Source organism: Plantactinospora mayteni (assembly GCF_016862935.1).
GTDB lineage: Bacteria > Actinomycetota > Actinomycetes > Mycobacteriales > Micromonosporaceae > Plantactinospora > Plantactinospora mayteni.
Map to the genome: position 1 here is coordinate 1 of NZ_BONX01000052.1, position 57671 is coordinate 57671.

Sequence of the window (57671 nt, forward strand, 5' to 3'; positions counted from 1 at the left end):
GGGCGTCCTCGCCAGTCAGCAGACCCGCAGCGGTGAGCGTCCCGGCTAGTGATTGCGATCTACCACCACGCCGCCTAGCATCGACACTGATTGCAAACCACAATCACTAGGCGAGGCCATACCGGAGACACCACGGCGGCCGACGTGGCTTGCTGGGCGGGAGGACACGGGCGGGCGGCGCGCCACGCTCCGGGGAGGTGCGAATCCTCCGTCGCGGTCGGGGGAGAGTGACGAGGATGGAGATGGGCGAGATACAGGAACAGATTCAGCGTCATATCGGTACGCTGGTCGGTACCGGCGCGGAGACCGGTGTGCAGGTCGCTGTCTATCGGGATGGCGCGCTGATCGTCGACGCGGTGGCCGGCACGGCCGACCCCGCCACCTGCCGACCAGTCACCTCCGACACACCGATCTTCAGTTTCTCTACTGGCAAGAACGTGGCGGCCACGCTCGCGCATCTACTCGTGGCGCGGGGTTTCCTCGACTACGACAGCCCGGTCACGGACCTGTGGCCCGAGTTCGGTGTGCACGGCAAGGCCACGGCGACACTGCGGCACGTGCTGACCCACACGGTCGGTCTTCCGGCCATGCCGCGCGAGATCACCCCGCGCGAGCTTCCCGACTGGCCCAGGGTATGTGGGTCGCTGGCCGCCGCCGAACCGCGCTGGCGGCCGGGCACCGCCATGGGCTATCACTCCTATACCTTCGGCTATCTCGTCGGCGAGCTGGCCCGCCGCGCGACCGGGCAGCCCATGTGCGAGTTGCTGCGTGAGTGGATCACTGCGCCGCTCGGTATCGAGGGGCAGCTCTACTTCGCCGCTCCGAAGGATTCCCTGCCCGGGTTGGCGCGCCTGGAGCAGCAGACGCGGCAATGGCCTGCCGGCCCTGACGACCGTGACGCGATCCTCGCGCCGTGGGAAAACCAGCCGAGTGCCGACTTCGGCAACAACGGCGAGATCCTGCGCGCCGACATACCGTCGGTGGGCATCGCCACTGCGCACGGCCTTGCCGCGATGTACAACGCCGTGTTGCAGGGCAAGCTCGTGGACTCTGCGCGCCTGGCGGAACTGTCCGCGCTCGCCTTCGAGGGCGTGGACCAGACTTTCGGCACTCCGGCGCGGATGGCGTTGGGCTTCCCGATCGGCAGGATCGGTGCCCCCGCCGAGGAGAACTCCGTGGCGTTCGGGTGGCCGGGCGGGGGCGGAAGCTACGCCTACGCGGACCCCGTGCGGGGAGTCGCCTTCGCGCTGACGAAAACCCGGCTCGCTCCGAACTTCGACACCGCGCTGTCGGTCACCACGATCCTGGCTGACCATCTTGCCGGGACCCGCTGAACCTTCCCCGCGGCTGCGCCGGGGCGGAATTCGCCGACGATCACAAGGAGAAACCATGTCCACTCATACGGCCGACAACTCGACCGCGCCGCAGACCAGCCTCGGTCCGTTCTCCTCGCCAGGCGCCAACCCGACGCCGTGGGAGGCGACGGAGTGGGCACTGCGCCGGATCCAGAATTCCAGCTGTGCACGGTGCGCCGGGACGGCCGCCCGCACGTGACACCGTTGCTGGCGATCTGGTCGCACGGCGCGATGTGGTTCACCACCGGCGACAACGAGCAGAAAGCCAAGAATCTCAGCGCCAACCCGCGCTGCGCGCTAACCGCCGGAACCGGCGCCCTGACCGGCATGGACTACATCATCGAAGGCAGTGCGAGCCTGGTCACCGACCAGGCCACCAGGGAAGCGGTGGCGACCGCGTTCGAGCAGGCCTATGGCTGGCAGCTCACCCGCGAGGACGGAACCTGGTACCAACTGGGCGAAGCCGTTCGGACCGGCAATGTTCAGCTCTACCGGGTCCAGCCAGACAAGGGGTTCGCCTTCGCCACGGGTAGCGAGTCGTCCCAGACTCGCTACCGCTGGAGCTGAGGGCACATCGCCTGGCTGCTCACGCCGCCGTCGGCAGCTCGGCCTCCGCGATCGACGACCGAGCAACGGCCTTCCCAGCACCGTGAGCACGAAGCCGGGCGCATCAGCGACCCGTAGCAGGGTACGGCGGCGTCTTGTGGGTGCCGTAGTTGTCGCAGATCAGATGGATGTCGAGGTAGGCGGGCACGGTCTTGTCGATCGTGGCCAGGAACGTGCGGAACTCGGTGGCACGGTGCTGGCGGTGCGACTCACCGATCACCGTGCCGTCGGCGATGTTGAACGCGGCGAACAAGCTGGTGACCCCGTGCCGGTGGTAGTCGTGCGTACGCCGCTCCGGCATGCCCGGCATCATCGGCAGTATCGGCTGGGACCGGTCCAACGCTTGGATGTGGGACTTCTCGTAGCCCCACGGATGAGAGAGTGCGGCGATCACGGCGCGTCGTGGCGGGCCGGATTCCAGCGAAGAGGGCCCCGCAGGGAGTGCCAAGTAGCTCCGCTGAAGAGGGTTTGGCCGGGATCGACCGGCCTGCGCCTGCCTCGGGTGTGCACCACGCTCTTCGATCGGCCGCCAGGATCTTTGCCCACCGGGCAGCGGCATGTGGCGTTGCGATCCGCTGGCACCGTCCGCACCGCGCCGAGCAGGGAGCAGTTCCATCCCGGCGCCCGAGGCAATCCAGGCCGGGGAAGCCGGTCACATCGCGTGGGTGGTGGGGGAAGTCGGCCGGTACCGCGTCCCATGGCGGCCGGTGCGGTCGAGGACGCCGGGAGCGCCGAGCCGCTGCTCGTACCCGTCTGAGGACCCAATCGAGGAAGCCTCCCTGATCGCGCCGCCCCTGCCGCAATGATCTGATCCAATGGGCCATTGCGGCGTGGTGGTTGGGTAGCCGTTCGTAATCCCAGACGGTACGTCGGCACCGGTTGATCCAGGAGAACGTGCGTTCCACACACACCAACGACGCGCAGCACGACGAACGTGGTCTGCCCGACGAGTTCGGCGACGATCCGGACGGTCAGTGCGAGGCGGGTGGCGGCCCAGTCGACGAGCCGGCCGGTATAGCCGGGGTCGGCCCACACCAGCCGGACCCAGTGCCTGGATCGTGCGACCGACCCCGCAGCCAGATCATGACCAGGACAGCCGCGATGGCCGGACCCAGTCCCCAGGCCAGTGGGGCGATCGCGCCCATGATCGCCGTGGAGTTGACCAGGAGTCCCAGTGCGCCACCCAGGCTGAGCACGCCCGTGACCGCGAGGGTTACGGCGATGCCGCGCTCGAGTCCATGTCCACGGAACGCCGGGGTCAGAAACAGGCAGGCGAGCGAGAAGAACACACCCCAGCCGAGAATCTCGAAGGCGAACATGAGTGACGGCCAGCCGTACGGCTGGAACCACTCCAGCCCCGCTGTCTGTCCCAGGCCGGGGCTCTGCCGGACCAACGTCAGCGCCACGAACCGGTTGGCGCAGACCACCACAGCGAGCATGACGATGAACGTCAGCGAGATGAACGTGAACACCTGCCGGTCCGCCGGCGCCGCGAGGTGGATGGCGCACCACAGCGGCACCATCACCAGGACCACGACCATCATGATCACATGAAAGGTGGTCAAAAACGGTTCCTGGGGCGGAAACGGCAATCCCCTCACCATCATCACCGTGAGGGCCGCCAGGTAAGCCAGAACTAGGGCAGCGAAGCCGCCACCTGCCCACATACCCACCGGCGCGACCGATGTTCTCGTCTTCATGACCCTCTCCCCTTAGTGGCGTACCGTATTCACGGTAGTGGCGAGGCTACTACGCCACTATAGGCTTGCCAACGCACGCACCACAGCAGGGGGACGGCACCATGGGCGAACAGCACCGAGCACGGACACCGACGGGTGTCGAACTGGCCTGGCGCGGCTTCAACGACGGGCCCCGGGCGGGCGAGTCGAGCAACGAGCGCAAGCCTGGCCCGCGACCGGGTCTCACCTTGGCACGGATCGTCACAGCCGCCATCGACATCGCCGACGGCGAAGGGCTCGCCGCCGTATCGCTGGCTCGCGTCGCCGCCGCCCTCGGCACCGTGACGACTTCGTTGTACCGGCACGTCCGCTCCAAAGACGACCTCGTCGTGGTGATGCGCGACGCCGCCGCTGCACCACCACCCGATCTGCCGCCACCCGACCCTCGACGGTGGCGCGAGTCGCTGGCTGCCATCGCCTGGCAGATCTACGACCTCTACCGACGGCATCCGTGGGTCCTGGAGGTGCCCACATCCGGCCCGCCAAGCACGCCGAACGAACTCATGTGGGGCGAGCACATGCTCAGAGCCTTATCCCAAACGACCCTGGGTGCTCATGACCAACTCCGCGCCGTCACCCTGATCTCCGGCTACGTCCGGGAGCAGGCCCGCCTCACCCTCGACCCGATCATCGCGGACGGCAGCGACACCGCGACGGGCGACTACTTCGGATTTCTCGGCAGGGTCTTGACACCGAACCGGTATCCCATGTTCTGCCGCCTCTTCGCCGACCAGGCAAACACCGGGACCATCGGCTACACCGACGAGGATTTCCAGTTCGGCTTGGACCGCATCCTGACCGGACTTGCCGAACTCGATCGGGACGGCCACGCCCAGTAGGTTGGGTCCACGCGGAGCGCCGTGACCGCTGGGTCAGGCCCGTACCGAGACAATCAGCCGGCTGCACACCCTGCGGCTGGAACTCGTCCCGCAGGGCGACGACGTATCTGTCCGCCCAGCGGGCCGGTGCCTTGCACAATACGGGCCGTCTGCTGTCGGCGTACTCCTTGCGGTCGGTCAGCCCAGCATCGTCACCGGGCCGCGTGTGGCGCAGAAACAGCCGCTCGTGGGCAGACTCGCCCGCCGCGCAGCCGCCGACGGCCACAACATCACCGCGACGAACAATCTCTGCACGCCGTTTCGACGCGATCGTCGGGCAAGCCGGTTCCGGCAATCGTCCGCGCGGATGTGCCCACGACGCGGCGGCACGATGTCATGATGTGCGGCGTGAATCGTCTCCGACGTCATGCCGCCGTTGGCCTGGTCGTGCTGGTGACGCTGTCCGGGTTCGGTGTGGTCGGCTCGCACCCCGCGGCCGCGGACACCGCCACAATCACCCTCTACGCCGGAGGCGGCGGCGACGACCAGGGCGATGTCTTCACGGCAATACTCGGCGCCAACCATCGATACACATTCGATGGTTACGGCACCTGGGAGCCGGCGGCCGGTCGGGCCGTTCCCGACGTGGCGGCCAAAGCTCAACGGATGGGCATGAAGCTGCTGCGCTGGCCGGGTGGCACCGTAGGAAACACCGTCTGGTGGAAAGGCACCATCGGAAGTAACCGGATGTGCCAGCGGGACGGCCGGATCGGTCCATTTGGTGGCCTTGGCAACGCCGCCAATCCCGCCGACGACGTGTTGCTGGCACGGTACCCGGCCTACGGTCTCGACGAGCACATGACATTCACCCGAGCGATCGGTGCGGAAGCACAGATCATGGTTCCCATGACGATCGGCAACCCTATCGACGCGGCCGACCTCGTGGAGTACACGAATACACCGGCCGGCGACGGCGTCAACCCGAACGGCGGCACAGACTGGGCCGAGGTGCGCGCGGCCAACGGCCATCCGGAGCCCTATGGCGTCACCCGCTGGGAGCTGGGAAACGAGCACTACCACGCAGACCAGCGGTACTGGATGTCGCAGGACGATCCAAGCTCACCAACGCCCCGCCGGGCCGCGATCGAGCAATACATCAAGGGCGGCGACCGGCGCATCACCGGCGAAGGGCTCGGCAAGCTGGCGCAGCGCGACGACTCCGGCAACCCGTGCGCGGGTTCGACCGGGACGAAAGCGAGCGACGGCACCGCCGGTCAGGTATTCAACATCAACTATCCCTCAGCGGTGGTCGACACGTTCACGCTTCGGGTCAACGGCGTCACCTGGCGGCGGGTGGCCAGCCTGGAGACCGCCGGGCCGCACGACCGAGTCTACGTTCTGCGCCCGCACGTCGGCGAGGTGGCCTTCGGCGACGGCGTGCACGGCGCGATACCGCCGGCCGGGACCACCGTGGTCGCCGACTACACGTCCACGCACCTGGGCTTCGTCGATTTCTACGCGCGAATGAAGGCGGTCGACCCCGACATCGACGTCTGCGCGTCGTGGGGGGCGGTCAACTTCCCGAGCTGGTTCAAGCAGCTCGCACCGGCGGGTAGCCGATACGACTGCCTCACCGCGCACCCGTACACCCACTTCGAGGGGCAGCAGCGGAACGACTGGGACAGCGCCGTGGAGGCCCACGACTGGCACATGCTCAGCTCCTGGGATCAGCGGCAGTTCGTCGTCGACCTGCGGGAAGCGGTCAACGCCAACACTTCGGCGCCACACCCGTTCATCGCGATCTCCGAGTACGGCGCTCTGTGGGGACCGAACCAGCCGTTCAGGAACTACGCGTCCTCGATGACGCACGCGCTCTACATGGCCGACCAGTGGATCAACTGGCTGGAGCTGGGCGTCCCGTGGGCGGAGGGCAACGACTTCTCCTCCGACGGGTGGTACACGCTGTTGGGCCCCGCCGGGAAGGGGTTCGTGTTCTCCGCAGAGGCCGCCACCCGGGAAGCGGTAAAGCCAATGTTCGAGGCCCGGGGCAAGCGGATCCGTCACACTGTGTCGGGCACCCCACTTCGCGACCCACCCGACGCGGAGATGTGTGACCACCCCACGCCGCCGCTGGCCCGATGCGATGACAGCTATGAGAAGCTCAATGTCACAGCCACGCGCGGCTCAGCGGGCGCAGTGTACGTCATGGTGGTCAACCGCTCCCCCGTGGCGGGCGACACGATCACCGCTCAGCTGGTCGTCAACGGGTTCGTCGGCAACGGCGCCGGCGAGGTGCGCCAAGTCGCGCCGTCGTCGTTTACGGCGTACAACGACGACGTTGCGCCGACCACGGTATCGATGGCGGCATCCACCCGCTCCGTGGACCCCAACGGCTTCACCGCCACCTTCCCGCCGCACTCGGTCACCCTGTTCCGGCTGTCGCCAGGTAGCGACCTCTAGCGGGGCGCGGCGTCACAGGCTTGCGGTGGTCGAGCCGCGCATCGTGGCCGCCGGCTTCTTCGCCGGGAGTTTCGTGCCTCGTACCACGGAGGGAAGCACCAGCACATGCCCCTGATGCGTATACAGCTCGACAGCGACCGGACCATCGCCCGCCGAGTCCTGGAACTGCATCGGGCCGGCAAGATCCACCACGAGTCCCGCGACGCCGCCCGCGAGCAGGTCTGGCGCCACGGTCGCACCCCGGCCGGCGAACCCGTCTTCATCGGTGTCACGAACGGTGAACCCATCCGGCTGCTCTACGACGTCGAGGTCTACACGGACACGGTTCCCTAGATCGCGTCGCCAGTCCGGAGAACGTGGCGGATGCGTCGATACCGCCGGGCCGCCCACGAACTGCACGACGCGGCACCGACCCCTTCCGTCACTGAGATGGGCACGCCGCGATCGGTGCTGGTGGCCGCCGCGCCGTGGACCCCCGCCCGGCGCCAGGCGGTCGCCGTGCGAGCGGGGTGCGATCACGATCAACATCCTGCCCGAGGTCACGAGGTGGTCCTGCCCCGCCAAGGTCCGCCGGTCTTGCACGAGACCTGGCTCGATCCAGAGGTGTGCAGGCGTGTACTCAGCGAGCCGGACCACCCCACGAACGGCTCGCCGAGCCCACGCTGCCGATCTTGTTGGAGACCTCGAGGGCCAGGTAACGGGCAGGCATCCCTGCGGACCTCGGCGGGCCGTTCGGGATTCGTTAGGTAACGGGTTGGTGAGACAGACGCGCCGTCGAATTCAGTGCGGCGACCTGGTCGGCCCATGACCAGCCGAACGGGACGGTGAGGTCCTCCGGGTCAGGCCGGTACGTGTTCCGGGGTTCTCTCGACCGGCCTGTCGTCGAGTTGGTGGCGCAGTTTCTCCCCTTCCACGTCGATGTTGGGCAGGATGTTGTCGAGCCAGCGTGGTAGCCACCAGGCGGCCTTGCCGAGCAGGGTCATCACGGCGGGCACGATGGTCATCCGGACGATGATGGCGTCGAAGAGGATGGCGGCTGCGAGGGCGAAGCCGATGGACTTGATGATGGCGTCCGGGGCGAGGATGAACCCGGAGAAGACGCTGATCATGATGATCGCGGCGGCGGTGACGACGCGGGCGCCGTGGCTGAAGCCTGTGATCACGGCTTCCCGGGGCGGGGTGCCGTGGACGTATTCCTCGCGCATCCGGGTGACCAGAAAGACCTGGTAGTCCATGGCGAGGCCGAAGACGATGCCGATGAGGACGATTGGCAGGAAGCTGATGATGGGTCCGACCTGTTCGACGCCGAGTACGTCGGTGAGCCATCCCCACTGGAAGACCGCGACGACGGTGCCGAAGGTAGCGGCAACGCTGAGCAGGAACCCGAGGGTTGCCTTGATCGGCACGAGCAGTGACCGGAACACCAGCAGGAGCAGGATGAAGGCGAGGCCGACCACGACCGTGAGGTAGGGCGGTAGGGCGGCGCCCAGCTTCGCGGAGATGTCGATGTTGATGGCGGTCAGTCCGGTGACGGCGATGGTCGCGCCGGGGATGCTGCCGTCGCGGGTGCGGATGGCTCGTACCAGGCTCTCGGTCGCGGGGTCACTGGGACCGCTGGCGGGGATGACGGTCAGGATGGCGGTGTCGGCTGCCGGGTTCAGCGTGGGTTCGGTGACGGTGGCGACGTCGTCGAGCCCGCGGATCTGCTGGGCGACCTGGTCGGCGGCTGCCTGGGCGGTACCCGCGGTCGCGTCGACGACGACGATGAGCGGCCCGTTGAACCCGGGTCCGAAGCCGGCTGAGAGGGTGTCGTAGGCCTTGCGCTGGGTGGTCTCCGGAGCAGCGGTGCTGTCGTCGGGCATTCCGAGGCGCAGATCGAGTGCTGGCAGCGCGACTACCCCGAGCGCGATGACCGCGGTGAGTAGCACCGCCACCGGCCGTCGGGCGATCGTCCGGGCCCACCGGGTGCCGAGGGTGGCCCGGGCCCGCACGTCGTCGGGGCGCGGTTGCCGGATGCGGCCGGCGGTGAGGCGGCGACCGGTGAAGCCGAGCAGGGCCGGTAGCAGCGTCAATGCAATGACCACGGCGACCGCGACGGTGAACGCGGCGGCCAGACCCATCTGGGCCAGGAACGGGATCCCGACGACGGTCAGCGCCGCCAAGGCGATGATCACGGTGAGGCCGGCGAAGACGACGGCCGAGCCGGCGGTGCCGACGGCGCGGCCGGCGGCCTCATGGTGGTCGTGGCCGGCGGCGAGTTCGTCGCGGTATCGGGAGACGATGAACAGGGCGTAGTCGATGGCCACCGCGAGGCCGAGCATCAGGGCGAGGATGGGGGTGTTGGAGGAGAGGTCGACGAAGCCGGAGACCGTGACGATGGCCCCGATGCCGATTCCGATGCCGAGGAGCGCGGTCAGCAGCGGCAGGCCGGCCGCGATCAGGGACCCGAACGTGATGATCAGTACGACCGCGGCTACGACCACGCCGATGATCTCGCCGACGCCGAAGTTGGGTGAGCTGTCGAGCGCATTGCCGCCGATCTCGACGCTGAGCCCGCTTGCCCGGGCGCGGGCGGCAACCGCCGTGAGCGTGTCGCGGGCGGCATCGGTGAGATCGTCGGCGTTGGCCGTGTAGGTCGCTTGGGTGAAGCCGATCGTGCCGGCCTGGTTGATCGTGCCGGAGGTGAACGGATCGTTGACCGAGGCGACCTGCGGTGCCTGTTTCAGCTCAGCGACCGCGGTACCGATCGCCCGCTGGTATGCCGGGTCGCTCAGTTTCTCTCCGCCGGGTGCGGCGAACACCACGCGGGCGGTGACGCCATCGGCCGAGGCCTGCGGGAACCGTCCGGCGAGCAGGTCGACCGCCTTCTGGGCCGGGGTTCCCGGGATGCTGAACGTCTCCTGCGTGGGCCCAGACAGGGTGAGCGCGCCTACCAGGGCGGCCATCAGGACGGCCAGCCATGCGGCGGTGACCAGCCATCGGCGGTGGAACGAGAACCGGCCGAGCCGGTACAGCAACGAGGCCATGCTGAGGTCTCCTGTCCAAGGCTTACGAAATCGCCGCCGCGTCGTCGGTGGACGGCGGCGTCAAGGTGTGGCTGTGGCCGGTGCGCGACCCGCCAGACCTGGGTGAAACGCGACGCTTACATCGTTCGTCATGCGGACCCTGCCGGTCTTCGGCCTGGCGTCGTGACTCGATCCGCTCCGATCGCGGTATGCCGGGCACGGCAGCTACTGCGATCGCAGGCGCCCACGGGGCCAGGCACGGGGTTGCCTACTGCGCTCGGTGCGATTTCTTTGCCGCTGCGGCGACGGGTTGCCTACTGTCGGCGTGTGGGAGCTGAGGAGCCGGCCAGTGGCCTTCGTCGCAGGGCCGGCGGCCGGAATGTGGCCGCGTCCGTGCAACGGGTGGGTCACCGGTGGCACCGGTACGCCGTCGCGCATCCCACGGCCACCCACGCGGCCGGTGCCGGCGTCCTGTTCCTGATCACCATGGCCATTGCGGCGGTCCAGGTCCAGCCCGCGCTCACGGTGCCGGTGTTCGGTAGCGCCCTGGTGGTCTGCGCGAGCTTCGTCGTCGTCCCGGCCCTACACTGGCCGACCTGGCTCATCCTGGCGGCGGCGACCGCCGGTGTGATCGCGATGTTGCCCGCCGGCGCACCGGAGCCGCCCGCCCGGCCTGCCCTGGCAGCGGCGATGCTGCTGTTCTCCCTGCGCGCCGAAAAGACCGCGGTGATCGCCGGCAGCACGGCCGTGAGCGTCGCCGTGGTCCTGGCCGGCGGCGTGGTATCCGCGTTGCAGGACAGGATCGCGCTGGCCAGTCTCGCCACGCTGCCGTGGCTTCTCGCGGCGGCCGCCCTCGGCCAAGCCGTTCGCGCCAACCGCGCACGACGCGCAATGCTCGAAGAACGGGCCCGCCGAGCGGAACAGAGCCGCGATGACGAGGCACGCCGCAGTGTGCAGGCCGAGAGACTACGGATCGCGCGGGAACTGCACGACGCCGTGGGCCACCAGGTAGCGCTCATCAACGTGCAGGCGGGCGCGATGACCTACCTACTGGGCAAAGACCTCAGCAAGGCCCGGGAGTCCCTCGCCCACATCCAGAACGCCAGCGAGGCGGCACTGGAGGAACTACGGCTCACGGTCGGCCTGCTGCGCCAGCCCGGCGAGACCGAACCCGTCGAACCGGCCGGACGGCTCGACCGGCTCGACGACCTGATCGCGTCCTTCGCCGCCACCGGCCTGCACGTGACCTACGAGATCAGTGGCCCACCCCGCCCGCTTCCCGAGGCCGTCGACCTCACCGTCTACCGGCTGATCCAGGAGTCCCTGACGAACACCGCCAAACACGCGGCCGGAGCGGCCGCGACCATCCGGCTCACCTTCACCCCCGCAACGCTGGCACTGACCGTGGACGACGACGGGCGACCACCACACAGCTCCACGCCCGAACGGGCACCCAGCCGGACCGGACACGGCATCATCGGAATGCGGGAGCGAGCCACCACACTCGGCGGCCGGCTCTCCGCCGGCCATCGTCCCGAGGGCGGCTTCCGGGTCACCGCCGAACTGCCGGCCGCAGCCGGTGTCACGCGATGACGGCCGTACGCGTCCTGCTCGCCGACGATCAGGACATCGTCCGCGCCGGACTGCGCCTGATGGTCGACAGCGCCGCTGACCTGACCGTCGTCGGTGAAGCCGCCACCGGTAGCGAGGCCGTCCGACTGGTCCGGCAGACCCGGGCCGACGTCGTGCTCATGGACATCCGGATGCCCGTACTCGACGGTCTGGCCGCAACCCGCCAGATCACCGCCGACGAAAGCCTGGCCGGCGTGAAGGTGCTGATCCTGACCACCTTCGAGGTCGACCAGTACGTCTTCGACGCGCTCCGCGCCGGCGCCAGCGGCTTCCTCGGCAAGAGCGCACGCCCGGAGGCGCTGATCGACGCGATCCGTACCGTAGCCCGTGGCGACGCTCTGCTATCCCCCGCCGCCACCCGAGGGCTGATCGCCCGGTATCTGGCCCTGAGCGACCAAGGTACCGTCACGGTCTCCGGACTTCTCGACGGGCTGACCGACCGGGAACGCGAGATCGTCGGCCTCGTGGCCACCGGCATGTCGAACACCGAGATCGCCGAGCAACTCACACTGAGCCCGTTCACCGTCAAGACCCACGTCAACCACGCCATGACCAAGCTCGACGCGCGTGATCGCGCCCAACTGGTCGTACTCGCCTATCAAGCCGGCCTCCGCCCTTCCACCTGACGCTCCGGCGCTCCCCCGGACTGCCGGGTCTGTGGATCACGCGCCGCCGTTGACGAACTGGAGCGGACTGGCCGTACCGCGATCGTGGTCCGGGTCGATAGTGAACCCGCCGGCGTGCTCGGCCTGTCCGACCAGGTCCGCCCCGGCGCCGCCGACACCGTGACCCGGCTCACCTCGTTGACCAGCGCGGCACCGCAGCTCCTGACCGGCGACAACCCACGCGCCGCCGCCCGGCTCGCGGCGCAGGTCGGCATCACCGACGTCCGCGCGGGCCTGCTGCCGCAAGACAAGGTCACGACAGTACGGGAACTACAGGCTCGGGGAGAGCGGTGGCCGTGGTCGGCGACGGCGTCAACGACGCCCCCGCCCTCGCCACCGCCCACGTCGGCATCGCCGTGGGCCGCTCCGGATCCGACCTCGCCCTCGACACCGCCGACGCGGTCATCACCCGCGACGAACTCGCCGCCCTACCCACCGTCATCGCCCTCGCCCGCCGCGCCCGCCGACTCGTCATCGCGAACCTCGCCATCGCCGGCGCCTTCATCGCCATCCTGGTCACCTGGGACCTCGCCGGCACCCTGCCCCTGCCACTCGGCGTCGCCGGACACGAAGGATCCACCATCCTCGTCGGACTCAACGGCCTACGCCTCCTGCGCAACGCCGCGTGGCGTCGCGCCGCCAACCAGCGCTAGTGCACTTGGATCCCGAGGCCCGCGGTCGTCGGGGTTGGTGCTGCGGCGAATCAGCAGCCACTGGTGGTATCCGTCGGTGTCGGCGTCAGGGAGGGTGGCCGCGGCCCAGGCGTAGCGGCGTGAACCTTTGGCGCCGTCACCGCACCTGCGCCGTTCCCACGCCTCGACGGGGGCGGCGGTGGCCAACGGGTCGGGGCGCCGGTGGCCGGCTGTGGTGGGGATGCGTTGGTTGCGGGATACGGCGCGGACGTAGCTGATCCGCTGGTGCCGTAGCCGGCGCGGTCTCCTCCGTCCACGCGGCACTGGCCGGCGACGGAGCCCGGCCCGGCCATCAGCCGCCGGGCGGCGTCCCGCCTGCCTGCGTGTACCAGCGCACCGACGGTTCGGGGCAGGTCGGCGAGCGGGCCGGCCGCCCACAGGTGGTGGGCGAGACGCCCGGCGTCGCTGCGATCGAGCGCGTCGGCGATGCGCAGGTGCAGGTCGGCGACCCGCCGTTGTGGTGTGGCCGCAGCGACGGACTCGCGGACCAGGTCGTGCGGGAAGTGGACCGTGTACGGGTCACGGGGTTCGAGCAGGCCGAGTGCCTCCAGCGGCTCGATGCGGTCGAGGCAGGTCTGGCCGTCGATGCCGGCGGCGCGGGCAAGCAGCGCGAGGTCGACGTCGGCTCCGATGAGCGCGGCGATCCGCAGGAGATCTCTGCTGTCGGGGTCGAGGCCGTCTGTCCGCGCGCGGACGACGTCTCGCACGGTGGACGGAACACCGCACCGCACAGCGCCGTCCGCCGCGGGTGGACCGCCATCAGTGAGGAACCGGGCCAGCTCCCGCACGAAGAACGGGTTGCCGCCAGTGCGGGCGTGGACGGCGCGGGCGACCGCCGGCTCAGGACGGTGGCCGGTCTCGAGGTGGACGAGTTCGGCCACGTCGGCCGGGCGCAGCGGGGCGAGCCGGATCCTGCGGTGATCGGGTAGGCGGCTCGCCGCAGCGAGCATCCGGGCCAGGTCCGGTCCGGGCACGGGCGCCCGGTCGCGGAGTGCGCCAACGACGACGGTGCCGGCTGACAGCCGGGCCGCCAGGTGACGGAACATCTCGAGCGAGGCGCCGTCGGCCCACTGAAGGTCGTCGAAGACGAGCACCACCGGCCGCGCTGCCGCGACCCGGCCGATGAGCGCGGCGAGCCGTTCGAACAGCCGGAACCGGGCGCCGCGGTCCGGAACCTCCGGCACGGCCGGTTCGCCGCCACGGGTATCCACGGGAACACCGAGCCTGTCAGCCTGCCACTCCGGCGGCATCTCGCCCAGGAGCGCTCGAGCCGCCTGCATCCACGGCCACATCGACGGCGTCGCGTCGTCTGGGAGGCAACGGCCCCACGCGATTAGCGCGCCGCGCCGTTCCGCCTCACCGACGAGTTCCTCTAGGACGCGGGTCTTGCCGATGCCGGGCTCACCCTCGACCAAGGCGAGCCCCGTCCCTCCGGTGAACGCCAACTCGACCGTCTGCCGCAGCACGGCAATCGTCCCGACCCGCCCCACCAGAGCGCCGAGCGGGGTCTCCGACACGGCGACGGGCTTCCTTCTGGCCGCGCCGACCGGCGTCGCCTGCTGGTTCAGCACGCTGCGGTGCGCGGTCTCCAACGCTGCGCCGGGGACGACACCGAGCTCCTCGGCGAGCCGGGCCCGAGTCGCTCGAAACACCGACAACGCCTCCGCCCGCTGACCGGTGGCACCCAGCACGGTGACCAGAGCCGCCTGCACCGTCTCGTGTAGCGGCGCCATCCACGCCGCCAGCCGCAAAGCCTGGAGTACGCGCTCGGGCCGGCCCAGCGAGACCGCCAGCGGCGCGGCCGACACGCACGCGTCGAAGAACTCGCCATCCAACGCGGTGAAGACCGGCATCGCCGCCAGCCCGTGGGCCAGTCCATCACCCGCGGATCCTCGCCACAGCCCCAGCGCCTGCGCGTAACAGTCGAGCGCCCGATCTCGCTGCCGATCCAGGAGGCATGTCCGGGCGGTCTCCACCAACGTCCGGAACGTGACGAGGTCCAGCATGCCGGGGTCGGCGGTGAGTAGGTAGCCATCGCCCCGGCGCGCGAGGTACGAGCCGGCGCTGCGGGTGGACAGCCCGGGTTCCAGCAACCGCCGCAGCGCTCCGACGTACTTCTGGAGGATGTTCACCGCTGACGCCGGTGCGTCGTCGGCCCAGACCAGATCGATCAACTCGCTCGTGCTGACCGGCCTGCCCGCGTGGGCCAGGAGCACGGCGAGCAGATACGCCTGTTGCCGGGGGCCCGGGTGCAGTTCAACACCATTACGCCACAGCCGTAGCGGACCCAGGATCTGCATGAGCGGGTGTCCGCGTGTGAACTCCGGTCTGTTCCCGCCGGCCCTGATCGAAGACGACCCGAGCATGCTTGACGTCCACCTCACTCAGTCGTTGAACTTCTTCAGGAAGGCCAGCAGGTCGAGGCTCAACCGGTGCTGGTGGGTGTGGGCGAGGCCGTGCGGCGCGCCCGGATAGACGACGAGTTCGGCGTGCGGCACCAACGTGGCGCAGGCCCTGCCGCCGACATCGATCGGCACGATCTGGTCGTCGTTGCCGTGGATGATCAAGGTTGGGACGTCGAACCGGCCGAGGTCGGCGCGGAGGTCGGTGGCTGGCAGCGCCGTGAGGCACTGGTAGGCGTTGCGGTGCCCGGACGTCATCGACTGCAGCCAGAACGCGTCCCGGATGCCTTGCGAGATGTCGGCTCCGGGACGGTTGTCGCCAAAGAACGGCCCGTCAGCGAGATCCCGGTACAGCTGTGACCGGTCGGCGAGGAAATCCGAGAGGATCCGGTCGATCATCTCGACCGGCATGTCGTCGGGAGAGGGCGGGACGGCGGAGACGAGGACGGCCTGGGCGACCCGGGCGGTACCGTGCCGGCCGATGTAGCGGGCCACCTCGCCAGCGCCGGTGGCGAACCCGATCAGTGTGATGTCCCGTAGGTCCAGGTGGTCGATCAGCGAGGCGAGGTCGTCGGCGTGGGTGTCCAGATCGTTGCCGTGCCAGGTCTGGGTGGACCGGCCGTGGCCGCGCCGGTCATGGGCGATCACCCGGTAACCGCACCCGGCGAGGAACAGTTGCTGCGCCTCCCAGCTGTCGCTGTTGAGAGGCCAGCCGTGCGACAGCACGACCGGCCGGCCGGCACCCCAGTCCTTGAAGAAGATCCGGGTACCGTCGTGGATGGTGACGTGACTGACAGACATGGGGACTCTCATCGGGTCGGGTGCCGCGGTGTCCCCATGTAATCAGCGTGGCCCGGGACGAACCACGCAGGAAATTACGCAGAATCGTCGGCGTCCAGTCCAGCCAGCGTCGCGCGCGCCGCCTCCTCGAGCTCCTTCAGCACGGCGCCTCCCCCGAGGTCGAGGCCACGGACTAGATGGGGGCGGGCCTCGGCGGTACGGCCGAGGGCCGCACATGCCTGCCCGATCGCGAGGTGCGCGCTGCCGAGCATGCGCGGCGCGCCGAGCTCGGTCGTCGGTGACAGGGCCAGCTCGGCCGTACGCAGCGCCTCCTCCCAACGCCCGGCCAAGCAACACGCATAAGCGGCGTAGACCAGCGCGTTCACCCGGGCGACGAGGGCGGGACGGGGCGACACCGGGCGGCGTTCCAGCTCGGCCAGGGCTCGCTGGTGCTCGTCGATGGCCTCGTCGTAACGACCCTGCCGGGCGAGTGTGAGGGCCACGCCTATGATGTGCTGCACGTACCCGTCGTGGTTTCCGACCTGGTCGGCCAGGTCGAGCGACTTCCGACCGGCCCACAGCGCGTCGTCGAGCCGGTTCAAGGACCGCCAGGCGGTCCCGGCGTACTGCAGCGCCCACGCCTGTTCCTGGAGGTTCTCGATCGCCTCGGCCAGCCGGAATGCCTCCATCGCGACCTCGGCCGATTCGTCGAACCGCTGCCCGCTCCACGCAGCCGCCCAGGCGTAGTAGTTGAGGTGCACGGCCTGCTGGCGCCGGTCGGGCAGCGCGGCGGCGGCCGTCCGGGACAATCCGTAGACCTCGTACCAGCCGGGCCAGCGGGACGACGCGTCGGAATACCAGTGCATCGCCTCGGCGAGGTCGACGACGAGCTGGTGGCGGCCGTCCGCGGCGGCGGTGCGCAGCGCGGGCAGCCAGTTACCGGCCTCCGCCCGCAGCCATGAGCCGGCCTCGTCGAGCGTGGCCAGCGGCACCAGGCCCGCCCAGCCGTCGGGCAGCGCCCCGTACCCGGGCTCGTGCCAGCGACCGGCGACGATGGCAGTCTCCAGCAGCCAGTCGGTCATCCGTCGGTGGGTGACGGCGCGGTTGGCGGGTGGTTCCTCGATCCGCAGCCGCTCGTCGGCGTAGAGGCGGATAAGGTCGTGGAACCGGTATCGGTCGGCATCCACCGGCTGCAGCAGCCCGAGTTCCACCAGCTCGTCGAGCAGGTCCTCCGCCTCGGGAGCCGCGGTTTCCGTCAGCACCGCCGCGAGCGGTGCCGCGAAATCGGCACCCGGGACGTGCGCGAGGCGGCGGAACACCGTGGCCGCCGCGACGGACAGCTGCGCGTGCGACAGCGCGAACGCTGCCGCCACCGCGGTGTCCCCCGCGGCCAGCGCGGCAAGCCTGCGGTCGGCGTCGGCGAGCCGGTCCACCAGATGCCCGACCGTCCATTGCGGTCGGCTGGCGAGCCGGGTGCCGGCGATCCGCAGGGCCAGCGGCAGGTGCCCGCACAGCCGTGCCACCGTCTCGACCTGCCCGGTCGCGGCGGAGTCGACCGCCTGGGCGGCGATCGCGCCCAGTAGGCGGGCGGACTCTCCCGGCGCGAGCGGCGTCAGCCCGATCCGCTGGACGCCCTCCAGGCCGCCGAGCGTCCGCCGGCTCGTCACCACGACCAGGCACCCACCCGCGGCGGGAAGCAGCGGCCGGACCTGGGCCTCCGATCCGGCGTTGTCGAGAATGAGCAGGCACCGCCGGTCGCGGAACATCCCGCGCAGTTGCGCGGACCGTTCGTCGTCGCTGCCGGCGATCTGACGGGAGCCGACATCGAGGGCGCGCAGCAAGCGAATCAGCGCCTCACCGACCGGAAGCGGAACCGGGTCGGTGCCCCGCAGGTCGAGATACAGGGCGCCATCGGGAAAGGCGTCACGCAGATCTTCGGCGACCCGCACCGCGAACGCGGTCTTGCCCAAACCCGGCTGCCCGTGAACCACCAGCACCGGCGGCGGCGCGCCGCCGCCGACCTGCCGCGCCGTTTCCCGGGCCACGACCAGGTCGCCGACCCGGCCCACAAAGTCGGTGACACCACGCGGCAGCTCACACAGCCGGGGCCGGCCGGCGGCGCTGGGCGACCGGGCCTGCCTCGCCGCCGCCTCCAGCCCGGCCCGCTCGTGGTCGGTCAGACGCAAGCCGTCGGCGAGCGCAGCGAGGGTGCGGACCTGCGGCGCACGGCTATGCCCACGCTCCATGTCCGAGATGGCCCGAGCGCTGACCCCGGACGCCTCGGCCAACTGCTCCATCGTCAACCCGGCCGCCCGGCGCAACCCCCGCAGGCGGTCACCGAACGGAGACGTCGGGTCCGTCATGCGAGCATGATAAGTGCGACCGGCGCCTCTCTCGGCATCGGCCACGGTCGGCCCGGGTGCGATGCGCGGGCCGATCCGGAGTCGGGTCTACACGCCGGCTGCGTCCTGGAAAGGTCGCTGAGCCGACCACATTTCCCCCGCAACGGGGACGGCCGGCGGTGTGCTCCGAAGAGATTCCCGCCGGCCGTCATCAGGGCTGCCCGTCCGTAGCCATGTCATCTCGGGCAGCCTGCTGACTCCACACCCTGGGATCACCAGTACGGCGTGAACTTCTTCATGGCCACCTCCTCCGGGTCGTCAGCGCTGAGTCAGAGCCAACCATCGGCGACTTGACAGCTACTGAACTCGGAGCCTTCCGGACAGGAAGTGGCTCTTCAGCGGGCGGTGGCAGGGTCTGGGCGACATCGTGTCGAGCCGGGACCGGGAAGGACGCCACACCGATGAAGCCGCTGCTGCGGAATCGAGAGTTCTGCGCCGTCGCCGTGACCGAGCTGCTGTCGGTGTTCGGCGATCAACTTGCCCGGGTGGCGCTGGCCCTGCTGGTCTTCGGACGTACCGGTTCCGCCGGGCTCAGCGGCCTGACCTATGCGCTGACGTACCTGCCCACCGTCGCGGGTGGCATCCTGCTCTCGTCGATGGCCGACCGTCGGCCTCGCCGTGAGGTTCTGGTGGTGATCGACGGGATCCGGGCAGCGGTCGTCCTTGCCATGGCGGTTCCCGGTGCCCCGCTGCCGTTGCTGTGCGGCCTGGTCGCGACGTCGGCGTTGCTGAGCGGCCCCTACCAGGCCGCTCGCCTCGCGCTGCTGCGCGACATCCTGCCGCAGCGGCAGTACGGCGCCGGGATGGCACTGCGGCAGTCGTTGAACCAGGGTGCGACGCTGGCCGGATTCTGCTCCGGCGGTTTCCTGGCCACCGCCGTTGCCCCCGCCACCTGTTTGATCATCGATGGCATCACCTTCGCCGTGTCGGCGCTCGTCGTCCTGCTGTTCGTCCGGCGCCGCCCGCCCGCCGCGCAGCCTGGCGAGTCGACGGCCGTCACGTCGACGTTTCGCCTCATCTGGCAGTCGTCGGCCCTGCGCGCCATCCTCCTGCTGACCTTCTCAGCCCTGTTCCTCATCGCCCCGGAGGCGCTCGCCGTGGCGCTCACCGCCGAGCTGGGCCTCAGCCCGCGCTGGGTCGGACTGTTCCTGGCCTCGGCCGGGCTGTTCGCCGTGGTGGTCCTGTGGCTCTTCGCCAAATACGTCGCCGCGGCCCACTACCCGAAGGCGTTCCCGGTGGCGTGCGTGACGCCCGGCCTGCCGCTGTTGGCGGTCGCCGCGCTGGAGAACCCGTACATGATCATGTTGGTCTTCGGTCTCAGCGGCGCGGCCTGGGCGGTGCTCATCGTCATCTCGGTGTCCACGTTCGCGGAGCTGCTTCCCGCCGACCAGCGGGCCCGGGGAATGGGCATCGCGGCGTCCACGAACCTCACCGCGCACGGACTCGGCGCCGCCCTCGCCGGGCTGGTCGCCGATGCGACCGGCGTCGCGGCGGCCATCAGCCTTCTCGGACTTGCGAGCATTCTCTTCGCTGTCCTGCCCGTTGTCCTTTGGGGCCGCGCGAGAAGTGACATCACTCCGCCGTCAGGCGGGCCGGCTCGACCCGAGAGCGCACGCCAGCTTCACGAGCGCGTGCCGCAGGTGCGAGCTGACGGCATGCGGCGCGCCTACTCGATCCGGCACAGCGCCCCCGAGCCTCTGTGGTCCGACAACGTGGACTGTGGTGGAGGACTTGCGGTCGCCAGGTCGGCTACCGCGAGGTCGCCGAGGGCGAGGCGACGGTGAACCGGTGGGTTCCGGGGCCGAGCCGCTGCGGTTCCTCGCCGGCCAGGTCGAGCGTGGCCCGGGCGCCGGTCGGCACCACGACCTCCACCCGGAGTGTGCGGTCGGCGAGTTCCCAGCTGATCGCCGCCCGGCCGTAAGGCGTCTCGTGCGCCGCCGCGGCGTGGGTGAGGTCACCGCCGGGCCGGGGCCGGAACAGGATCTCCCGGTACCCGGGTGCGGCCGGTGCGATGCCGGCGACGACCCGGTGCAGCCAGTCCGCGATCGCGCCGAACGCGTAGTGGTTGAACGAGGTCATCTGTCCGGGGTTCACCGTACCGTCAGGCAGCATGCTGTCCCAGCGCTCCCAGATCGTGGTCGCGCCCTGGCTGACCGGGTAGAGCCAGGATGGGCAGTCCCGCTCCAGCAACAGGTTGTACGCGGCCGTGAGCTGCCCGGTTTGGCTCAGCGCGTCGGTGACAACGGGGGTGCCGAGGAAACCGGTGCCGATACGGTTGCCGCCGGCCGCGACGAGTTCGGCCAGCCGCTGTCCGGCCAGCGTCGCTTGCCCCTCGGGGAGCAGGTCGAACACGATGGCGAGTGCGTACGCGGTCTGGGTGTCGCTTTTCAGCCGGCCGGACCCGGTCAGGTACCGCCCGGCGAACGCCGCGCGTACCTGGTCTGCGAGCCGGTGGTACTGCACGGCGTCGTCGGTTTCGCCGATGGTTTCGGCGATCCGGGCGAGGATCCGCGCGGACTGGGCGAAGTAGGCGGTGGCGACCAGGTACCTGTCGGTGGTGGCGGCGGCCGGGGCGTCCGGCGGCGCGCTCGGGTCGAGCCAGTCGCCCAGTTGGAACCCTTCGTCCCACAGGTGGTCGTCGCCGGCGAGCTTGTCCACGAGGTCGACCCAGGCTTTGGCGCTCGGGTACTGCCGGTTGAGGATCTGGATGTCCCCGAAACGCTGGTAGAGCGCCCAGGGGGTGAGTACGGCGGCGTCGCCCCAGCCCGCGCCGGGGCGGATCGGTGTCCACATGTGCCGGGCCGGGATGACCGGTACGTACCACGGAACGGTGCCGTCGGGGAGCTGCTCGATGGCGAGGTCGACCAGCCACGAGGCGAGCATTCCGGAGCAGTCGTAGAGGAAGGCGGCGGTGGGCGCGAACACCTGGATGTCGCCGGTCCAGCCGACCCGTTCGTCGCGCTGCGGGCAGTCGGTGGGTACGTCGAGGAAGTTGCCCCGCATGCTCCAGACCACATTCTCGTGCAGCCGGTTCAGCAGTGGCTCGGAGCACTCGAAGGAACCGGTGCGGATCATGTCGGTGTGGTAGACCCGGGCGACGATGTCGCCGCTCGCCACGGCCTGATCCAGGTTGCCCGCCCAGCCGTCCACCTGGAGGTACCGGAAGCCATGGAAGGTGAACCGGGGCTCCCACTCCTCGACCTCGCGGCCGGCGAGAATGTAGCTGTCGGTCGACTTCGCGTCGCGCAACGGGCGCCGGTAGATCTCCCCGTCCTGTAGCACCTCGGCGGTGCTCATGGTGACCCTGTCCCCGCGCGTTCCGCCGACCCGGATCCGGGGCCGGCCGACCAGGTTCTGCCCGAAGTCCAGCACTCGGGCGCCGGCAGGGGTACGCAGCACCGCCACCGGGCGAACCTCCTCGGTGCACCGGACCGGCGGGCCCATCGGTGCGACCAGGGTGGCCGGATCGCGGTACCGGATCGCGACAGGGCTCCACGAACGGTCGTCGAATCCCGGCTCCGACCAGCCGGTCAGCTCCTCGCGAGCGTCGTACGCCTCGCCGTCGTAGTTGCCGGAGTGCAGGATCGGGCTGGCCGCCGCCCGCCATGTTTCGTCCGTGGCGATCACCTGAGTGCTGCCGTCGGCATAGCGCACCTCAAGCTGTGCGATCAGGGACAGGTCGCCGCCGAACAGGTTCCGGAAGCCGCCGCGCCAGCCGAGCCGGCCACGGTACCAGCCGTCGCCCAGCCACGAACCGATGACGTTCTCACCCTGTCCTATGTGGTCGGTGACGTCGTAGGTGTAGTAGCGCAGGCGCCGCGGGTACACGGTCCAACCGGGCGACATGGCGTCGTCGCCGACACGGCGCCCGTTGATCTCGACCTCGTAGAGACCGTGCGCACTGCTGTAGAGCCGGGCCGCCACGACCTCGCCGTCGATTTGGAAGGACCGGCGGACCAGGCTCGGCCGGCGCTCGTCGGACTCCGCCTCCTCGGGCCACCCGGCGCCGACCGGGACCGCGGTCCAATCGTCCGGTTCGAGCAGCCCCGCCTCGACGGTGGTGGGCTCGCTCCAGGGCGACGTCACATCCCTGCCGTGGACGCGGACCCGGATGATCCCGGACTCCCGGGAGCGCAACGGTTCGTTCGGCCACGGCACGAGGATCTGGTCGGCCGAGTCGACGCGGACGACCGTGACCTGCCCGCCCCGGGCGATCTCCAGTTCGTAGGCTTCCTGCTGCCATCCGGACGGCGCCGTGGTCCGCCAGGACAGCCGAGGCCGCGCTTCACCGATGCCCAGCGGGACTCGATGCTGCTCCGCCGTCGGGGCGTTCGGGGTGACGCTCATCGAGTTCCCGGGTCCTTTCCGCCGGCGTCGGGCCATCGGCCGGGAAGGCTGTCCGGCAGGACCGACCACGTAATGACACGTTTCAAGTAGAGGCGGAAACATCATATCGGACAGGGTTGACACGTTTCAAACTTGGCCTGAGGATGGATTCGTGACCGTTCCCACACCACGCCAGCGCAACGAGGGTCGGACGAGCCCCGCCTCCGTCGCACTCGTCGGCACTCTCGACACCAAGGGCACCGAGTACCAGTGGGTGGCCGACCGGCTACGTGAGCACGGCGTCGACGTAGTCGTCGTCGACACCGGGATCCGGGCCGCCGTCGGCTTCACCGACCCCATCACCATCGACCAGGTCGAGGTCGCCCAGGCTGGGGGCGCGTCGATCGACGCGCTCCGCGACGGCAACGATCGCGGCGCCGCGGTCACCGCCATGGGCCAGGGGGCCGCCGCGGTGCTCGCCCGGCTACACGACGAGGGCCGGCTCAACGGGGTGCTCGCGCTCGGCGGCAGCGGCGGCTCCTCGATCGCCGCCCGCGCCGTACGCGAGCTGCCGGTCGGCCTGCCCAAGCTGATCGTCTCCACCATGGCGTCCGGCGACGTCTCGCCCTACGTCGGCGCGAACGACGTGACGATGATGTACAGCGTCGTCGACATCTCCGGGGTCAACCAGGTGTCCCGGGCGGTGCTCGGCAACGCGGCGGCCGGCCTCGCCGCGATGGCCACCGCGCACGCGGCCCGCACCGCTCCGGCCGCGGCCCAGGCTCACGACCGGCCGCTCGTCGCCGCCTCGATGTTCGGCGTCACCACGCCCGCGGTGGACGTGGCACGCGCCCGACTCACCGAACTGGGGTACGAGGTGCTGGTGTTCCACGCCACCGGCGCCGGCGGCCGGGCACTCGAAGCGCTGGCCAGGTCCGAGCTGCTCGCCGGGGTACTCGACCTGACCACCACCGAACTGGCCGACGACCTGGTGGGCGGCGTGCTGAGCGCTGGACCGGACCGGCTCACCGCGGCCGGAGTCGCCGGAGTGCCGCAGGTGGTGAGCCTGGGCGCGCTGGACATGGTGAACTTCGGCCCGCGAGAAACCGTCCCCGAGCTGTTCGCGAACCGCCAGTTCTTCGTACACAACCCGACCGTCACCCTGATGCGAACCACTGCCGAGGAGAGCGCCGAGCTGGGCCGTCGGGTGGGCGCCAAGCTCGCCGCCGCGGCCGGTCCGACCGCGCTCGTGCTGCCCCGCGGCGGAGTCTCCGCCCTCGACGCGCCCGACATGGCGTTCCACGATCCGGCGGCCGACGCGGCACTCTTCGGCGCGGTGCTCGACGTGGTACGTGGCAGCACGGTGACACTGGTCGAGACCGAGCGGCACATCAACGACCCCGAGGTGGCGAACCTGGCGGCCGACCTGCTGCATCGCATGATCAGCGAGAGGAGCTGAGATGGATCGCGCGACAGCGCTGGAGCGGTTGCGGGCGACCGTCGCCGCCGGCCGGCCGGTCATCGGCGCGGGCGCCGGCACCGGGATCTCGGCGAAGGCGGCCGAGGCGGGTGGCGTCGACCTCATCATCATCTACAACTCGGGCCGGTACCGGATGGCCGGCCGCGGCTCACTGAGCGGCCTGCTCGCGTACGGCGACGCGAACCAGATCGTCGTGGAGATGAGCCGAGAGGTGCTGCCGATCGTGCGGGACACCCCGGTCCTCGCCGGCGTCAACGGCACCGACCCGTTCCGGTTGATGGGCAGGTTCCTGGACGAACTGGCCGCGATCGGCTTCACCGGCGTGCAGAACTTTCCCACGGTCGGCCTGTTCGACGGCGTATTCCGGCAGAACCTCGAAGAGACCGGGATGGGCTACGACCTCGAGGTCGAGATGATCCGGCAGGCCCACGAGCGGAACCTGCTGACCGCGCCGTACGTGTTCGACGTCGACTCGGCGGCGGCGATGGCGCAGGCCGGCGCCGACGTGCTGGTACCGCACCTCGGGCTGACCACCAGCGGCACGATCGGCGCGCGGACCGCCGTGACGCTGGAGGAGTCGGCCGCCCGGGTCCAGCAGATGCGCGACGCCGCTGTCGCGGTCAACCCGGACATCCTCGTCCTCTGCCACGGCGGCCCGATCGCCGAGCCCGAGGACGCCGCGTACGTGCTGCGGAACACCACGGGTGTGGTCGGCTTCTTCGGCGCGTCGTCGATGGAGCGGCTGCCCACCGAGCGCGCCATCACCCAGCAGGCGATCGACTTCAAGTCAATCCCGTTGCACTGATCCATCCCGTTGCACTGAATCCCGTTGCACTGAATCACCGAACGGAGAAATCTGCGATGACATCGGCCATGCGTGGACGTAGGCCCGACGAGGTGCCCACCCGCACGTTCGACTGGGGGACCATCAAGTGGCTGGTCACGCCCCACCTGGACGAGGGCGCCGGACTCACCACCGGTGAGGTCGTCATCTACCCCGGCCAGGGCCACGCGCCGCACGTCCACCCCAACGAGGAGGAGGTCATCTACGTGATCTCCGGCGAGGGTGCGCAGACCGTCGGCGACGGACCGGCGTTCCCGATCCGCGAGGGTGATGCCGTCTACATCCCGGCGAACACCCTGCACTCGACGGACAACACCACCTGGCGCCCGCTCCGCCTCGTCGTCGTCTACACCCCGGGCGGCGCCGAGACCGGGCTCGACGAGCTGCCGGACGCCCGCATCCTCGAGCCGGGCGTCGCCTCCCGATGGACGCAGGCCGGGTAGATGCCGGTCTACCAACCCGGCCAGTGGTTGAACCCGACGGACCGCCCGGACTGGTGCGACATCGCCGGCGCCGGGCGGTTCGCCGTGCCCACCGAGAACGGCCGATTCGACCGCCACTACCACGACGACCACGAGATCTGGTTCATCGGCGAGGGGAAGGCGAAGATCCTCGTCGACGGCGCGGAGCGCTACGTCCAGGCCGGCGACATCGTCCTCATCCGCGCCGGTGACGTCCACGACGTGGTCGAGGTGTACCAGACGCTGCGCGGGTTCTTCGTGGAGAGCGGACTGCCGCTCGGCGGACGCACCGGCCACCTGCACCTGACCGAGGCGGACGCCAAGGGGCATCCGGTGCCGGCCAGGCCGGTACCCGCCGACTTCCCGGCAGCGGTGACGAGATGAGTTCGCGCATCGCGGTCACCGGCAGCTCCGGCAAGCTCGGCAGGGCCACCGTCGAACGGCTCCGCGCCGACGGGCACGAGGTCCTCGGTCTGGACCTCACTGGTACGCCCGGGGCCGGCTTCACCCGGGTCGACCTCGGCGACTACGGGCAGACGCTGGACGCCGTGCTCGGGGTCACCGCCCGCCACCGGGGCCTCGACGCGCTCGTGCATCTGGCCGCCATCCCGGTCAACGGCCTCGTGCCCGACGTCACCACGTTCCACCACAACCTGACCGTGACGTTCAACGTGTTCCATGCCGCCCTGCGCGCCGGGATCCGGACGATCGTCTACGCCTCCAGCATCAGCGCGGTGGGCTTCCCGTTCACCGAGGCGCCCACGTACCTGCCGCTGGACGAGGACAGCCCGCACCGGGCCAACAACACGTACGGGCTGGGCAAGGTCCTCGAAGAGGCGATGGCCGCCCAGCTCGTCCGGTGGGAGCCGGAGCTGCGCGTCACCGCACTGCGGTTCACCAACGTGACCGGCCCCGGCGAGTACGGGCGGTTCGCGGAACGGGGCCACGACCCGGCGTACCGCCGCGACCTGCTGTGGAGCTACGTCGACGCGCGGGATGGCGCCACCGCCGTGGCGCTCGCGTTGGCCGCCGCCCGCCCCGGTTTCGAGGTGTACCACGTGGCGGCGTCCGACACCGGGCTCGCCGTGCCCAGTGCCGACCTGGTCTCCGGGGCGTTCCCGGACGTCCCGCTGCGCAAGGAGCTGGGCACCTTCGAGACGCTGATGTCCATCGACAGGGCCCGTGACCGCCTGGGCTTCAGGCCCGTCCACCTCTGGCGTGCCGAGCTCGCCGCCGACTGACCCGCCGACGAGTGTCCGACCCGGCGTCCCGCCATGGATCCCCGCGGTGGGGCGCCGTCGCACCCCACCGTCAACCGGAGATCGAGAGCCGCAGGCCGAACTCGTACGGCTGGATCGGGACCCGGTACCGTTCGGGCAACGCCGGCCCGCACGACGCGCTGCCAAGTCCCTGCTGGGCGTGGTCGAGATTGAGCCAGACCCGACCCGAGTCACGCAGTTCGTACGGGTGGCGGGCCTGGTCCAGCGCCTCGCTGGTCCAGCGCCGGACGGTGAACGAGAACCACGGCTCCCCCACCACCCGCAACACGGGCAACCCCTGCCCGGACAGCTCCAGCCAGCGGGTCTCGACGTGGTTGCCGTTCTCCTGCGGAAACGGGTACGGCGTCTGAAGCGCGTCGACGCTCGAGCTGAACCTGCCGACCCGGGCTGCCGTACGGCTGTCCACATAGGTCTCCCCCGGGCCGCGGCCGAACCACCGGGCCGCGCCGAAGCCACCGGGCAGCGCCATCCGCAGGCCCAGTCGGGGAAGCGTGATGCGGTGTCCGCCGATCGGGGTGTCCGCCCAGATCCCCTCGGGCTCGACCCGGACGGTCAGCGCCAGACTGGCATCGGCGCACAGCGCCCAGCGCAGCACCGCACGCAGGGCCAGGGTCTGGGCCGCCGGTCCGCTGCGCACCCGGACCACGAGCCGGTCGCCCGCCTCGGTGCGAACCTCGTCGACGCGGTGCAGCATCCGGTCGAGGCCGACCGCCCGCCAGCCGGCGACGAGGTCGTTCAGCGCGCCCTGTCCGTGGTCGTTCTCGGTCGGTGCCCGCCACACATCGAGTTCCGGGCCGTCCACCTCAAGCCCACCGAACCGGACCAGCCGGCCGGAACCCGGATCGAACTCGGCCGGGCCGAGGACCAGCCGGTCCCCCACGATCGCCGGGCCGGACCGGGTCGGCGGCCGAGCGAGCGCCCCCTCGGCGGCCAGCCCGACATCAGGTGGACGGACCGGCGGGACGGCCGGCGGACCGGCCAGCCCGACATCAGGTGGACCGGCGGGCGGGACGACTGGCGGACCCGCCAGCCCGACATCAGATGGACCGGCTGGCGGGACCGATTCGGCGAGCCGGCCCTGGCCCCAGGCCACCTCGTGCCCGGCCGATGCCCAGTTCGTGGCCGCGCCGAGCACGGCCCGCACAGTGAGCCAGCGTTCGCCGGCCCGGGCGGCGGTGCCGCGAGCCGCCTCCGGCAGCGGCACCCGGGCCGAGGATCGGGCCGGCACCGCGGGCGGGTCGAACTCGCCGGCCGCCACCGGCACACCGTCGTCCTCGACTGTCCAGGACAGCCGCAGATGGGCCAGATCGGACACGTCGTACCGGTTCCGCAGCGTCAGCCAGCCCGCCTCGGCGTCCACCGCGATGTCGACCGGCTCGATCGCCTTCGCGTACTCGCGTAGTCCGGGCGACGGCGTGCGGTCCGCGAAGAGCAGCCCGTCCAGACAGTAGCGGCCGCCGTTGGGCTGGTGGTCGATGTCTCCGCCGTGCCGAAAGTACCCGACGCCGTCCGCGGTCCGCCCGCGCAGCCCGTGGTCGATCCACTCCCAGACGAAGCCGCCACAGAACCGCTCGTACCCCTCGAGGATCCGCTGGTAGTCGACCAGCGACCCCGGCCCGTTGCCCATCGCGTGGGCGTACTCGCAGAGCAGGAACGGCAGGCCACGGCGGCGTACGTCGTCGGCGGAGCCCGGTTCCACGCCCTCGGGCGCCGGCTCCTCCCGCCGCCCGATCAGCTCCAGCTCCGCCAGCGACGGGTACATCAGGCTGTGGAAGTCGGAGTGCCGGTAGCTGCGGTCGCGCTCGTAGTGGATCGGCCGGGACGGATCGCGCTCCCGGATCCAGCGTTCGATCTCGCCGAACGCCGCTCCCGAGTCGCTCTCGTTGCCCAGTGACCAGACCACCACGCTCGGGTGGTTCTTGTCCCGCTCCACCATCCGCTCGACCCGGTCGTGCAGCGCCGCCCGCCACGCTGGATCGGCGGGCGGGTTGCCCTGCCACCCGGCGTAGATGAAGCCGTGCGTCTCGATGTCACACTCGTCCACCACCCACAGCCCGTACTCGTCGCAGAGCCGCAGGAACTCCGGATGGGGCGGGTAGTGGCTGGTCCGGACCGCGTTGATGTGGTGTTGTTTCATCAGCACGACATCGCGGCGCATGGTCTCGACGTCGAGGCAGCGACCCCGGTCCGGGTCGTGTTCGTGCCGGTTCACCCCGCGGAACAGCACCGGCGCCCCGTTGACGAGCAGCCGTCCACCCTCGACGGAGACGGTCCGGAACCCGACGGCGAGTTCGATCCGCTCGTCGCCGGCCCGCAGCGTCCCCCGGTACAGCCGGGGTGACTCGGCGCTCCACGGCTCGATGCCGGCGAGCGCCACGTCGACGCCCGTCGGTACCCGCAGGCCGAGCTCGGGGATCTCCACCATCCCGGTTACGTCGGCGTCCACCCGCAGCGTGCCGGTCCGGTCCAGGTGGCGGTAGCCGGCGTGGACGAAGAAGTCGTCGATGGATCCGACGGGCCGGGCGATCAGCTCCACGTCCCGGAAGATGCCCGGCAGCCACCACATGTCCTGATCTTCCAGATAGCTGCCGGACGACCAGCGGTGCACCCGGACCGCGAGCACGTTGCCGGTCGGGCGCAGGTGGTCGGTCACGTCGAACTCGAACGGCAGCCGGCTCCCCTTGGAGTGCCCCAGTTCCACTCCGTTGAGCCAGACCTGGCCGCACGAGTCGACCCCCTGGAAACGCAGCACGGCGTGACCAGGCGGCCAGCCGTCCGGCCGGTCGAACCGCAGCCGATAGTCGCCGGTCGGGTTCTCCCGAGGCAGCCGGGGCGGGTCGAGCGGGAACGGGAACGCCGTGTTCGTGTAGAGCGGCTGGTCGTACCCCTCGAGCACCCAGTGTGCCGGTACCCGGATGGTCGCCCAGTCCGTGTCGTCGAGGTCCGGCGCGGCGAACCCGGGTCCGGTACCGGCCGCCGTCGGGGAGAGCCGGAACCGCCACCTACCGTTCAGGCAGAGCCGAGGGGCGTCGGAGCGGAAGTCGGCGCGGGGCCGGCGTCGGCCGGCGCCGGGCGCGACGTCCTCGACGTAACGCAGGTCGGTCATCCAGGTGCCGTTCAGTCGTCGAGCGTGGTCGTCGGTGGTGTGCCGAGCCCGGCGACCGCGGCGAAGAAGCCGTCCGGGATCGGGAAGGCCGCCAGCTTTTCGAGTTCGGCCAGCCGGCCGAGGTCCGAAACGCCGACGACGGTCGAGTCGACGCCGGGTGCGGTCAACGAGAAGTGCAGCGCGGCGGCGGCCAGCGGCACGCGCCACTCCCGGCACATCCGGGTCAGCCGGTCGACGTGGCCGAGCAGTTCCGGCGGGGCGGGCCGGTAGCCGTAGCGGCCTCGCGCGTTCGCGGAACCGGCGAGGATCCCGCCGCCGAACGGCGCGGCGTTGAAGACCAGCATCCCCCGCTCCTTGGCCGCCGCGATGATGCTCGCGGCACTGGTGTCGACCAGCGTGTACCGGTTGTGGGTGAGCACCGCGTCAAAGGCACCGGTCCGGACGTACTCCTCGACGAGCCGGCGGCGACCGGCGGCGATTCCGATGGCCCCGACGAGCCCCTGCTCGCGCAGCGCGACCATGGCCTCGACCGCGCCGCCGGGCGCGGTCGCCTCGGCGAGCGTGATGCCGTACGGGTCGTGCAGGTGGTAGATCGGCAGATGGTCGACTCCGAGCCGCTCGACCGTCTCCTCGAAGGAGCGCTTCACCCGGTCCCCGTCGAACCCGCCGGTGGCCGGGTCGGCGTCCGCCTTGGAGAAGATGGTCGCCGGACGGCCGGGCTCCGACCAGTCCCGCAACACCGCACCGAGCAGCGCCTCGCTGCGCCCGCCCGCGTACGCGTTCGACGTGTCGACCTGCCCGAACGGCGATCGGAGCAGAGCTGCGGCCAGCTCAAGCGCGTCGGGTTCGGGGTGCCGGGCGCCGAGGCTCGAGGCCCCGAGGGTCAGTCCAGTAACCGTCATGTCAGCCCTTCAGCGAACCGGCCGCCAGGCCGGCCATGATCTGCCGGTTCAGGAACAGGTACAGCACCAGCATGCCGAGCACGTTGAGGCTGATCGCGGCGAACAGCGGCCCGTACTCGGTGGCACCGTACTCGTCGCTGAAGTGCAGCAGCCCCACCTGGACCGTGGCCAGTTCCTCCCGGGTGGTGAAGGTGAGCGCGATGAGCAGGTCGTTCCAGACGCTGAAGAACTCGACCAGGGCGATGGTGACGATCGCGTTGCGCATCATCGGCACCCCGATGCGGAGAAACGCCCGGATCATCCCCGCCCCGTCGATCGTCGCCGACTCGAAGACCTCCCGCGGGATCGCCCGGAAGTAGGCCGCCATCAGGAAGACCGTCAGCGGCAGGCCCATCACCGTGTACGTGATGATGAGCGGCCACAGCGTGTTGGTGAGGCCGATCTGGAAGTAGGCCGTGAAGAGCGGGACCAGGATCATCTGCCCCGGGACCATGATGCCGGCCAGGAAGACGAGCAGGACCGTGTTGCGTCCCTTCCAGACCAACACCTCCAGGGCGAACGCGGCGGCGATGCCGAGCACGATCATGAACGCCACCGACGGGACCGTGACCAGCACGCTGTTCAGCAGGTTCCGGGCGAGGTCGCCGCCGAGCCACGCCTCCTGGTAGTTGTCGAAGCTGAACTGCCGGGGCAGCGCCCATGTGGGTTCGGTGAAGAACTCGTTCTGCGTCTTGAACGAGCCGAGCACCAGCCAGACGATCGGATACACCTCGACGAGCACGAGCAGCGTGATGAGCAGACGTACCGGCAGCCGCCGCAGGGACCGGCCGGCCCGCCCGGGTCGCGCCGCCCGGCCCGGGCGCGACGGGTCGGGGCGCGTCGCGGTCGGCCTCGTTGCCGTGGACTGGATCGCCATGCCTCAGCTCCTGGTGTTGTCGCGTCGGGCCGACCGGAACACCGCCAGCGTGACCAGTAGACACATGATGGTGAGCACGAACGCGATGGTGCTGCCGTAGCCGTAGTCCGCGTAGTCGAAGACGGTCCGGTACATGAGCAGCGTCAGCGGGGTGGTCTGGCCGCCCGGCCCGCCGTCGTTCAGGGCCAGCAGCGTGTCGAACACCTTGATGGTGTTGTTCAGGCTGAAGATGACCGAGGAGAGCAGTACCGGCAGCGAGAGCGGCAGGACGACGAACCGCACCAGCCGCCAACCGGTCGCCCCCTCCATCCGGGCCGACTCCAGCACCTCGTCGGGGATGTCCAGCAGGCCGGCGTAGAGCAGGACGGCGAAGAACCCCATCGACCGCCACAGCTCCATGAGGATCGCCACGACGAAGGTGCCGCCCCCGGTGGCGAACCAGTCGATCGACGAGAGCCCGAACGCGTCGAGACCCGCGTTGACCGGACCGTCCTGCTGGCCGACCGCGAACAGGCTCTTGAACAGCAGGGCGACCGCCACTGTCGGCAGCACCGTCGGGAAGAACACCACGGTACGCACGAACGTCGACGCCTTGCGCAGCACGAAGACGTACATCAGCGCCAGGGCGTAGCCGAGGACTATCTGCCCGATGGAGAGCACGAGCGCGTACCGGAGGGTGAAGCCCAGCGCCGCGCGTGCCTGCGGGTCCCGGAAGAACTGGACGAAGTTGTCGAACCCGATGTACTCGTAGCCGCTGAGCGGATTGCCGGTGAAGAACGTCAGACCGAGCGACCAGAAGACCGGGACGAGCTTGACGCCGGTATAGACGAGCAACGCGGGCCCGAGCAGGATCAGGATCGCTTTTCTGTCGCCGAGGACGCTCTTCACATCGTTCCTTTCGAGGGGGCGACGCCGCCACCGAACGACACGACGGCGTGCCGGCGGGTGGGGAGCGGACCAGACTCGATCTGGTTCCGCTCCCCCGCCCCCGTGGTCGGGCACGTCCGCATGTTCCGCCGCATGGTCGCGCCTGTGCTCAGCGTGCCTTTTCCAGGTCGGCCTGCAACATCGCCATGTACTGCTCCGGCGACTGCTGGCCGGTCAGCAACAGCGCCACGTTCTTCTGCGCGTCCGCCGTGGTCTTCGCGTCCCACAGCGCCTCGAACCAGAGGACGGTCTCGGTCGTCTTGCTGACGATCGCCTGCAACTCCGCCGTCAGCGGCGGAATGGCGTCCACCGGCTGGTTCAGCCGGAACCCGGAGATCACTCCCTGGTTCTTCAGCACGCTGCTGCCGTAGTTCTCGGCGATGCAACCGAGCCAGTCGCCGACCTTGGGACCGTACGCCGCGGCGGACGTCGCGGTGGCCGCGCCCGCGTTGGCCGGCCACTGGCCACTGTTGCCCTTGCCGCCGTCGACGCCGGGGAACGGGATGAAGCCGACGTTCGACACACCGACCTTGTTCTGCGCCGGGTCGTTCAGGTTCGCCAGGAAGTACGAGCCGGTGTATGTCATCGCGGCCTGGCCGTTGAGGAACTGCGCGTTCGCGGCGTCGGCGGCCCGAGAGGTGACGCCCTCGCCGAACAGCCCCGCGCGGCCGAGATCGGCGATGGTCCGGGCCGCCGCCACGTACTCCGGGTCGGTCAGTTTGGCTTGACCGTTCTGCACCTTCGTCATCGCGTCCGGTCCGACGGACCGGAAGATGTAGTTGCCGATCAGGCGGGTGATCGGCCAGCCCTGGGCGCCGGCCTGGGTGATCGGCACGACGCCGGCTGCCTTGAGCTTCTCGGCCACGGCGACGAACTCGTCCCAGGTCGTCGGCGGGGTGACGCCGTGCTGGGCGAAGAGCGTCTTGTTGTAGAAGATGCCCTCGATGTTGTACTGGAACGGGAGGGAAGCCATGTTGCCGCCGTATGCGGACTTCACCGTGGCCGCCGCCGCCGGGAGGATGTCGTCCCAGTGGCCGAGTTCCTTGAGCTTCGTCTCGTAGTCCACGGTCAGTTTGTTCTTGCCGAGGTCGCCGTCCGGCCTGACCTGCGCGGTACCCGCCACGAACATCACCGGGAGGGCTTTCTGGCTGGCCAGCAGGGTAACCTTCTGGACCACGTCGGACTGCGCCACTGTCTCGCTGCTCAACGGCAGGGCGGTGTTCTGCGTCTGGCACGCACCGCTCGACAGCGCGGTGAGCTCGTTCCGGATGATGGCGTTCTCGGCGGGGGTCAGCAGGCTGAACGCGGTGGCACTGTCGCCGTCTTCGCCGCCATCCTCACCACCCGGGGCGCAGCCGGCGAGCACGAGCGTGGCCGCAGCACCCACCGCCGCAGACCGGACAACCCACCCACGCCGCCTCGTCGCTGTAGGGGTCACGTTTCCTCCTTGTGAAGCGCGATGGGAGATTGAAGCGTTTCAAGCGCAGAGGCTAGTGGTGGCCTCGACCACTGTCAAGCACAGGACAAGGCCAAATTGCACGTTCGTTATCTCCGGGGCGCGCACTGGGCGAGCACTCGTAACATTACCCGCGTTTGACACGTTTCAAGCAACATGGAAGCATGGCACCCATGATCGAAAGTAACGCTGAGTGTCGAAACGACGATCCGGACGTCCGGGTCGCGCCATGAGGTTGGCAGGCAAACGGGCCGTCGTCACCGGCGCGGCCGGAGCACTGGGCGGCGTCATCTGCGAACACCTGGCGCGCGAAGGCGCCCGGGTCGCCGGCCTCGACCTCGATCCCGTCGGGCTCGACGCGGTGGCCGAGCGGGTCCGCACGCACGGGGTGGACGCCTGGACGGAAGCGGTCGACCTCACCGACTTCGAGGCCGTGCAGGCTGCGGCGGAGCGCCTGATCGCGCAGTGGGGCGGCGTCGACATCCTGGTCAACGGCGCGGGCGGCGGCGCCGTCAGCTTCTTCCACGAAATGACCTACCAGACCTGGTCGACCCAGGTCGACCGGAACCTGACAACGGTCTTCAACGTCACCCGGGCCGTGCTGCCCTCGATGCTCGCCCAGCGGCACGGGCGGATCGTCAACATCGCCTCGGTGGCGGCCATCGCGGGCGGGCGACTGGTCCGAGGCGCCACCGCCTACGCCGCGGCGAAGGCGGGCGTGGTCGGCCTGACCAAGGCGCTCGCGATCGAGGTCGCCGAGCAGGGGGTGACCGTGAACTGCCTCGCCCCCGGCGCCCAGGCGACACCGGGCCGGGACAACGACACGACGGAACGGCGCGAGGCCCTGCTCAGCCAGATTCCCACCCGGCTGCTCGGCGAGCCGGACCATCTGGCCGAGACCGTGGTGTACCTGGCATCGCCGGCCACGGTGAACGTGACCGGGGTGATCCTGCCGCTCGACGGCGGGCATTCGATCTGACACAGGAGAAACCGCATGACCGATCGGTTGGCCAAGGGCAAGCGCAGGTTCGAGGAACTGTACGGCGAGGGCAAGGCCGACGGGCTGATCGCCATGCAGACCGGCCTGGCCCAGGACCTCGCCCGCTACGGCATCGAGTTCAACTTCGGCGACGTGTACTCGCGCCCGGGCCTCACCCTGGCCCAGCGGGAGATGATCACGCTCGGCGTACTGGTCGCGATGGGCGGGCTCGAGCCGCAGCTACGCGGCCACACCCGGGGGGCGCTCAGGGCCGGGATGACGCCCACCGAAATCATCGAGACAGTGATCCACACGGTGCAGTACGTGGGCTTCCCCCGCGCGCTCAACGCCATTCGGGTGGTCACCGACACGCTCGTCGAGAACGGCGCCGAGATCCCGGAGCCGTTGGGCCCGGACGCTGACTGACCCGCCAGCCGGCCCGGAGCACACCGGTTCACCGGCCAGGGCGCCGCAGGTTGCTCCACGCGGCGCTCGGCCGGCCCGCGCCGTGATCGCTGGCCGCGGCCCGGGGACCTGCGCTATCCGACACTCGGCCGGGCGTCCCGGGTGGTGGTCCGGATCCGGTAGAGGCTCGTCGCCCCGGTGATGAACAGATCCCGCCCGTCCTCGCCCCCGAAACACAGGTTGGACACCGGCTCCGGCACGGGTACGGCTCCCAGTCGGGTGCCATCCGGCGCCAACACCTGCACCGAGTCGTGGCTCGACGTCCAGATCCGGCCCAGCTGGTCGACCCGGAGCCCGTCCGGGAATCCGGGCTGGATCTCGGCCAGTACCCGGCCGTTGTGGCAGTGCCCGTCGACCACGTCGTATGCCCGGATGTGCCGTCGGCCGTCCGGGTGCCGGGCGAGCGAACTGTCCGAGACGTAGAGCACCCGCTCGTCCGGGGCGAAGGCCAGCCCGTTCGGGTGCCACATGTCGGTGATCACGCTGGTGACCTCGCCTGTCCGCTCGTCGAACCGGAACACGTGGCACCCGTCGTACTCCTGGACCGCGGGACGGCCCTGTGCGTCGGAGACGATGCCGTAGGGCGGGTCGGTGAACCAGATCGCGCCGTCGTCCGCGACGACGACGTCGTTCGGCGAGTTCAACCGCTTGCCGGCCCAGGAGTCGACGAGCGTGGTGAGCCCTGCGGCGGTCTCCCGCTCGACCGCACGACGCCCGTGCGAGCACTGCACCACCGCGCCGCCACGGTCGAGCGTACGGCCGTTGGTGAACTCCACCCCGCTGCGGTAGACGCTGGTGTGCCCGGACTCTAGGTCGTACTCCAGGATCCGGTCGTTGGGGATGTCACTCCATCGGACCCGCCGGGTCGCCGGCAGCCAGACCGGCCCCTCACCCCACCTGGCGCCTGTGTACAACGTTTCAAGCTCGGCGCCCGCCTGGATGATCGCCATCGCCTCAGCATGACAGATCCCGCTGCGCAACTGCGACTGAGCAGCCACCTGTTTGCCTCGGCGGCGTCCTGGGTTACTGTTGACACGTTTCAAGTGTCGTCGAGGAGGTGCCACGGTGGCGCGACTGGTCAACGAGTCGGCGGCCTTTGCCGACGAGGCGGCGGGCGGCTTCGCCCGGGCGTTCTCACCGTGGGTGAGGCGGGTTCCAGGTGGCGTGGTCCGCCGCACCCCCGACCCTGCCCCGCGGGTGGCGCTCGTCATCGGCGGCGGGTCGGGGCACTACCCGGCCTTCGCGGGTCTCGTCGGAGCCGGGCTGGCGCACGGCGCGGCGATGGGTAACCTGTTCGCCGCCCCGTCGGCGCAGCAGGTGTACTCGGTCGCCCGCGCCACCGACCAGGGTCGGGGTGTGCTGCTCTGCTACGGCAACTACGCCGGCGACGTGCTCAACTTCGACCTGGCGCAGGACCGGCTACGTGCCGAGGGTATCCACTGCGAGACGGTGGTCGTCACCGACGACATCTCCAGCGCCCGGCCGACGGAGCGGCGGCTGCGGCGCGGCATCGCCGGCGGTCTCGCGGTGTTCAAGGTGGCCGGTGCGGCAAGTGCCGAGGGCCGGGCACTGGACGAGGTGGCCCGGCTCGCCCGCCGGGCGAACGACCGGACCCGCTCGCTCGGCGTCGCGTTCGACGGTTGCACCCTGCCCGGCGCCGCAGCGCCGCTGTTCACCGTGCCGAACGGGCGGATGGCGGTGGGCATGGGCATCCACGGCGAGCCCGGCATCGACGAGAGGGACGTGCCGACCTCCGACGAACTGGCCCGGACCCTGGTCGGCTCGCTGCTCGCGGAGCCGCCTGACGACCTGCCCGAGGCCCGCGGGGCCCGGGCGGTGGCCATCCTCAACGGTCTGGGGTCGGTCAAGTACGAGGAACTCTTCGTGCTCTACGGCGCGGTCGCCGAACTGCTCGACCGGGCCGGCGTGGAGGTGGTCGAGCCCGAGGTGGGCGAGTTCGTCACCAGCTTCGACATGGCCGGGGTCTCGCTGACCCTCTGTTGGCTCGACGAGGAGCTCGACCGGCTGTGGCGGGCGTCGGCGAACACACCGGCCTTCCGCAAGAACGCCGCTGGCCCGTGCCTTGCGGCCCCCGCTTCCGCCGACGGTACGAGCAGCGTCGGTGGCGGCGTCACCGGGGCGAGTACCGCCGATGCCGGCGCCCCGGTTCAGGACGCCGTCGCGCCGGCCTCCGAGGCGGGCCGGCGGGCGGGACGCGCCGTGCGGGACGCGTTCGCCGCCGCCGCCCGCGGCATCGACGAGCAGGTCGACGAGCTCGGCCGCCTCGACGCGATCGTCGGCGACGGCGACCACGGCATCGGCATGCAGCGTGGTGTACACGCCGCACTCGACGCTGCCGAGTTCGTCGCCGCCGGCGGCGGGGGCGCCGGCACGAGCCTGCGCCGGGCGGCGGACGCCTGGGCGGACCGCGCCGGCGGCACGTCCGGCGCGCTGTGGGGCGCGGCGTTGCGGGCGGCGGGGTCGGCGCTCGGCGACGACGGCGAGCCTGACGCCGCCGCCGCAGCAGCAGCGATCGAGGCAGCGACGACGGCGGTCCTCGCCGCCGGGCGGGCCGTGGTCGGGGACCGGACGATGGTCGACGCACTCGTACCGTTTCGCGACGCCTTCCGTGCCGCCAGTCCGGGTGGCATCCCGGCGGCGCTGGCGGCTGCGGTGCCGGTCACCGAGTCCGCCGCCCAGGCGACCGCCAACCTGCTGCCCCGGGTCGGCCGGGCGAGGTCACACGGCACGAGGAGCCTGGGCACGCCGGATGCCGGAGCCGTTTCACTGGCGCTGGTGCTCCGCGCGGTGCTCGACAGCGTAGGTCCCACCACCGGGGAGGCCGGATGAACGTGGAGAAATGGCGGATCGTGATCGGCTCGGACGACGCCGGCTTCGAGTACAAGGAGGTGCTCAAGCGGGATCTCGAGGCGAATGACCTGGTCGCCGAGGTCATCGATGTGGGCGTCGGCGCCGACGACACCACCGCGTACCCGCACGTCGCGGTTACCGCCGCCCAACTCGTCGCCGACGGGCGGGCCGACCGGGCGCTGCTGATCTGCGGCACCGGCCTCGGCGTGGCGATCGCCGCGAACAAGGTACGCGGCATCCGTGCGGTCACCGCGCACGACTCCTACTCGGTGGAGCGCTCGGTGCTCAGCAACAACGCCCAGGTGCTCACCTTCGGCCAGCGGGTGGTTGGCCTGGAACTCGCCCGGCGCCTGGCCCGCGAGTGGCTCACCCACCAGTTCGACGAGTCGTCCGCCTCGGCGCAGAAGGTGGCCGTGCTCGACGGGTACGAGACGTGAGCCGCACGGCCGCCGTCACGATCGGAGTGAGCCTGAAGCTCTACCTCGACGTCGCGACAACCCTTGGCTGGTGTGAACAGGTGCGTGAACTGGCCCGTAGCCGGCCTGCCGTGCAGAGGGGACACGTCCGGCTCTGGGTGGCACCGAGCCTCCCGGCGCTGCCGCTGGTCGCCGAGCGGGTACGCGACTCGGGGCTCGGCGTCGGCGCGCAGGACCTGTTCTGGGCGGACCGTGGCGCCTACACCGGCGCGGTGAGCGGGGCGGACCTGCGGGACCTGGGCTGCCGCTACGTGGTGATCGGGCATGCCGAGCGCCGGCGGTACTTCGGCGAGGACGAGAACGCGGTCGCCCGCAAGACCGCCGCGGCACTGCGCAACAACCTGATCCCGGTACTCTGCGTCGGGGAGGCCGAGCCGGGGTCGGTGACGCAGGCCGCGCGGCAGTGCCTCCGCCAACTCGATGCGGCGCTCGGCCCGGAGAGCGGGCCCGGCGAGATCGTCGTCGCCTACGAGCCGCACTGGGCCATCGGCGCCAGCGAACCCGCCGGGCCGGCGCATATCGGCGCCGTCTGTACCGCGCTACGGGACCGGATCGCCGCCGACCCGAAGCTCGCCGGCAGCGCGGTGATCTACGGCGGGAGCGCCGGCCCTGGGCTGCTCACCCGGCTCGGCAATCAGGTCGACGGCCTGTTCCTGGGCCGGTTCGCGCACGACCCGCGGCGGCTCGGCGAGGTCCTCGACGAGGCGGAACGGATGGCGTTGCCGGCATGAGCGAGCGTAGCGAGCGAATCAGCCAGCTCAGGGCGGACAAGCCTCATGGCGGTACGGAGCGAAGCGGAGTGCCGGCATGAGCGGCATCGGCCTCGGCACGTACGCGTTCTTCTGGCAGCACTCGGCCCGCGCGACGGAACCGCTCTCGCTCGAACAGATGGTCGACCGGGCCATCGGGCTGGGCGCCGAGGTGTTCCAGATCTGTGACTACCCGGCCGTCGAGCGGTTCGACGAGCAGCGGCTGGACGCGCTCGCCGCCCGAGCCCGGGCCGGCGGTCTGGCCCTGGAACTCGGCACCCGTGGGCTCGCCGTGGCGCACCTGGAGAACTACCTCGGCCTGGCGCGGCGGCTGGGGGCGAGGCTGGTCCGGACCATGCTCACCACAGCGACGTCGCGGCCCACCCTGGCCGAGGCCGCGCGACTGCTCGCCGAGGCGCTCCCCGGGTACGAGCGGGCCGGCGTGACGGTCGCCCTGGAGACGTACGAGCAGGTGCCGTCGGCGGACCTGGTGGCGCTGGTGGACCGGGTGGGCAGTCGCAACCTCGGCATCTGCCTCGATCCGGCGAACTGCGTGGCAGCGCTGGAGCACCCGAACCAGGTGATCGACACCGTCGCGGAACACGTCGTCAACCTGCACATGAAGGATTTCCGGTTCACCCGGGACGAGAGCTGGGTCGGCTTCCGGCTGGCCAGCTGCCCGCTCGGCGAGGGCCTGCTCGACCTGGATTACCTGTTCGCCCGGGTACGCCCCGCCGAGCGGGGGATCAGCCGGATCATCGAGCACTGGCTGCCCTGGCAGGGCGACGAGGTCAGCACGTTCTCGCTCGAGAACCGGTGGACAGAACAGGGAATGACCTACCTAAGGAGGAAATGATCATGGCAAGTCCTCTGGAGATCGCCCTCGTCGGCGCTGGCGGCAAGATGGGCATGCGGATCTCGGACAACCTGCAGCGCACCGGCCACGTGGTCCATTACAGCGAGAACTCCCCCGCTGCCCAGCGGCGCGTCGTCGAGGCGGGACGCCAACTCAGCGACCCGGATACCGCGGTGCGCGACGCCGACGTGGTGATCCTCGCCGTTCCGGACATCGCCCTCGGCGTGGTGTCCCAGGCGGTCGTCCCACTGCTGCGCCCGGACGCCATCGTGCTCACCCTCGACCCGGCCGCCGCGTACGCCGGCGTGCTGCACAAGCGGGACGACGTCCACTACGCGGTCGCCCACCCCTGCCACCCGTCGGTCTTCCTGGAGCGCAGCACGCCCGAGGAGTACGCGGACAGCTTCGGCGGGGTCGCCGCGCCGCAGGACGTGGTGGCCGCGTTCGAGAGCGACGCCCCGGCCCGGCGGGAGATCGCCGAAACGATCATCCGGATCATGTACGGACCCGTCATCGACGTGCACTGGGTCACCGTCAAGCAGCTCGCCGTGCTCGAGCCCACGCTGGTCGAGACCGTTGCCTGCATGGTCGGCGACCTGCTGCGGGAGGCATTGGCGGAGACCGTGAACACGGTGGGCGTGCCCGAGCCGGCGGCCAGAGCCATGTTGTACGGACACGTCCAGGTGGCGCTGAGCAACACGCTGCGCGGCGCGAACCCGTTCTCGGACGCGTGCCGCATCGCGATGGACTACGGTCACGAGACCATTATCCGCACCGACTGGAAGAAGATCTTCGATGACAGCGAACTCGACCGGGTGATCGCCCGCATGCTCCGGCTAGAGTCCGTCGAGTCGTAACCCGGGGTGGTGCCGCCGCCTGTCGCGTGTCTACCGTAGTTGTCAGACGAAGGGTGTTGTGAGGTTCGAAGTGCCGAGGGTCGGAATCCGGGAGGTCGCCGCGCTAGCCGACGTCTCGATGGGCACCGTGTCCCACTTCCTCAACCATCCGACGAGGGTATCCGCGGAGAAGGCGAAGCGCATCCAGGAGGCCATCGAGAAGCTGGGCTTCGTACGCAACAACGCCGGTCGGCAGCTTCGCCTGGGACGCAGCAGCACCGTCGCGTACATCGTGCCCGACGTCAGTAACCCATTCTTCGCCACCATCGCCGAGGGGGTCGAGCGCCGGGCGGCACAGGCCGGGCTCTCCGTCTTCCTGGCGAACTCCGGCGGTGACCGGGCCCGCGAGGACTCCTATCTGGCGCTGTTCGAGGAGCAGGGGGTCCGGGGCATGCTGGTCGCCTCGCACGACCCCATCGAGGACCGGCTCGCCGCCGCCCGGACCCGGGGTACGCCGTCGGTGCTGGTCGGCCGGCGGGCCAACTCGGCCGCCCAGCCGTCGATCTCGATCGATGACGTGTCCGGCGGGTACCTGGCCGCCCGGCACCTCATCGAGATCGGCTGCCGCCGGATCGCGTTCGTCGGCGGCCCGCTCGGCATTCAGCAGATCGCCGACCGGCTGCAGGGCGCGAGCAACGCGGTCCGCGAGTCGGGCACGGCGATGCTCGAGATCATCGACATCGAACACCGGATCATCTCGGTCGGCCACAAGGTGGGCGCGGAGTTGTCCGGACGCCCGGCCGAGCACCGCCCGGACGGCATCTTCGCCGTGAACGACCTGCTCGGCATCGGGCTGGTGCAGACCCTGGTGGGCAACGGTGTACGGGTACCCGAGGATATCGCCGTGGTCGGATACGACGACATCGAGTACGCGGAGAACTCGCTGGTCCCCCTCACCTCGGTGCGGCCCCCGCACGAGGATTTCGGGATCGCCGCCGTGGACCTGCTGCTCACTGTTATCGGCGACGCTCCGCTGCCCGCCGAGACCCAACTGGTCTTCGCCCCCGATCTGGTGGTGCGGCGCAGCACGACGCGCGGCTGAACCGAAGCCGTTCGTCGACCGCACCATCGCTCACATCGCCCGACTCGACCCGGACGCCGTGGCCGCTCGGCCACGAGCCGCCGGCTCGGGCGGCAGTTCGCCGAGCCGGCCGGGATGCGGCGGCAAGCGCCTGGCCGCTAGCTGCCGACCCGCTTCCCAGGCGGACCGGGTCCAGTCAGGGTAGGTGCGTCCCCCGCCCCGGGTGGACCCTCCGGCAGCTCGCCGCCGGGGGCGGATGTCGCGGAGCTGCCATGAACAACACTGGCCTGGTCCGGGTGACCGTCGCGGCGCCGGCCCGGCGGATCGACCTGGCCCTGCCCGAGCGGTCGCCGCTCGCCGAGCTGCTGCCCGCCCTGTTGACGCACGCCGGCGAGTGCCTCGCCGACGCCGGGGTGGGTGCCGGCGGGTGGGCGCTGCGCCGGGTTGACGGGACCGCGCTGGAACCGGCCCGTACGCTGGCTGGGCATCGAATACGGGACGGCGAGGTGCTGTACCTGACGCACGCCCGTACCGACTGGCCCGAGCTGGAGTACGACGACCTGGTTGACGCGATCGCCACCGGCTCGGCCCGGCTCGGCGGCGCCTGGGGCCCTGGGCACACCCGGGCCACCGGTCTCGGCGTGGGCGCGCTGACCGCCCTGCTCTGCCTGGTCGCGGTGTTACGGGCGGGACCGCCGTGGTCCGGTCCGGCATGGTGGGCACTCGGCACGGCCGGCCTGCTGCTCGCCGTCGGTGTCATGCTGGCCCGGGCGGCCGGCGACACCGGGGGCGGCGTGGTCAGCGCCCTGGTCGCGTTGCCGCTGGCCGTCGCCGGCGGCGGCCTCGCCCTGGCCGGTGACCGCGCGCTGACCGCGCTCGGCGCGCCGCATCTGCTGACCGCCGGAGCCGCGCTGCTCCTCGCCTCGATCGTCGGCCTGCTCGGTGTGGTGGACCGGGCCGCGCTGTTCGTCGCCGGCACCACGGCCGGACTCTTCGGCGTCATCGGCGGCTGGCTCACCACCCTGGAGGCGCTGGAGGCGCACGAGACCGCCGCGCTCGTGGCGGGCCTCGGTCTGGCGTTCTCACCGGTACTCGCCCCGCTGTCGATCCGGCTGAGCCGGGTACCGATGCCGGTCCTCCCCCGCGTCGCCGCCGACCTGGTACGCGACGACCCGCAGCCACCCCGGGCCGCGGTGTACGCCGCCGTACTGCGAGCGGACAGCCTGCTCACCGGCATGGTGGCCGGCCTGGCGCTGGCCGCCGCCGTCTGCCAGGTGCTACTGGCACGCGCCGGCGGCACCGCCGCGACGATCCTGGTGACCGTCCTGACGATCGGCTTCCTGCTCCGCGCCCGGCTGTATCCGATCGGGCGGCAACGACTGCCGCTGCTGCTCGCCGGGCTGACCGGGGCGGTGTCCCTGGCCACCGGGCCGCTGATGGCCGACCGGTCGGACCTGCTCGCCGTGACGGGACCGGTCCTGCTTCTGGTCGGTGGGCTCGTCGCGCTGCTCGCCGTGGTGTACAGCGTCCGCCGGCCCGGCCCGTACCTGGGACGGTACGCGGAACTGCTGGAGGTGCTGGTGGTGTTGGCGGTCCTGCCGGTGGTCTGCTCCGTGCTCGGCCTGTACGGCTACGTACGCGGATTGGGCGGCTGACATGGCGTCCAAGCGCGACCAGTTGCACGCGTACCAGTTTCTGGTGCAGCGGGTGATCTCGGGCCTGGTGACCAGGGAGAGCGACCCGGAGCAGCCTCCGTTCCGCCGGCCGGTCTACGCCGCGTACGGTGGCATCGCCGTCGCGGTCATCGCGCTGGCCGTCGTCGGCATCTACGGGATCATCGTGCCCGGCGGCGCCAAGAGCTGGCGCGGCGGCGATGCGGTGGTGGTCGAGAAGGAGACCGGGACCCGCTACGTCTACCTGGACGGCCGGCTGCATCCGGTCGCCAACTACACCTCGGCCCTGCTTGCACTCGAGCGGCACGCGCAGACCCGGGTGGTGTCGCGCAACTCGCTGGTCGGGGTGACCCGGGGGCCGCGCATCGGCATTCCGGACGCGCCCGACGCCCTGCCCGCGCCGAAGCGGTTGCTCTCCGGGGAGTGGACGTTCTGCTCGCAGCCGGGCCGGGACCGGACTGGAGCGGCCGTGTGGGAGTCGGTGCTGATGGTCGGGCACCGGCCCGCGGCGGGCGACCCGCTGGCGGAGCGGGCGCTGCTGGTCGCGGTCGCGGGGTCCGGCGAGCGTCACCTGGTGTGGCAGGGATACCGACACGCGATCGACAGGGCGGACACGGTCGCCGTGGAGGTGGCGCTGCGCGCCGGACCGGCGATCCCGGTCAATCCGGCGGTGCTCGACGTGCTGCCGGCCGGCCGACCAATCACGCCGATCGTGGTGCGGGACGTCGGCAAGCCATCCCAGGCGGTGCCCGGCCGGAAGGACATCCGGGCCGGCCAGCTGTTGGTGGCGACGAGTTCCGGGGGCGTGCAGCACTATCTCGCCGAGGTTGGCCAGTTACGGCCGATCAGCGAGTTGCAGTACGACATCCAGCTCGCCTCCCGCAGGACCGCCGCCGCGTACCCCCGCAAGAAGCCGGCCGGCGTGTCGCTCAGTCTGCTGGAGGCGGCCGGGGCCAAGCATGCGCCCGCCGTACCCGTCGCTGCTGGTGACCCGCCGGTCCTGCCGCCGGAGTTCGCGGCCGGCGCGACGTCGACCACCATGTGCCTGGTGTTCGCCCCGCGTGGGCCGGTGCCGGCCGTGCTGCTGGACCCGGCGATGCCGAGCGTCGACCCGATGCGGCAGACCCCGGGCAGCACCGAAGGAGGTACTCGGCTCGCCGACCGGGTGCTGGTGCCGGGCGGCGGGGCCGCGGTCGTGGAGTCGATGCCCGCCCCGGACGCTCCGGCGGGCACCCTGCTGCTGGTCACAGACCTCGGCATCGCCCACCCGCTGGCCGACCCGAAGGTCCTTGAGGTGTTGGGCTACCCCGGGGTACGCCCGGTCCGCATGCCGGCCGGAGTGGTCAGCCGCCTACGGATGGGCACCGCCCTGAGTCACGACGGCGCGATGCGCCACAGCCAGACCTGAGCTGGTCCCGGCCGACAGTGGGCCAGCCGGAAGCGGCCCCGGGAGAGATTTCTCCCGGGGCCGCGACGCTTCGGTGACGATCGGGTTCAGTGGCGGTGGATCCGCGCCGGCGGGCGGGACTCCTCGGTACGCCGCTCGCTGACCTGCCACATGTCCTCGTCGATCAGCTCCACGGTGGCCGGCGCGTCCGTCTTTTGGATCAGTCGGGGCCTGGGCGGGATCGCGTGCGGGCTGCCCTTGCCCGCCTTACCGCTCAGCAGCGCGGGCATGCCGGGAGTGGGATTCCGGGGTCCATGGCCCCGGCCGGCCCCCGCTGGGCGGGCCGCGCCCGACCCCGGCCCCCCGCCACCACCCACGCCCGCCCCGGCTCCGGCCATCGGCGGCATCATGGGCGGCATCATCGGCACACCGCCGGCCGGGGTCGAAGTCCCGGCCAGGCTGGCGGGCGGCAGCGTTGGCGGCGGGCCGCTCGGCGCGACCTGCGCCGGCCCGCCGACCGGGGTGGCCGCCTGCGCGATCGAGGCGGCACCCAACCCGGCACCGCCACCGAGGCCACCGCCGCCCAGGCCGACCCCCGGGATGCGGGCGCCGCCGCCGAGATTCGCGGCGGGCACCCGTCCGTTTCCGCTGGTACCGCCGATCGGCGGGATCACCGGCGGGAGACCCGGACCGATGCCGGGGCCACCGCCACCCGGCGGGGTAAGTCCACCGGGACCCATTCCGCCAGGGGGCGGGGCGCCGGTGGACGGCAGGGTGGGTGTGGACGGCTGGCCGGAGAGCGACGGCCCTGTCCCGCCGCCGGGCGGTGCTCCGCCCCCGCCGGGGGGTGCCCCGCCGCCGGGCGCCGTCGCCTCGCCGCCCTGGGGTACGTCGGACATGCCGTTGGGGACGCCGCCCTCCGGGACGCCGGGATCGGGGGCCGAGAGTGGGCCCCCGCCAGGGTCCTCAATCCGGTGGAGGTACCACTCGTTACCCTGCACGGCGTCTTGCACCGCACCGGTCGCCTCGGTGAAAAGGTTGCCGAGCGCCTTCATCCTGTCCTTGGCGGCCTGGAGGTATGCCTCGATCAGACTCACGACGTTGGCGCGAGCGAAGAATACGTTTTCATCAGCCACGTTCGCATCGATAAGACCGTCGGCCGTTTTGAGCTGTTCGATCAGCGGTTTGGCCGCCTCGAACTGCTGCTGGACGAAGCCAAGGGTGGGGGCGATATCGTTGCCGGCGTTCATGATCTTGTGCCATGGCGCCGCGCTGTTGAGGTACTCCCTCCGTCCCTCGATCGTTGTCGCAGCACTGTCGGCCACTTTTAGCATCTTGGCGCCGTTCGGATCGTCCCACGCGGCGTTCAGCGCAGCGGTCTCGTCCCTTATCGACTTCAATGATTGACCAAGTTCGATGGAAGCTCGAGCCCACACGTCAACCTGGTCGAGAATGGCCTGCGCGTGATTCTTCTCGGCCGTCATCTGGTCCACCAGCTTCTGGAACTGTGCGGCGTAGTCCATGTCATTCCCCCTTTATGCACCCTGACCTTCGACCGGTCTCGGTGTCGGCGTCGGATTAAGCACGCCCTCGATGGAGATCCGGTTCACTTCGTTCGCGACGAGGTACTGTTGGCCGCCCTGCCGGGCGGCGTACTCGAACTCGTCGAAGCGGGTGTTGACATCGGTCATGAAGATCTTCAGGTAGTCGAGGGCCTTGGTGTTCTCAGCGACGAACGTCGCGCATTGCTCCAGCCCCCCGCAACCGGAAAGCTGCTCTGTCGGCGGGTTGGTCCTGACGAGCGTGTAGGCAAGCATCGCGTCGGGTTGCCCACTGAGCAGCCCGCCTCCTGGATGTGTCATCTGGCCTCCCGGTCCACTGGTTCAATGTCGTTGGTTCAGTTCAGCATTCGCCTCGGCGGGCAGAGTCCGCGACGACCGCAAGCGGTCAGGCCGGATCCGCGGGTGGCAGCCAGGCGAGCTGGACGATCTGCGGTACGCCCCGGCGGGTGACCAGCCGCCCACGGCCCGGCGGCAGCGGCTCGGCCTTGAGCCCGCCGAGCAGCGGTCCCTCGTCCTTCGATCCGGACAGCAGCAGGCCGGCCGAGCCGACGTCCCGGAGCCGGGCGATGAACGAGTCGTGCATCGCCCGACCGGCGCCGCCGGTACGCCGGGTGACCACCAGGTGCAGACCGATGTCCCGGCTCTGCGGCAGGTACGGCATGAGGGGCAGCAACGGGTTGTTCGCCGGCGTGGTCACCAGGTCGTAGTCGTCGACGAGGACGAACAGTTCCGGCCCCGCCCACCAGGCCCGCTTGCGCAACTGCTCCGGGGTGACGTCGGGTCCGGGCAGCCGGTCGGCCATTCCCCGGGCCGCCTCCGTGATCAGGTGCGCGGTGGTGGCCAGATCGGTGCCGTAGCCGAGCAGGTGCTCGTTGCTCACCTCGCCCAGCAGCCCCCGCCGGTGGTCGATCAGGAGCACCCGCGCCCGCGCTGGCTCGTACGTGTGCGCGATCCGGCGGGCGAGCAGGCGCAGGAACCCGGTCTTGCCGGACTCGATGTCGCCGAGGAGCAACACGTGCGGTTCGGAGTCGAAGTTCAGCCGCGCCGGCCCGAGATCCTGCTCGGCGATACCGATCGCGAACTGGAGGTTCCGCGGGTCGTCCGCCGGCGGCAGGTCGAGGTAGGGCACCCGGTTGGGCAGCATCCGCACCGCTGGCGCCGGGTCGCCCGTCCAGGCGCCTCGCACGGCGTCGACCATTCCGGCCACTGCGGCGGTCAGGTCGTCGGGCGTCCGCTGGCCGTCGATGCGCGGCAGCGCCATCAGCATCTCGTGCTTGCTGACGCTGATCCCCCGGCCGGGTGCGTCCGCCGGCACCCGCATGGCGATCTTCCGGTCGATCACGGAATCGATGGGGTCGCCGAGCCGCAGCTCCACCCGGGTGCCGAAGAGGTCCCGCACCGTGGTTCGCAGATCGAACCAGCGCGAGCAGGCGACGAGCAGGTGCACCCCGTAGGCCAGTCCGCGGGCGGCGATCCCGGCAACCACCTCCTCGAGGTCCTCGAACTCCTTCCGGAACGTCAGCCAGCCGTCCACCACCAGGAAGACGTCGCCGTACGGGTCGTCGGTGACACCGCCGCCCGCGAGCAGCGCCCGGTAGCTGGTCATGCCGTCGATCTCCCGGTCGGCGAACCGGCGTTCCCGCTCGGTGAGCAGCGCCGTCACCTCGGCGACCGTACGCCGCACCGCCGCCGGGTTCTGCCGGCCGGCGATTCCGCCGACGTGCGGCAGCCCCCGGAGCGGGCCGAGCGCGCCCCCGCCGAAGTCCAGGCAGTAGAACTGCACCTCGCGCGGCGTGTGGGTGAGCGCGAGGCTGGCGACGATGGTACGCAGCGCGGTGCTCTTCCCGCTCCGCGGCGCACCGACCACGGCGGCGTTTCCGGCCGCACCCGCCAACTCCAGCACCAGCGGATCGCGTCGCTGCTCCAGTGGCCGGTCGACGACCCCCACCAGCGCCCGCAACGATCCACACCGGTCGGACAGGGCTGCGTGAAGCCCTCGTCCCGGCTCGGTGGTCAACCCGCCGAGCAGTTCCTCCAGGGTCGGGGACTCCGCCAGCGGCGGCAGCCACACCTGGTGCGCCGGGGTGCCCCGGCCTGCGATCCGCTCCACCAGGATGTCCAGCAGGCTCTCCCCGACCGCCTCGTCCGGATCCTCCTCGGGCTCGGTGGGCTCCTCCTCGGCCTCGATCCGCGGAGCGAGGTAGCTGGTCGAGTACTCGATCAGCCCGAGCTGTTCCGGCTCGCCCGGACCGGTGGCAGTCGCGACCGTCAGGCTGTGCACGCCGGAGACGTACGCCGAGCGGAACCGCGCCATCGGCTCGGTGCCGAACCTCAGGAATCCGTGGCCCGGAGCCCGAGGCAGCGAGAACGCGTCGGGGACGCCCAGCACCACCCGACTGTCCATGTCGGAGAAGGTGCGCAGGCCGATCCGGTAGGAGAGGTGGGCGTCGAGGCCGCGCAGCCGGCCCTCCTCCAGCCGCTGGCTGGCCAGCAGCAGGTGCACGCCGAGCGAGCGACCCACCCGACCGATCTGCACAAAGATGTCGATGAAGTCCGGCCGGGCCGACAACAGCTCACTGAACTCGTCGCAGACCACGAACAGCGTCGGCACCTCGGGCAGCGGCGCGCCGGCGGCCCGGGCCTTCTCGTAGTCGCGCAGCGAGGAGAAGTTGCCCGCCGCCCGGAGCAGCTCCTGCCGCCGGAGCAGCTCACCGTTGATCGCGTCGGCCATTCGGTCGACCAGTGGCAGTTCCTCGGCGAGGTTGGTGATCACCGCGCTGGTGTGCGGCAGCCGGTCCATCCGGGCGAAGGTGGCGCCACCCTTGAAGTCGATCAGCGCGAAGTTGAGCATGTTCGGCGGATGGGTCACCGCCAACGCCAGCACCAGGGTACGCAGCAGCTCGCTCTTGCCCGAGCCGGTCGCGCCGATCAACAGCCCGTGCGGGCCCATGCCCTCCTGCGCAGACTCCTTGAGGTCCAGCTCGATCGTGGTGCCGTCCGGCCGGATGCCGAACCGCACCCGCAGCCGGTCCCGGCTGGGCCGCTGCACCCAGGTCTCCGACGGGTCGAACGCGTACGGGTCACCGAGGTCGAGCAGGTCTTCGAGGCCGAGTTCGACGTTCAGCGGCTGGTCGCCAAGACTGCCCCCGGTCAGCCGCAGCGGTGCGAGCTGGCGGGCCAGCGCCTCGGCCCCGTCCATCGCCAGGGTGTCAGCCCGGCCCAGCTCGGTCTCCCCGTCCGTGGTGAGGCTGGACAGCGAGCCGCCGTCGGCGAGGTCCAGCACCACAGTGGACTGTTCCAGGGCTCGGGGCGGTGCGGTGGTCAGGTCGATCACCGAGACGCCCTCGACGCCGCCGCCGGTCATCAGGTGGTCGGAGCCGGCGATCACGCCGCCGTCGAGCACCACCACCAGGTGCGGGCCGGCGACCCGGACGCCCCCGTTGTCAGGGTCGAAGCGCGGGCGGTTGGCCAGCAGGTCCTCCAGAATCGCTTCGAGGGCGGTGATCGTCGGGGCGACCAGCCGGACCGGGCCGAGCGCGTCCGTACGCTCCGGGTGCAGCGCGTGCGGCAGCCACTTGAGCCACTCCCACTCCGGCCGGCACTCCGGCCCGGCGCAGACCGCGATCCGCAGGTCGTCCGGCGCGTGCAGGGTGGCAAGCTGGCCCAGCATCGCCCGGACCAGGCCGGTGACCCGCTCGTGGTCGCCGCGCACGTGGATCCGGCTGAACCCGTTGACCGCCATCGCCAGTGGCAGGTCCGGGATCGCCGAATAGGTGGTGATGAACCGGCGCAGGGCGAGTGCGGAGAGCGGCTCCAACTGCTCCATCGGCTTGGTGTCCGGCGGGATCAGCCGAGTCCCCAGGCTCTGCCGGCCGACCCCGATCCGGGTCACGCCGAAATCCAGGTCGTCTCGGCGCCGTTCCCAGAGCCGGTAGCTCGGCACCAGCGACCACAGCGTCGCAGGGTCCGGATGCAGGTACCAGAGCGCGTCCCGCTGCCGGTCGGCGGCGCGACCGACGCGGATCCGGTGTTGGGCCAGGCCCCGCAGGTAGAGCCGGCGGGCGTTGCCCATCTCGCGCTTGCTCGGCCCACCACTGTTGAGGAAGGCAACCGCCACCATGCCGAGCATCGCCACGCCGAACAGCCCGAAGACCACGTAGCGCAGCGTGGCGTACGAACCGGAGCCGCTGCCGCCGAACATTCCGCCGCCGCTGAACATGAGCACCATCGCGCCCATCATCGCGATCATGGGCAGGACCATCAGCAGTTGCGTCCACTGCCGGGCCGGCGGCGCTGGAATCTCTGGTGGTGCCTCCAGCAACAGCTCTCCGGAGGGCATCTCCGGAGCGGGCCGGCGAGACGGCCTGCGCACCACCACCGTCGCCATGACCGCGACCTCCCTACGTATTCCGCCTGCCGGGATCGTCGCCGCTGTCGGGGACGCGTGGGCCGGGATGGCAGGAAGGTGCCGGCTGGTCCGCCGGTCGACCAGGCGCCCCTAGCGTCGATACCGGGTGCCGCACCCGCGGCCCGGGCCGTCCGGCTCACCAGCCCCGGCATCAGCAAGAAGGAGCAGCCGATGAGCATGCTTGCCGGTAGAACACCAGGGTTAGATTCCGCGTCGCAGGCCACCAACGTCGTCGCCGATTCCATGGCGTCGTACATCGCCAGGTTGGAGGCGATCGTGGGGGAGGTAATGGCGACATGGCGGGGAGGCGCAGACCAGGCCTTCAAGGACAAGCAGACGGAGTGGCGCGCGGCCGGGGACAACTGCGTCCGCAAACTCCGCGAGCAGTCGGTTGCCCTGCAGAAGGGCAGCGGCGCGTACAACGAAACCAACCTCGAAGCGATGGGGATGATGAGGTCAACGCAGCAGGGCGGCGGGTCCGCGCCGTTCGGTGGTGGCCTCGGCGGCCCGGTCGCTGGTTGACAGTCGGAACCTAGGAGAGGACTCGGCACATGACCGACTGGATCAGAGCCGAATTCGGGGCTCTTGACCAACTCCGGCAAGGCATCGCCACGACCGGCGCCGGTTTCGACGGCGAACACGACACCTGGTCGTCCGTCATCGGCCAGCTCACGGAGGACTGGCCGGACATGGCCGGCGGCAAATTCAACGAGGTCACCACGGCGGCGCTGAACTTCGACCGGTTGAACAACGAATTTCTCGTCATGCTGGGCGTCGCCGTCGACCGGGCGAACCAGCTCTACCAGGGGACTCTGGCGGAAGTCAGCAGGCTGATCCCGGAAAGCTGATCGGCCCGAACACTGAACCTTTTTCAACCTCCGCTTGCGGTTCGTCGGACCGCAAGGTCGGAGGCGGGGCGTGAGCGCCGCGCGGTTCAGGTTGAAAAAGGTTCACTCCTCGGCGCAGCGGGTCAGCTCCTCGTCCGCTCCTCGACGGGGGGCGGCGGAAACAGGAAGATCTCCTCCGGTGGCTCGTCGCGGGGCGGGGCTGCCGCCGGCAGCTCCGCCCGCCCCGGCAGCCAACGGCGGCGGCGGCCCCGCGGCAGCGCCCAGGCCAGGACCGCGGCCAGCGCGAGAGCCACCGCGCCCGCGCCCGCACCGAGCTTCGCGCTGGCGCTCGTCCGGTCCCACCAGGCCGCGACGCGGACCGCCTCCGGATCCGGCGCGGGGAGCACCACCTCGGGCATCGCGAGCGGGTCGCGCTCGGAGAGCCCCTCCGTCACCGCCCGATACGGGTCGACGACGCCAGCGCCGTACTCCCGGCTGGACCGGCCGCCCCGGGCCGGTGCGGCGGTCGCCATGAGGCGCTGGGCCGTCTGTTCCGCGGTCAGCTCGGGCCAGGCCGAACGCACCAGAGCGGCGGCGCCGGCGACGAACGGCGCGGCGAAGCTGGTGCCGTCGTGGTAGGTGTGCCCACGCACCCTGGTCGCGCCGACCACCCGCGTACCCGGCGCCACCAGATCCACGTAGTCGCCCACCTGGGAGCCCGAGGGGCGGGCACCGGCGATGTCGATCGCGCCGACCCCGAGCACCCCGGGGTACGCCGCTGGAAACGACGCGGTCGGCCCGCTGTCCTGCCGGTTGCCCACCGCCGCCACCAGCAGCGCGTCCTTGGACTGCGCGTAGCGAACGGCGTTGCGTACCGCCGGGAAGTCGCCGTAGCCCGAGAGCGAAAGATTGATCACCTTGGCGCCGCGGTCGGCGGCGTACCGGATGCCCCGGGCGACCGCGGCGGGATCGATCGGGATCGGCTCGCCCTGGTCGTTGAGTTCGCGGTCGGTGATCCGGACCGGCAGGATCCGTGCCCCGGGCGCGACCCCGCGAAAGCCGACCCCGCCCGCCGATCTGGCGGCGATGATGGAGCCGACCGCGGTGCCGTGCGAGACGCAGTCGAAGTTGCCCCGCAGGTCGCCGACGAGGAAGAAGTCCCGACCGGCCAGCACCCGCCCGCGCAACTGCGGGTGGTCCGCGTCCACCCCGGAGTCCACCACCGCGACGACGACGCCGGCACCCGTGCTGTGCCGCCAGGCGCTCGGCAGGTCGAGCAACTGCTGGGCCCACGGCAGGTCGGCGATGGCCGGCCGCCCGGGCTCCGGGTCGCGACAGGCGCTGGCCGGCGGCGCGGCAGACGCGGGCCCGGCCGAGACCGAGGGTACGGCCACCGCCACCGCGATGGCCAGGAGAACGGCGGTGGGTGTCTTCACGATGACGCATGCTCCGACGCGCTCCGGGGTCCTGGGCACCCGTGACCGGAACAGGCCAGTGTCCTCCGGAGCGGCCGGGGCCGCGACATGCTGATTCTCGGGTGTGGACCACGCTGGGAGGCCAGGTTGGACATCTCAGTTGGCGAGCTGACCACGCGGCTCGCCGAGTACTCACGGCTGACCGAGGATCTGCTGGCGATGCGCGAGGGGATGGACAGGATCCGCATCACCGCCTACTCCGCGGACGAGCTGGTCACCGTCACCGTCGGCGGCCGGGGTGAGCTGATCAACCTCGAACTGGACCCACGAATCTACCGCGAGCCGGACGCGACGGCCCTGGCCGAAAGTATCGCCGCGACCATCCGAGACGCGGCCGAGGCGGCGGCCCAGGACGCGGCCCAGATCGCCGGGCGGGTGATCGGTGCCGGGCCCGACGACGAGGTGGACCCCTGGTTCGACCCGGCTCTGCGACTGCTTGACAGCGAGCCGGAAAGGAGCCAGCGGCTATGGCGGGAATGACCGGCGACGGCATCCGCATGGACATCGGGGCGACCCGGGCGGTGATGCAAGTGCTCAGCCAAGTGGCCGCCACACTCCGGGCCAGCTGGACCGACGCCGAGGGCGCGATCGAATCGCAGGTCGGCCAACTCGGCAACGACCGGATGGGCCGGGAGTTCCGCGCGTCGTTCGACCCGGTGGTGGAGGAGCTCGCGGTGAAGCTCGACCTGCTGATCGGCAAGGTCGAGCGACGGGGGAGGACGGGCCATCTCGCCGTGGACCGCTACGAGATCACCAAAGCGGAGACCGAGCAGGTCATCAGGGATGTGCCCCAAGCGGGCCAGTCATAGCGGTCGGCGGGCCACGATATGGACATCCCCGAGCCGCCCGACCCGAGCGGGTTGTGGGCGGAGATCAAGGCGCTGGCCAACCCGTTTCCGCAGGACAGCGAGACCCAGGCGTACGCGCTGGCGGACGCACTGGATGCTGCCGCCGGAGGAATCGAGCGAGCCGCCGACGACATTCCGGTGATCGCCGGCCTACTGCCCGCCGTCTGGCCGGACACGGAGGGATTGAACTCCGCGGAATCTGTGCGTGTCCTCGACACTGAGCTTCGCCCGCTCGCGCAGGCCCTGCGGGAACTGGCCAAGCACGCCCGCGAGTACGGCCGGACGATCGTCGAGACAAAAATCAGTCTGTGGATCGAAATCGGCGCCAGCGCGGCCCTGTTCGTCGCCCTGCTCCCCTTTCCGGGCGCTGCCGCCGGGGTGGTGTCGCGGCTGGCCGTACGCCTGGCGATGTTGGGCGCGGAGGGGGCCGGGCGGCTGGCGGCCAGCGGCCCCCTGCAAATGGCGAAGCACCTCCTCATGCAGGCCGGGATCGGGGCCGCTACCGAGACGGGCAACAGCACCACGACACAGCTCCTCAGCATGGCCGGGGGCCACCGCGACCAGTTCAGTGGCAAGGACCTCTTGATCTCGGGCATTGCCGGCGCCAGCGGGGAGGTGGCCGGGGACGCCCTCCGGAGGGTGGCCACCGGAGCGATCGCCGAGGCAATACAACGGGGACTCCAGCGAATCGGTCTCCCCGCGCCGCTTGCCAGCCATCCGGCGATGTTCATCGAGGCGACCGCCAACAACGGCATCACCTCACCGACGTCCAGCTACGCCGCCGACAAGGCCGTGAACGGCGATTGGGCGGCCCTCGCGGACATCAACGGCTACCTCACCGCCGTGGGGAACGATGGGTTGAGCTCCGGACTGATGGGGGCGGGTGCTGCCAACAGCCGGCATCTCGGGCTGCAGCTGAACCAGCTCGGCTCGCCGCCGGAGTCGGGGCCCACCGTTGGGACCGGCTCGCCGGTACCCATCGATGGGAACCCGCCGATCAACCAGCCCGCGATGCTGGTGTCGGACCCGGCCACGGCTCCCCTATCGCCTGGCCAGGCTGTGACACCGACCGAGGCTGTGACACCGACCGCGGCGGCGGCACCGACCGAGGCGGCGGTGCGGCCGCCTGGGCAGGCCGTGACGCCGCCGGTAGGCCAGGCCGTGACGCCGCCGGTGACCGACGCGGGCCCGGTTGGGCTGGACACCAACCGGCAGGAGCGGGGCGTGCCCCCCGCGGCCAGCACCGCTCGTCCGGCGCCAGCCCCAAACGCTGGCCCGCCGAACGATGCCGGGACGACCGAATTCGGTACCTCGGACCCCACGCAGTCCGAGACCGCTGCCGGTCCGGCTGTGACCCCGTCCCAACCCTCCGGTCTAGACACCGTGCACCAGCCCGAGACGGTCGCGCCCGACGGCACCTCGGGGACCACCGACGCACCGGCGGACGGCGCAGCGGAGGCCGGCCCACCGGGGGGCGGCTCCCTGGAAGGCCGCGCCCCAGTGGAGGCCGGCCCATCGGCGGACGGGCCAGCAGAAGGCCGCGCACTGGAAGACCACACCCCAGCGGAGGCCGGGCCAGCGGCGGCCGCGCCAGCGGAGAATGGCCCGTCCGCAGCCGGGCTGTCGGGAGACGGCTCGTCGGCGATCGGCCCACCGTCCGCCGGAACGTCGGCGGCCAACCCGTCCGCGCCGATCACCCCGCCGTCCACCTACACCGCCGTGCACCCGATCGTGTACTCCGCCCTGCACCCGAACGGCCCGAACGGCCCCGGCTCCGGCTCCGACCCGACGCGCCGAAGTAGGCCAACCGATCCCGACCTCACGGGTCCCGACCCGATCGGCCCCAAGGCGACTCGCACGGACGGGCCGGGTACCGCCCCGAACGGGCTGCGCCAGGACCCGGACAGCGACGTCGTACGGGGTGCCCGCGCGTACGACCGCGATACTGCAACACTTCCGGAAGGCGGAGGAAACCGACCAGGAGATTCACTACCTCTTCGGGTACCCAGAGCTGGACCGGAGGTTGACCATCAACAAGCTGGACCGGACATTCCGGGTGACGGACGAGCGCGAGAACCCCGCCCTCAGAGCGGTGGTACGACGGATCCTGACCCGGGAGGCCGCCGAGAAGACCTGGCCGACAGGGGGCGGGATCCAGTCCTAGCCCGCACCTCCGGAGAGCGAGGCCCCCACGGGTCAGATTCGCCCCGGATCACTGCGGCGCACCCCGGACCTCACGCGGACAATTCCCATACCGCCACCGATCTGCCGGGGGCACCGGCGAGCGTCGGCGAGTCGGCTCCGCAACGGGTGTTCTGGCATCTGAAGCGGGCGCTGCAGGGCCTTGGCTCGCTGGAGGTCAACAACAAGGAACGCATCGCAATCCTGCGGATGCCGGGCAGACCGGCACTGCGGTTCATCGTGGGCACTCCGCCCGGGGGCACCCGAGCGCACCGGACCGAGGTCGCGGAGAATGGCGAGGCCGTTGTCGACGTCGTGATCTCGGACCGCCCGCCCGTCGGCGAAGCAGCGGCCAGGCGGTGGGTCAACCGCATCGTGGCCCATGAGCTGGCCGAGGACGCCGCCCTGCGGAACGAGAGCTTCGTGGCGCGCGCCAGGGCGAAGCTGCGGGCGTTGACCGAGGGGCCGGCGCATCCCGACGCGCTGCGACGCGGGGCCGACCCGTCACTGAACAAGCGCAGTCCGCACGACGAGGGCCACCGGGCCGAGGTCAAGGTTCTGGTGGCGGAACTGAAGGCGGCCGCGGCGAAGGCGGCCGCGGGGGACCCGGCTTCAGCCAGAGCCGTGAAAGACATCGAGGTCGAGTTGGGTCTGTTGCTCGACCACCTCGGTATCGGGCATCCGGATCCGAACGCACCGGACGCGCGACACGCCAAACACCGGCGGACCCTGTTGAACCTCAG

At 70.8% G+C, this 57671-nt stretch carries 46 protein-coding genes and 1 pseudogene (1 of these 47 running past the window's edge); 30 read left to right on the forward strand and 17 right to left on the reverse strand.

Features of this window, described 5'->3' with window-relative positions:
• Positions 1 to 242 precede the first annotated feature (242 nt).
• A complete protein-coding gene (locus Pma05_RS33730; protein WP_203861572.1) occupies positions 243 to 1334 on the forward strand; it encodes a serine hydrolase domain-containing protein in 1092 nt (363 codons plus the stop codon).
• 153 nt (positions 1335 to 1487) lie between these two features.
• Positions 1488 to 1922, forward strand: a complete 435-nt coding sequence (locus Pma05_RS33735; RefSeq protein ID WP_203861573.1) for a pyridoxamine 5'-phosphate oxidase family protein — start codon at positions 1488 to 1490, stop codon at positions 1920 to 1922.
• A 103-nt stretch (positions 1923 to 2025) separates the two neighbouring features.
• On the opposite strand, the gene Pma05_RS33740 is transcribed toward Pma05_RS33735, so the two are convergent.
• Together Pma05_RS33740 and Pma05_RS33745 are read right to left on the reverse strand one after the other, a co-directional pair.
• Positions 2026 to 2271 (reverse strand): hypothetical protein, encoded by a 246-nt coding sequence (locus tag Pma05_RS33740; RefSeq protein WP_372441607.1) that lies wholly within the window; start codon positions 2269 to 2271, stop codon positions 2026 to 2028.
• Positions 2272 to 2932: 661 nt separating this feature from the next.
• On the reverse strand, positions 2933 to 3661 hold the full coding sequence (locus tag Pma05_RS33745; RefSeq protein ID WP_203861574.1) for a hypothetical protein: 729 nt from the start codon (positions 3659 to 3661) through the stop codon (positions 2933 to 2935).
• A gap of 227 nt (positions 3662 to 3888) precedes the next feature.
• Here Pma05_RS33745 and Pma05_RS33750 point away from each other — a divergent pair, with 227 nt between their 5' ends.
• From Pma05_RS33750 to Pma05_RS33760, 3 genes are all read left to right on the forward strand, one after another.
• Positions 3889 to 4539 carry a TetR/AcrR family transcriptional regulator gene (locus Pma05_RS33750; protein ID WP_203861575.1) on the forward strand — a complete coding sequence of 217 codons (651 nt, stop codon included), beginning with the start codon at positions 3889 to 3891 and terminating at the stop codon, positions 4537 to 4539.
• Positions 4540 to 4926: 387 nt separating this feature from the next.
• Positions 4927 to 6978 carry an alpha-L-arabinofuranosidase family protein gene (locus Pma05_RS33755; RefSeq protein ID WP_203861576.1) on the forward strand — a complete coding sequence of 684 codons (2052 nt, stop codon included), beginning with the start codon at positions 4927 to 4929 and terminating at the stop codon, positions 6976 to 6978.
• Between the two features lie 114 nt (positions 6979 to 7092).
• Positions 7093 to 7311 carry a hypothetical protein gene (locus Pma05_RS33760; RefSeq protein ID WP_239313663.1) on the forward strand — a complete coding sequence of 73 codons (219 nt, stop codon included), beginning with the start codon at positions 7093 to 7095 and terminating at the stop codon, positions 7309 to 7311.
• A 506-nt stretch (positions 7312 to 7817) separates the two neighbouring features.
• Here the strand turns inward: Pma05_RS33760 and Pma05_RS33765 are convergent.
• On the reverse strand, positions 7818 to 10004 hold the full coding sequence (locus Pma05_RS33765; RefSeq protein ID WP_203861578.1) for an MMPL family transporter: 2187 nt from the start codon (positions 10002 to 10004) through the stop codon (positions 7818 to 7820).
• Positions 10005 to 10376: 372 nt separating this feature from the next.
• Here Pma05_RS33765 and Pma05_RS33770 point away from each other — a divergent pair, with 372 nt between their 5' ends.
• The 4 genes and pseudogenes from Pma05_RS33770 (at position 10377) to Pma05_RS43845 (ending at position 12933) form a co-directional block, all read left to right on the forward strand.
• Positions 10377 to 11576 (forward strand): sensor histidine kinase, encoded by a 1200-nt coding sequence (locus tag Pma05_RS33770; protein ID WP_203861579.1) that lies wholly within the window; start codon positions 10377 to 10379, stop codon positions 11574 to 11576.
• On the forward strand, positions 11573 to 12241 hold the full coding sequence (locus Pma05_RS33775) for a response regulator transcription factor (RefSeq protein ID WP_203861580.1): 669 nt from the start codon (positions 11573 to 11575) through the stop codon (positions 12239 to 12241). Before Pma05_RS33770 ends, Pma05_RS33775 begins: the two co-directional genes overlap by 4 nt.
• Positions 12242 to 12325: 84 nt before the next feature.
• Positions 12326 to 12511 (forward strand): annotated as a pseudogene (locus tag Pma05_RS43840) (HAD family hydrolase); the annotation flags it as partial.
• A 59-nt stretch (positions 12512 to 12570) separates the two neighbouring features.
• Positions 12571 to 12933, forward strand: a complete 363-nt coding sequence (locus Pma05_RS43845) for a hypothetical protein (RefSeq protein WP_307836981.1) — start codon at positions 12571 to 12573, stop codon at positions 12931 to 12933.
• Positions 12934 to 12983: 50 nt separating this feature from the next.
• On the opposite strand, the gene Pma05_RS33785 is transcribed toward Pma05_RS43845, so the two are convergent.
• The 3 genes from Pma05_RS33785 to Pma05_RS33795 all read right to left on the reverse strand — a co-directional run bounded on the left by Pma05_RS33785 (position 12984) and on the right by Pma05_RS33795 (position 18517).
• Entirely contained in the window at positions 12984 to 15272 is a 2289-nt protein-coding gene (locus Pma05_RS33785; RefSeq protein WP_239313665.1) for an ATP-binding protein, read from the reverse strand.
• A gap of 84 nt (positions 15273 to 15356) precedes the next feature.
• Entirely contained in the window at positions 15357 to 16175 is an 819-nt protein-coding gene (locus Pma05_RS33790) for an alpha/beta fold hydrolase (protein WP_239313669.1), read from the reverse strand.
• Positions 16176 to 16249: 74 nt separating this feature from the next.
• A complete protein-coding gene (locus tag Pma05_RS33795) occupies positions 16250 to 18517 on the reverse strand; it encodes an ATP-binding protein (protein WP_203861582.1) in 2268 nt (755 codons plus the stop codon).
• Between the two features lie 440 nt (positions 18518 to 18957).
• On the opposite strand from Pma05_RS33795, the gene Pma05_RS33800 reads away from it, so the two are divergent.
• Positions 18958 to 20340, forward strand: coding sequence for an MFS transporter (locus tag Pma05_RS33800; RefSeq protein ID WP_275414794.1), 1383 nt, complete (start codon positions 18958 to 18960; stop codon positions 20338 to 20340).
• On the opposite strand, the gene Pma05_RS33805 is transcribed toward Pma05_RS33800, so the two are convergent.
• A complete protein-coding gene (locus Pma05_RS33805; protein ID WP_203861584.1) occupies positions 20306 to 22903 on the reverse strand; it encodes a family 78 glycoside hydrolase catalytic domain in 2598 nt (865 codons plus the stop codon). The genes Pma05_RS33800 and Pma05_RS33805 overlap by 35 nt on opposite strands.
• A 151-nt stretch (positions 22904 to 23054) precedes the next feature.
• Between Pma05_RS33805 and Pma05_RS33810 the strand changes: the two genes are divergently transcribed.
• The 5 genes from Pma05_RS33810 to Pma05_RS33830 all read left to right on the forward strand — a co-directional run bounded on the left by Pma05_RS33810 (position 23055) and on the right by Pma05_RS33830 (position 26908).
• Entirely contained in the window at positions 23055 to 24341 is a 1287-nt protein-coding gene (locus Pma05_RS33810; RefSeq protein WP_203861585.1) for a Tm-1-like ATP-binding domain-containing protein, read from the forward strand.
• 1 nt (position 24342) lies between these two features.
• On the forward strand, positions 24343 to 25167 hold the full coding sequence (locus Pma05_RS33815; protein ID WP_203861586.1) for a phosphoenolpyruvate hydrolase family protein: 825 nt from the start codon (positions 24343 to 24345) through the stop codon (positions 25165 to 25167).
• Positions 25168 to 25235: 68 nt separating this feature from the next.
• Complete coding sequence (locus Pma05_RS33820) at positions 25236 to 25649, forward strand: cupin domain-containing protein (RefSeq protein ID WP_203861587.1); 414 nt, start codon at positions 25236 to 25238, stop codon at positions 25647 to 25649.
• Positions 25650 to 26051, forward strand: coding sequence for an AraC family ligand binding domain-containing protein (locus Pma05_RS33825; protein WP_203861588.1), 402 nt, complete (start codon positions 25650 to 25652; stop codon positions 26049 to 26051).
• Positions 26048 to 26908 carry an NAD-dependent epimerase/dehydratase family protein gene (locus tag Pma05_RS33830; RefSeq protein WP_203861589.1) on the forward strand — a complete coding sequence of 287 codons (861 nt, stop codon included), beginning with the start codon at positions 26048 to 26050 and terminating at the stop codon, positions 26906 to 26908. Before Pma05_RS33825 ends, Pma05_RS33830 begins: the two co-directional genes overlap by 4 nt.
• Positions 26909 to 26978: 70 nt before the next feature.
• Here the strand turns inward: Pma05_RS33830 and Pma05_RS33835 are convergent, their stop codons facing one another.
• The 5 genes from Pma05_RS33835 to Pma05_RS33855 form a co-directional block, all read right to left on the reverse strand.
• Entirely contained in the window at positions 26979 to 30053 is a 3075-nt protein-coding gene (locus Pma05_RS33835; protein WP_203861590.1) for a glycoside hydrolase family 2 TIM barrel-domain containing protein, read from the reverse strand.
• Positions 30054 to 30064: 11 nt separating this feature from the next.
• Positions 30065 to 30955, reverse strand: coding sequence for an aldo/keto reductase (locus tag Pma05_RS33840; protein WP_203861591.1), 891 nt, complete (start codon positions 30953 to 30955; stop codon positions 30065 to 30067).
• A gap of 1 nt (position 30956) precedes the next feature.
• A complete protein-coding gene (locus Pma05_RS33845) occupies positions 30957 to 31871 on the reverse strand; it encodes a carbohydrate ABC transporter permease (protein ID WP_203861592.1) in 915 nt (304 codons plus the stop codon).
• Positions 31872 to 31874: 3 nt separating this feature from the next.
• Complete coding sequence (locus Pma05_RS33850) at positions 31875 to 32759, reverse strand: carbohydrate ABC transporter permease (protein ID WP_203861593.1); 885 nt, start codon at positions 32757 to 32759, stop codon at positions 31875 to 31877.
• 148 nt (positions 32760 to 32907) lie between these two features.
• Positions 32908 to 34185, reverse strand: a complete 1278-nt coding sequence (locus Pma05_RS33855) for an ABC transporter substrate-binding protein (RefSeq protein WP_203861594.1) — start codon at positions 34183 to 34185, stop codon at positions 32908 to 32910.
• Positions 34186 to 34483: 298 nt separating this feature from the next.
• Here Pma05_RS33855 and Pma05_RS33860 point away from each other — a divergent pair, with 298 nt between their 5' ends.
• Positions 34484 to 35233 (forward strand): SDR family NAD(P)-dependent oxidoreductase, encoded by a 750-nt coding sequence (locus Pma05_RS33860; RefSeq protein WP_203861595.1) that lies wholly within the window; start codon positions 34484 to 34486, stop codon positions 35231 to 35233.
• 15 nt (positions 35234 to 35248) lie between these two features.
• Positions 35249 to 35659, forward strand: coding sequence for a carboxymuconolactone decarboxylase family protein (locus tag Pma05_RS33865; RefSeq protein WP_203861596.1), 411 nt, complete (start codon positions 35249 to 35251; stop codon positions 35657 to 35659).
• Between the two features lie 113 nt (positions 35660 to 35772).
• Here the strand turns inward: Pma05_RS33865 and Pma05_RS33870 are convergent, their stop codons facing one another.
• Entirely contained in the window at positions 35773 to 36648 is an 876-nt protein-coding gene (locus Pma05_RS33870; protein ID WP_203861597.1) for an SMP-30/gluconolactonase/LRE family protein, read from the reverse strand.
• A 115-nt stretch (positions 36649 to 36763) separates the two neighbouring features.
• On the opposite strand from Pma05_RS33870, the gene Pma05_RS33875 reads away from it, so the two are divergent.
• The 8 genes from Pma05_RS33875 (at position 36764) to eccB (ending at position 45648) form a co-directional block, all read left to right on the forward strand.
• The gene (locus Pma05_RS33875; protein WP_203861598.1) at positions 36764 to 38548 is read left to right on the forward strand and encodes a dihydroxyacetone kinase family protein; all 1785 of its coding nucleotides are present in this window, start codon (positions 36764 to 36766) and stop codon (positions 38546 to 38548) included.
• The gene (locus Pma05_RS33880; RefSeq protein WP_203861599.1) at positions 38545 to 39006 is read left to right on the forward strand and encodes a ribose-5-phosphate isomerase; all 462 of its coding nucleotides are present in this window, start codon (positions 38545 to 38547) and stop codon (positions 39004 to 39006) included. The genes Pma05_RS33875 and Pma05_RS33880 overlap by 4 nt, the downstream gene beginning before the upstream one ends.
• Complete coding sequence (locus tag Pma05_RS33885) at positions 39003 to 39776, forward strand: triose-phosphate isomerase family protein (RefSeq protein ID WP_203861600.1); 774 nt, start codon at positions 39003 to 39005, stop codon at positions 39774 to 39776. The genes Pma05_RS33880 and Pma05_RS33885 overlap by 4 nt, the downstream gene beginning before the upstream one ends.
• A gap of 76 nt (positions 39777 to 39852) precedes the next feature.
• Positions 39853 to 40650 (forward strand): sugar phosphate isomerase/epimerase family protein, encoded by a 798-nt coding sequence (locus tag Pma05_RS33890; RefSeq protein ID WP_203861601.1) that lies wholly within the window; start codon positions 39853 to 39855, stop codon positions 40648 to 40650.
• A 2-nt stretch (positions 40651 to 40652) separates the two neighbouring features.
• Positions 40653 to 41507 carry a phosphogluconate dehydrogenase C-terminal domain-containing protein gene (locus tag Pma05_RS33895; protein ID WP_203861602.1) on the forward strand — a complete coding sequence of 285 codons (855 nt, stop codon included), beginning with the start codon at positions 40653 to 40655 and terminating at the stop codon, positions 41505 to 41507.
• 70 nt (positions 41508 to 41577) lie between these two features.
• Positions 41578 to 42588 (forward strand): LacI family DNA-binding transcriptional regulator, encoded by a 1011-nt coding sequence (locus tag Pma05_RS33900; RefSeq protein ID WP_203861603.1) that lies wholly within the window; start codon positions 41578 to 41580, stop codon positions 42586 to 42588.
• Between the two features lie 251 nt (positions 42589 to 42839).
• Positions 42840 to 44222 (forward strand): type VII secretion integral membrane protein EccD, encoded by a 1383-nt coding sequence (eccD, locus tag Pma05_RS33905; RefSeq protein ID WP_203861604.1) that lies wholly within the window; start codon positions 42840 to 42842, stop codon positions 44220 to 44222.
• A 1-nt stretch (position 44223) separates the two neighbouring features.
• Positions 44224 to 45648 carry a type VII secretion protein EccB gene (gene eccB, locus Pma05_RS33910; protein ID WP_203861605.1) on the forward strand — a complete coding sequence of 475 codons (1425 nt, stop codon included), beginning with the start codon at positions 44224 to 44226 and terminating at the stop codon, positions 45646 to 45648.
• A gap of 86 nt (positions 45649 to 45734) precedes the next feature.
• Here the strand turns inward: eccB and Pma05_RS33915 are convergent, their stop codons facing one another.
• The 3 genes from Pma05_RS33915 to eccCa all read right to left on the reverse strand — a co-directional run bounded on the left by Pma05_RS33915 (position 45735) and on the right by eccCa (position 51576).
• Positions 45735 to 47150: a hypothetical protein gene (locus Pma05_RS33915; protein ID WP_203861606.1), complete on the reverse strand. Its 1416-nt coding sequence runs from the start codon at positions 47148 to 47150 to the stop codon at positions 45735 to 45737.
• Positions 47151 to 47162: 12 nt separating this feature from the next.
• Positions 47163 to 47489 carry a hypothetical protein gene (locus Pma05_RS33920; RefSeq protein WP_203861607.1) on the reverse strand — a complete coding sequence of 109 codons (327 nt, stop codon included), beginning with the start codon at positions 47487 to 47489 and terminating at the stop codon, positions 47163 to 47165.
• An 85-nt stretch (positions 47490 to 47574) separates the two neighbouring features.
• Positions 47575 to 51576, reverse strand: a complete 4002-nt coding sequence (gene eccCa / locus Pma05_RS33925; protein WP_203861608.1) for a type VII secretion protein EccCa — start codon at positions 51574 to 51576, stop codon at positions 47575 to 47577.
• A gap of 192 nt (positions 51577 to 51768) precedes the next feature.
• Between eccCa and Pma05_RS33930 the strand changes: the two genes are divergently transcribed.
• Both Pma05_RS33930 and Pma05_RS33935 read left to right on the forward strand, forming a co-directional pair.
• Positions 51769 to 52119 carry a WXG100 family type VII secretion target gene (locus tag Pma05_RS33930; RefSeq protein WP_203861609.1) on the forward strand — a complete coding sequence of 117 codons (351 nt, stop codon included), beginning with the start codon at positions 51769 to 51771 and terminating at the stop codon, positions 52117 to 52119.
• Positions 52120 to 52148: 29 nt separating this feature from the next.
• Positions 52149 to 52445, forward strand: a complete 297-nt coding sequence (locus tag Pma05_RS33935; protein ID WP_203861610.1) for a hypothetical protein — start codon at positions 52149 to 52151, stop codon at positions 52443 to 52445.
• Positions 52446 to 52567: 122 nt separating this feature from the next.
• Here Pma05_RS33935 and mycP read toward each other — a convergent pair whose 3' ends face one another.
• On the reverse strand, positions 52568 to 53860 hold the full coding sequence (gene mycP / locus Pma05_RS33940; RefSeq protein ID WP_239313672.1) for a type VII secretion-associated serine protease mycosin: 1293 nt from the start codon (positions 53858 to 53860) through the stop codon (positions 52568 to 52570).
• Positions 53861 to 53986: 126 nt separating this feature from the next.
• Here mycP and Pma05_RS33945 point away from each other — a divergent pair, with 126 nt between their 5' ends.
• The 3 genes in view from Pma05_RS33945 to Pma05_RS33955 are tightly spaced (at most 18 nt apart) and all read left to right on the forward strand, a layout consistent with a single transcriptional unit that may run on beyond the window.
• Entirely contained in the window at positions 53987 to 54379 is a 393-nt protein-coding gene (locus Pma05_RS33945; protein ID WP_203861611.1) for a YbaB/EbfC family nucleoid-associated protein, read from the forward strand.
• A complete protein-coding gene (locus Pma05_RS33950; RefSeq protein ID WP_203861612.1) occupies positions 54367 to 54708 on the forward strand; it encodes a hypothetical protein in 342 nt (113 codons plus the stop codon). Before Pma05_RS33945 ends, Pma05_RS33950 begins: the two co-directional genes overlap by 13 nt.
• An 18-nt stretch (positions 54709 to 54726) precedes the next feature.
• Positions 54727 to 57671, forward strand: partial view of a WXG100-like domain-containing protein gene (locus Pma05_RS33955; protein WP_203861613.1) — the 5' portion only. 4441 nt of this gene lie beyond the right edge of the window; 2945 of the gene's 7386 nt are visible here — the first part of the coding sequence; its start codon is at positions 54727 to 54729; its stop codon lies beyond the right edge, outside the window.

Coding starts and splice junctions, on each gene's coding strand:
- Pma05_RS33775 (WP_203861580.1), top strand. CDS start 11,573: ATGACGGCCGTACGCGTCCTGCTCGCCGACGATCAGGACATCGTCCGC.
- eccD (WP_203861604.1), top strand. CDS start 42,840: ATGAACAACACTGGCCTGGTCCGGGTGACCGTCGCGGCGCCGGCCCGG.
- Pma05_RS33870 (WP_203861597.1), bottom strand. CDS start 36,648: ATGGCGATCATCCAGGCGGGCGCCGAGCTTGAAACGTTGTACACAGGC.
- Pma05_RS33825 (WP_203861588.1), top strand. CDS start 25,650: ATGCCGGTCTACCAACCCGGCCAGTGGTTGAACCCGACGGACCGCCCG.
- Pma05_RS33880 (WP_203861599.1), top strand. CDS start 38,545: ATGAACGTGGAGAAATGGCGGATCGTGATCGGCTCGGACGACGCCGGC.
- Pma05_RS33765 (WP_203861578.1), bottom strand. CDS start 10,004: ATGGCCTCGTTGCTGTACCGGCTCGGCCGGTTCTCGTTCCACCGCCGA.
- Pma05_RS33930 (WP_203861609.1), top strand. CDS start 51,769: ATGAGCATGCTTGCCGGTAGAACACCAGGGTTAGATTCCGCGTCGCAG.
- Pma05_RS33915 (WP_203861606.1), bottom strand. CDS start 47,150: ATGGACTACGCCGCACAGTTCCAGAAGCTGGTGGACCAGATGACGGCC.
- eccCa (WP_203861608.1), bottom strand. CDS start 51,576: ATGGCGACGGTGGTGGTGCGCAGGCCGTCTCGCCGGCCCGCTCCGGAG.
- Pma05_RS33805 (WP_203861584.1), bottom strand. CDS start 22,903: ATGAGCGTCACCCCGAACGCCCCGACGGCGGAGCAGCATCGAGTCCCG.
- Pma05_RS33865 (WP_203861596.1), top strand. CDS start 35,249: ATGACCGATCGGTTGGCCAAGGGCAAGCGCAGGTTCGAGGAACTGTAC.
- Pma05_RS33820 (WP_203861587.1), top strand. CDS start 25,236: ATGCGTGGACGTAGGCCCGACGAGGTGCCCACCCGCACGTTCGACTGG.
- Pma05_RS33800 (WP_275414794.1), top strand. CDS start 18,958: ATGAAGCCGCTGCTGCGGAATCGAGAGTTCTGCGCCGTCGCCGTGACC.
- Pma05_RS33845 (WP_203861592.1), bottom strand. CDS start 31,871: ATGGCGATCCAGTCCACGGCAACGAGGCCGACCGCGACGCGCCCCGAC.
- Pma05_RS33935 (WP_203861610.1), top strand. CDS start 52,149: ATGACCGACTGGATCAGAGCCGAATTCGGGGCTCTTGACCAACTCCGG.
- Pma05_RS33745 (WP_203861574.1), bottom strand. CDS start 3,661: ATGAAGACGAGAACATCGGTCGCGCCGGTGGGTATGTGGGCAGGTGGC.
- Pma05_RS33830 (WP_203861589.1), top strand. CDS start 26,048: ATGAGTTCGCGCATCGCGGTCACCGGCAGCTCCGGCAAGCTCGGCAGG.
- Pma05_RS33760 (WP_239313663.1), top strand. CDS start 7,093: ATGCGTATACAGCTCGACAGCGACCGGACCATCGCCCGCCGAGTCCTG.
- Pma05_RS33785 (WP_239313665.1), bottom strand. CDS start 15,272: ATGCAGATCCTGGGTCCGCTACGGCTGTGGCGTAATGGTGTTGAACTG.
- Pma05_RS33815 (WP_203861586.1), top strand. CDS start 24,343: ATGGATCGCGCGACAGCGCTGGAGCGGTTGCGGGCGACCGTCGCCGCC.
- eccB (WP_203861605.1), top strand. CDS start 44,224: ATGGCGTCCAAGCGCGACCAGTTGCACGCGTACCAGTTTCTGGTGCAG.
- Pma05_RS33790 (WP_239313669.1), bottom strand. CDS start 16,175: ATGTCTGTCAGTCACGTCACCATCCACGACGGTACCCGGATCTTCTTC.
- Pma05_RS33795 (WP_203861582.1), bottom strand. CDS start 18,517: ATGACGGACCCGACGTCTCCGTTCGGTGACCGCCTGCGGGGGTTGCGC.
- Pma05_RS33920 (WP_203861607.1), bottom strand. CDS start 47,489: ATGACACATCCAGGAGGCGGGCTGCTCAGTGGGCAACCCGACGCGATG.
- Pma05_RS33840 (WP_203861591.1), bottom strand. CDS start 30,955: ATGACGGTTACTGGACTGACCCTCGGGGCCTCGAGCCTCGGCGCCCGG.
- Pma05_RS33730 (WP_203861572.1), top strand. CDS start 243: ATGGGCGAGATACAGGAACAGATTCAGCGTCATATCGGTACGCTGGTC.
- Pma05_RS33835 (WP_203861590.1), bottom strand. CDS start 30,053: ATGACCGACCTGCGTTACGTCGAGGACGTCGCGCCCGGCGCCGGCCGA.
- Pma05_RS33860 (WP_203861595.1), top strand. CDS start 34,484: ATGAGGTTGGCAGGCAAACGGGCCGTCGTCACCGGCGCGGCCGGAGCA.
- Pma05_RS33740 (WP_372441607.1), bottom strand. CDS start 2,271: ATGCCGGGCATGCCGGAGCGGCGTACGCACGACTACCACCGGCACGGG.
- Pma05_RS33950 (WP_203861612.1), top strand. CDS start 54,367: ATGGCGGGAATGACCGGCGACGGCATCCGCATGGACATCGGGGCGACC.
- Pma05_RS33890 (WP_203861601.1), top strand. CDS start 39,853: ATGAGCGGCATCGGCCTCGGCACGTACGCGTTCTTCTGGCAGCACTCG.
- Pma05_RS33895 (WP_203861602.1), top strand. CDS start 40,653: ATGGCAAGTCCTCTGGAGATCGCCCTCGTCGGCGCTGGCGGCAAGATG.